Raw genomic sequence first — 52,840 nt, forward strand, 5'->3', positions numbered from 1 at the left:
TGAAATTCAGACACCACTTAAGATTTATTCCTACCATATGATGGACTTTTCCATGCTGAAAATACATTCGCAACTGGATAAAAAACAAGCCTTACAGTCTATGATTTCAAAGGTAAAAAAGGTCAATGGCGAATTTATCCCGGTGTTCCATAATTATACTTTTAGTGATTTGGACCGTTGGAAAGGATTCAAGGAATTGTTTAATTTGATATTAGACTCAACAGATGAGGATTAAAGGCATCACCGATATATTTTTTGATTTAGACCATACCCTTTGGGATTTTGATAGGAATTCGGCATTAACTTTTGAGAAGATATTTAGCCTGAATAAGGTGTCCTTGGATTTGGAAGAATTTCTCTTCCATTACGAACCCATAAATTTAGATTATTGGAAACTTTACAGAGAAGATAAAGTTGATAAGGCAACCTTGAGGTATCGAAGGTTGAGTGATTCCTTTGATAGACTTGATTACAAAGTTTCGGATGATTTGATCAACAAACTCTCTATAGATTATATTGCATACTTAGGTACTTTTAACCATTTGTTTGAAGAGACTTTGGATATTTTGGATTATTTATATCCCAATTATAGGTTGCACATCATTACAAACGGTTTTAGCGAAGTGCAGTATAACAAAATAAAGAATTCCAAAATAGACCATTATTTCAAAACCATTACCGATTCTGAAAAGGTAGGAGTTAAAAAGCCACATCCTAATATCTTTGAATTTGCTTTGGATTTAGCTGAGGCTTCAAAAGACTCCAGTATTATGATTGGGGACAATTTGGAGGCCGATGTATTGGGAGCTTTAAATTTTGGATTGGATGCCATTTGTTTTAATATCAAAAACGAAAATGTTGGGGCAGAGGTGAAACAAATTAGGAATTTATTACAATTAAAGAACTATTTATAATTGTATCTTTAATCCATATTACAAAAGAATAGAAATGAAGAAAGTTTTATACGCCCTTTTTGTTGGTCTACTGTTTGTTCAATCAGGATTTTCACAGGAGAGCATCAATAATTATAAATATGTCATAGTACCTAACAAATATGATTTCGTAAAAGAAGCAGACCAATACCAACTCAATTCCCTTAGTAAATTTCTGTTTGAGAAGTACGGCTTCAAAGTGGTCATGCAAGATGATACGTACCCAGATGAATTGTATAATAACATGTGTTTGGGATTAAAATCAGATGTTGTTAATGAATCGGGTTTGTTTACAACCAAACTAAAGGTGGTTTTAAAAAACTGTCAAAATAGAGTGGTTTTTGAAGGAGCCGAAGGAACGAGCAAAGATAAACAGTATAAAGTGGCTTACAACCAAGCTTTAAGAGAAGCCTTTATCTCAGTGGAAGCTCTAAATTATTCATACGAACCATCTAGTTCTGTGGCTCAAGCCAAGGCAGTGGCTCCTGTGGCTGAGAGTAATGAGGTTAAGGTGCCGGTAAAACAAGTAGCTGAAGTTGCTACGGTGGAAACAGTAACAGCTCCGCAACCTAAGGCTGTAGTTGGGCAAAATGAGGTTGCATATGAAATGTTATATGCCCAAAAAATTGCAGGAGGCTATCAATTGGTTGATAGTGCCCCTAAGGTTGTTATGGTTCTCTTAGAAACTCCAAAAACAGATATGTTTTTGGTTAAAGGCAGGGACGCTATTGTGTACAAATCAAATGATGAATGGATCTTAAGTGACAAGAGCAGTGGGGAATCCAAAACCACAACACTCGTCATTAAATTCTAATAACCGTATTTATTTTTCCAACGTGATTTTAGAAAGTCCCTTTGGGCATTTTCTCTGGAATTAGAACCTGGCTCATAGAGCTTGGTACCTTTGATGTCGTCTGGTAAAAATTCCTGTTCAGCAAAGTTATTTTCATAGCTATGCGCATACTTATAATTGTCACCATAACCCAACTCTTTCATCAATTTGGTAGGTGCATTTCTAATGTGTAAAGGCACAGAGAGATCTCCCGTTTGCTTCACCAATTGTTGAGCCGAATTGATAGCTTCATATGCGGCATTACTTTTTGGAGAACAGGCTAGGTAGGTGGCACATTGACTCAGTATAATGCGCGATTCGGGATAACCTATAACAGAAACAGCTTGAAAAGCATTATTGGCAATAACAAGAGCCGTGGGATTTGCATTTCCAATATCCTCACTAGCTAATATTAATAACCTGCGGGCAATGAATTTAACATCTTCACCACCTTCTATCATTCTGGCCAACCAATATACTGCTCCATTAGGGTCACTTCCTCTAATAGACTTAATAAAGGCTGAAATGATATCGTAATGTTGCTCCCCTGTTTTATCATAACGAACCGTATTGTTTTGAACTTTCTTTAGAACAGAATCATTGGTTATTTCAACCGTTTTGGAATCTTCAGAATTCACAACAAGTTCAAAAATATTGAGCAATTTGCGAGCATCCCCTCCAGAAAGGCGCAATAATGCATCGGTTTCCAGAAGTTTTATGTTTTTTTGAGATATATGTTCATCTTTTTCCATGGCCCGCTTTAAAAGGGCTTCCAGATCACTTTTACTGAAGGAATTTAAGATGTATACTTGGCAACGGGATAATAGAGCGGGAATAACTTCAAAGCTTGGGTTCTCGGTGGTGGCACCTACAAGGGTTACCCAACCTTTTTCAACCGCTTGGAGCAAAGAATCCTGTTGTGATTTACTGAATCGGTGAATCTCATCAATAAATAGAATCGGGTTTTTAGCAGTAAAGAGACCACCACTGTTTTTGGCTTTTTCAATAACATCTCGTACATCCTTAACTCCAGAATTTATAGCGCTTAGGGTATAGAAAGGTCTGTTGGTCTCGGTGGAAATGATATTGGCCAATGTAGTTTTGCCTATACCAGGAGGACCCCAAAAAATCATGGAAGGTATAAGTCCTTGTTTGATTTGATGGAATAGAGAACCTTCCTTTCCAATCAAATGGTCTTGTCCTATATAGTCCTCGAGGGTTTTTGGTCTTAAACGTTCTGCCAATGGTTCGTTCATGTGGTAAAATTATGGAATTATGATGGATTCAGTATGGATGTAAAGGGAAATACTGACAATTTATCATTACATTTCTTATTGGGTAGAAATTTGATTGATGAAACATATGAAAGAAGACTCATTTCAATTTTCGAATGGGGTAGTTGTTTATCCATTACTATTTGTTTTGTCCATTTGGGTAGTGTTTTGGGCTGAGGTTCGGTTCGGTTTCAATTTCACTAGGTTAGGAATCTATCCATTGGCAGTTAAAGGCATTCCAGGTATAGCCTTAAGCCCCTTAATTCATTCTGGTTTGACCCATTTGCTTCACAATAGTTTGCCGCTTTTGATCCTGTCTGCAGCACTGTTCTACTTTTATAGACCCATAGCATGGAAGGTAATCATTTTTGGAATCTTACTGAGTGGTTTTATGACTTGGTTGATAGGAAGACCCTCTTATCATATTGGTGCAAGTGGGTTAATTTATGTCTTAGTTAGTTTTACCTTTTTCAAAGGAATTTTTGCTAAACACTATCGGTTAATAGCGTTGTCTTTGATGGTTGTGTTTTTGTATGGAGGTATGATATGGTATACATTTCCTATTAAGGATGAAATTTCTTGGGAAGGTCACTTATCTGGGTTTTTAGTAGGCTTATTTTTTGCGCTGGTTTTTAGAAAACAGATAGCTAAGCCTAAGAAGTATGAGTGGGAGAAGGACGATTTCAATGAAGATGACGATCCTTTTCTAAAGCATTTTGACGCCGATGGGAATTTTATTGAACAACTACCTGAGGAGGTCGATCTAGAAGAAGACCCACAGGATTCTATAGTGTATAACTATATCTATAAAAAAAAGGATGATGACGATTAACGACGTTGTCTAATCACTTCATATAAGAAAGCACCACAGGCAACCGATACGTTTAGTGATTCTATGGTGCCCAGCAAAGGTAATTTAGCGCGGTCATCTACAATTTTTAAGACAGATGGATTAATCCCTTTTCCCTCAGATCCCATGACAATAGCGCATGGTTCAACGAACGAAACATCATATAAATCATGGTCTGTTTTTTCGGTTGCTGCAATAACTTTGATACCCGAAGCTTGTAAATGGAAGATGGCATCCTTAATATGATCTACTTTACAAATAGGAATTTTGAAAATGGCTCCAGCACTGGTTTTTACAGTATCAGCATTAATAGGAGCACCACCTTTTTTCTGGATGATGATACCATGAACACCAGTACATTCAGCGGTTCGTATGATGGCCCCAAAATTTCTAACATCACTTAATTGATCTAAGACCAAAAATAGGGGAGTAACATCTGATTCTAAAGTTTCAAGAATAAGAGCATCCAAATCATGAAACGCAATGGGAGCTATTTGGGCAACGGCACCTTGATGGTTTCTATTCTTGAACCTATTCAATTTTTCAATGGGGACGTAAGAGTAATTAATGTTTTCTGATCGAATTAGGCTTTCCAATTCTTTAAATAAATCACCTTTCAAACCCTTTTGCAAGAATACCTTATCAATATTTTTTCCAGAATTGATAGCTTCAATAATGGCTCTAATCCCAAATATTTCTGTGTCATTTTTCATGATGTAAAAATATAAAAAAGCCTGCTTAAAAAGCAGGCTTTTATTTTTAGACTTTATGTAAAAAATTATAAAGCTCTATTTCCTTTGAATTTTACTGGTATATCAGAAATTGAAACACCAGCAGCAGATTTACCTGTTACAATAACCTCACCAGTATCAGCATCGGTTACAGTGTAAGTAGAACCTTCTATAGTCAAAACAAACTTAACTAAATACGCATCAGGGTTGTTTTCAACATAACCACCGTCAACAGTATTCCATACAGTTCCTAAATCTACTTCTTCTACCCAAACACCTGGCTTAGCAAAAATTAAAGAAACAGGAATGTTTGTTCCAGCAGCAGGTAATTCACTTCCTGAGTAACCAAGTGCCCAAAAAGAAGGTACAACCCAATAATCTCCGTCTGGTAAAACTCCCTCTCCAATTGATAAAGATTCTGGACAGTCATAATAGCTAGCACCTAAAAAGTTAAAGTTAGCATCATAAACCTCTAAGTCAAAATCGGCACCACACCAATCATGAGTGGAACCATCAGCTCCTGTAAATTCACCGTCCCATTCTAAAACAATGTCTAAATCATTAGAAGTAATGTTAGAAATGTTCATTGTGAAATTAGCCCCAGAACCTACAATTGAGTTACCAGCGTATCCTTGAGATACTCTAAATTTAACCGCTTCGTCACCTTCAGGATAGATATCATATAAAGGTTCTACATAAAAACTTACCGAAGTAGAATATGCAGGAATAGTTACATACCAACCTTCTGGGCCATTTTCATATTCAGATAAGTGAATATCGCTTTCTCCTTCACCATAAACAGCTACATCATCCCAATGGTCTGATAACAAATCAATTTTAAAATCAGAATCTAAGGAAATAGCTCTATCAATGGTGATAGTAACCATTGCCGGGCCATCACCTTCCGTAACATCCAAATTAGTGGTTGTTACAGTTGCCGTTGGCTTGTTATGTGCTGGGTAATCTTGATCATCATCCATACAACCAAATGCAAGAAGGGATAAACCAAACAAGAATAATTTATAATTTAATTTTTTCATTTTAATGTCGTTTAATAGATTATTATTGAAGCGTATAGGTCATATTATAGATGTAGTTTGTACCCGATAATACGATAGAATAAATAATATTAAAGTTACCATTTTCATCAACTACACCATGAGCACCTGAACTAGCACCTGGATATTGAACTCCACCCCAAGTATTACTGTAAGCATTCATTAGATATTGATCAGGTAAAATAGAAAGCTCACCACAAACATCTACGAATGAGAAACCGTGATCAGGTTGTAAAGAACCTGCAGCCCAGTGACCAGTAGTTAACGTATGGAATGTATTTACACCTACTTCTTCAAGAGGTTCAACTCCCATGCTAAAGCTTGCACCGTCACTTCTTGTACCTGTTACAAGGTAGTTTCCAGCTAGATTAGATTGACAACCTACAAAAGTAATAGTTAAGGTTGTATTAAAAGCTGAAACAGTTGCATTATTAGATGCTACGCCTTCAAGATTTAAAATCAATCTTGTTGGTTCTGTAGGGTTCAAATTCCCGGTATTAATATAAATTCCAAATTCGTCAAATCTTTGACCTGCAGGAATTGTCATAGTTCCAGAATTATCCATGAAGTCAAATTCTACACCTTCTGTAGCAGATGAAGCAGGGTCAACACTATAGTTAATCACGATGTTTGAAGAGGATGGTGTACCATCCATTCCTCCAATTAAATTAACTGGATAGTAGGATTCTACCGGACCTAAATCTTCAAAATAACTTTCGGTAAAAGATGACGTTTTGAAGCCAACTACATAAGGAGTGTTAGCCATTGCATCTAACGTTTCATCTTCGTCGTCTACGATACAAGAAACACTAAAAAGTGCACTTACAAATAATAAGGTTAATAATTTAAAATTTTTCATATTCAATTTTTTTTAAGATTAATTTTGAGTTGCATCCCAGAAAATGTAGGTGCTGAATGCAGTTTCTGCATTTTGGCTAGGTACATTTGCTGCATTTGCAATTAACTCAGAAGCTGGATATAATAATCTATTAGGCTTGTTTGGTCTTTGGGCAGACAAAGCCAAAGGAATTTCAGGATATCCAGTTCTTGTATATTCAATCCAAGATTCAATGGCATTGATACCGTTTGTAGCTAACCATTTTTGAGTCATTATAGCCTCAATTTTGTTGGCTGAACCATCCCAACCAATTTCATCTAAAGCATCGCTGTTAGCTAAATAAGATGTAGCGGAAATTTCATAGTAACCAAATGAGGCAGATATACCAGCTTGGAATAAAGACTTAGCATCTCCTGCAATATAACCTCTGTAAGCAGCTTCGGCTTGTAAGAAGAAACTTTCTGCACCTAACATGATGACTCCATCTTGGTCATGATCTTTAAGTAAACCTGGTCCAATTGGAGAAATATCTTCTGGGATATCATCAGAGTTACTGTCAATACCTTGTTCTACTCCAATTATAACACCACCAATAGCTTCATAAATTTGTGGACCTCTTGGATCTGGGATACCAGGAGTACCGTTTACGAAGTCAGCGGCATATTTAGAAGCTCTAACGAAACGGTGTGAAGTAGTTTCAGAATCATCTACGTTATAACCATAGGTTCCGTAGAATGGATTTTGTCTACCAGCATCTTGCGCATAACCAGGATTGATTGTTACATTAGATGTCACAAAGTTTTGAGATAAAGTAGCGAATTGCTCATTCAAATATGATGCAGTTTCACCATCAGTTTCGGCTTTAGTAGCTTCTCTCATTAAGATTTTAAGTTTAACGGTATTAGCAAATTGTTCCCAACTAGCCATATTACCACCGTAAACGACATCTTCTGAACCTACTTCAAATCCTGACCCATCTTGAATTAGAGCAATAGCTTCATCTAATTCTACTATTAAAGCTCTATAAATTGCCATCTCATCGTCATAAGCAGGTGTCAAATCATTATTTCCTTGGAAGGCTGCTGAATAAGGACAATCTCCATATAAATCTACAATATATTGCATGTAGAATGATTTCATGATTTTGGCAATAGCAACATGTTGGTTGTATCCTTCAAAAGGAGAATCAATCATGGATTGAAAGTTAGCTAATTGAAGGTATAAACCATCCCAAATGCTGCTGTAAAAAGTACTGGTCATAATCATTTGGTACTCTTCGTTAAATCCACCAGTAAAGGCATTAACGTTTGCAGACCAGTTGTTCATAAACACGTTTCCTAAACGGTTCATACTACCTGCTTGAGTTGCATAGATTCTAGTTTGAGCTCCTGCTAAAATTAAATCAGGAGAAACTATATCAGCAGTAGGATCATTTACTGGATCGTTTATGTCTAGATAATTGCTACATGAGTTTAGTAACGTCAAAGCAATTAATAATGTAAATAATTTATTTATTTTTTTCATGATTTCAAGCAATTATTAAAATGTTACGTTTAGACTCATACCAATAGATCTGGTAACTGGATATTGGTTGATTGCTGCTAAACCTTGACCATTTCCTGTTGTGTTGGAAGTTTCAGGGTCGTTATAACTACGGTTCTCCTTAGGTAGGATTGTGAACAAGTTTCTAGCATTAACACCTAAAGTTAAAGAGCTTAAAGCTGTATTGTCTAACATTTTAGGAGATAAAGAGTAGCTTAAAGACAACTCACGACATTTGAATGCAGTAGCATCTAACACAAAGTTTTCAGCAACAGTATAATAGTCGTTAGAGAAGTAGTTTAAGTAGTTAGAATAAGTTGTTCCACCAGTAATAACACTTGTGTTGGCAACATAACCACCATTTCCATCAGGGATAGCAGAATTAGGATAGATAAATCCTGTTCTTCCATTTTGAGCTGATTCGATTAAGTGACCAGACCATGATAACCATGATTTAGCACCAGACCAGAATTGGTGACCAGTTCTGTAATCAAATACTCCAGATAATCTAAATCCTTTAAAGCTAATAGATGTATTCAAACCTAAGATGTAATCAGGGTTTGAAGAACCTAATATTTGTAATTCATTAGATACTCTAGGCGTACCTGTAGTAGGGTCAATAATAACGCGTCCTTGAGGATCTCTTTCGTATGCAGATCCTTTAATAGTAGGGAACTCTTCTCCAACAACTGCAAATACACCAATAGGGTTTGCATTGTTAGGATAAGAAAGGATTGCTAATTCATCTGTGTCATCACTAATTTTGATAACTTCAGTTTTGTTAGTTGCATAAGAGAATCTTGCTTCCCAACGTAGTCCTCTTGGGTCGCTTGACCAAATAGGCTTAACTCCTAAGTCAATTTCAAAACCTTTTGTTTCTGTTTCACCAATGTTAACTCTTGAAGAAACAACTCCAGAAGCATAGGAAGCAGATGTGTTAGCAATTTGGTTCGTGTTTTTTGAGAAATAATAAGAACCATCGAAAGTTACTCTATCATTAAATAAACCTACGTTTAAGTTGAACTCTGTTGAAGTTACAAATTCAGGCTCCAAGTATTGGTCTGTAATAGTTGTATCACCCAAGAATGAGTTCAATGAACCATAAGGGAAGTTAGCAGCTTGAGAAAAGATTGGCACAGTTTCGTAAGCGGCAATACCACCATCATTACCAACTTTTACGTGTGAAGCAGCAATTTTCATATAGTTGATAGGACCATCAGTAATATCAAATGCTTCGGTAGGAACAAAAGATAAACCTACACCTGGATAGAAGAATGAATTGTTTGATGGGTCTAAAGTAGAAGTCCAGTCATTTCTGGCAGTTACGTTTAAGAATAAGAAATCTTTAAATCCTAAATCCACGTTCCCAAAAAGACCAATTCTTCTAGTTCTGATAGTAGAATTACTAACGTTAGGAGTTCCTGTAACATTACTAATATTATAAAAACCAGGAATGGTAACATTACTACCACTGTTAGCAGTAGAAACAAACAAGTTATCTTGTAAGTTGTGACCAATATTAGCTTTTAAGGTAATATCATCAGTTAAGTTGTAGTTAAAGTTAATTAACAAATCCCCATAGTAATTTCTATAGTTATCGTTATAAGTTCCAAAAGATGAAATAGTAGTATAATCTCCACCACCAACATTTTCAGTATCAGTTGCACCATTTACCCAGTTTTGTCCACTACGTTGTCTGGTTCTGATACTTGCGTTGTATAAGATATCGATGTTATCATTCAATTGGTAACCTACATTGGCAATACCTGTCCAAATATCAAAGCGATCCTGAGTTCTTTCATTATCTCTTACCCAGTAAGGAGATCTATAATAAGAAGTCCAGTGAGTTGCATTGTTAGGCTCAGAAAACTCTTCAACAGGAATGTTTGTTGCTGTTTGTAATAGCTCTAAGTAAAGAGAACCTGTAGATTGTTGTGTTTTACTGGTAATGTAAGATACATTTCCTTCCAACGTCCATTTACCTACTTTTTTACCACCTTTGAAGTTAAAAGTGTTTCTGTTGGCCTTATCATCAGCAATGATAAATTCCGTATCTACTTTGTTGGCAGATAAAAACACATAACCATCTTCCAAGTTACCATTTGATAAGCTGATCGTGTTTTGGAACGTTGTACCAGTTTGGAAGAACTCAGCAATGTTATCATCAATAGCACTGTATGGGAAATATCTGTAAGTTCCATCAGATTGTGGTAAACCAACAGGTCTTAATTGACCATCCATTTCTGGACCCCATCCCCCGTTTTCATAAGAAACGAATTCACCGTTCCATCCTTGACCGTATCTAGTCTGTCTTTGAGGAAGGTAAGCGATGTTTTCAAAAGAAGCAGAAGAACTAACAGATACATTAAACTTATCATTAGCTCCACCTTTTCTTGTAGTTACAACGAATACCCCGTTAGAACCCTGAGAACCATAAAGAGCAGCACCGTTGGCACCTTTGATTACGTTCACAGACTCAATTAAGTTAGGGTCAATATTAGCTAAAATTTCTGAAGATGAAATAACACCATCAATTACAATTAAAGCTTGGTTGTTACCAGTCAAGGATCTGTTACCACGCAATACGATACGGGTACTTTGATTAACCCCACTGTTAGTAGTGTTAATTTGTAGACCAGATACCTTACCAGATAAACCTTGTACTAAGTTAGGGTTTTGAGCCTGAGTCAACTCTTCTGCTTTCACCACTTGGTTTGCTGTGGTAATCTCATCAAGTTTTCTCTTAGTACCAAGAACCGAGATAACAACCTCGTCTATGGCTTGAACATCGGGCTCCATAGCAAAACTAATGGTAGAAGAAGATCCCACTGTCATTTCCTTTGGAGTGTAACCCACAAAAGTATAGACAAGGACACTTCCTTGGCTCGCAGAAATGGAATAGTTTCCATCAAAATCTGTTTGAGTACCATTGGTCGTACCTTTAACGATGATATTAACTCCAGGGAGCGGCAATCCGTTTTCATCCGAGATTGTCCCTGAAATTGTTTTTTCTTGTGCAAAGGAAAGATGCACAACAAACGCTAAGAATAGCGTTAGAATTCCACTAAACTTTGTTTTCATTTTATATTTTATTTGAATTAGTCTACGCCAAAAATCATAATAAAAAGTTAATTAAACAACATTAGCAGGTTAAAATTTTCATTTTTTTTAAAAAGTTTGTTGGATTAACGTTAAGAAAACTCTAAAAAAAAGAAGTGAGGCTTAAATGCACCTGGGAGTTGGAAAACTTGAAATTTTGAGACTCTGTTTTCCCGTTGGCATAATTAAATTTTAATAATCCTGCTTTGGTTAAAAGTCCAAACCCGAGACCAAAACTGTAGAGGTTTTCTTGCTGTGCTGAAAGCTCGTTTTCTAGGTATCCGAAATCTATAATGGTATGAATATAAATGCTTTCTGTAAGTGAATGCCTGTATTCTGTGTTGATGAAGGCATATAAATTAGCAGCTAAACTATTCTCTTCAAACCCACGTATAGAATTGATTCCTCCAAACCATGACAGTTCATTTTCAAGGATATTGGAACTATCCAATAGGAAGCTATTTAACCTAATGTAAATACTGTTTTTGAGATTTAAATTAAAGATTTTAAATGCGTCTACCAATATTTGATTTTGGGCCAAATCTTCTCCAGATAATGTTCTTTTTCCGGTTCCGATTTGGAATCGTAACAACGAATTTGTGGGGAATAGTCTGTTGCTTTGTCGTAAATTGAAAACATACCTTACATTATAAAAGGTAGATTTATAATCGTTAAGGGGAATTGTGGCTTCTTGACTTAAAAGATTTTCAGATTGCACACCTTGAATGCCTAGATATATTGAATGTTTCGGATTAAATTGATAGAAAAGATTGGCGCGTTGCTCGCTAGTGGTGAAAGTTGAATCCTTCCGAAACAGTCTTAATTCAAATTCAGCTCCCAGTGGTGTCTGGAAGAGATAGGGGATTTCTATGTTGGTTTGAAACCTTCTTTGATCGTTTTGGTCGCTTTTGTAGGTCAAGCTAAATCGCTCCCCAAAATTAAGGTTGTTTGTCAAGTTTAAATTTAAGTAACCGTTAAATTCTATTTTATTAGTTTCTTCATTAGTTCCAAATCCTATAAAGCCGTCAAAGTTGTTTATTTTTTGTTTTTCTATATAAAGGTATAGAATGGTTGAATCTTTAGTGAATTGGATTTCTGGGTCTTTAATAGAATTTGCGAATGACAATTGGTCTAATCTGGTTACTTTATCCTTGATTTCTGAAATGTTCAAATTTTGACCGTTCCTTATTTTAAGGTAATGCCTAACAAATGACTTAGGGAATTTTTCGTAACCTTTAATTTTAATGTCGTCTATATGACGTAGGTCTTGGTTGTCTTTGATTTTTAATTTAGCAGTTAAATAGTTGTTATCAGCTTGAATGTCGTCTAGTTGAAAAGAGATAAATGGATTTCCTAAATCTGCTAACGTCAAACTTAATTTGTTCAAACTTTCCTCTAAATCAAAAAATGGAAGGGTGAAAAACGTGTCAGTATAAGTGTCACTTATTTTTTTTAATGCTTCTTTCGGAATGTTGTTATAATATATATGTATGGAGTCATATTTTTTTTTCAGGTCGATCAAGCCTAAAAAAGTAGAATCATTTGTTTTTCTTAGGTTGTCAAATTCAGCATCTAAAAAACCAGATTGATATGTCCTTTCCTTAAAAAGGGCGTATTCTTTTTCAATGGATAGGACATCTAGATGTATTTTTGCATAACCTAATGAATCTATTTTTGCTGAATCTGAAATGGATTTAGATAGAATTCTGAGATGAAGTTCTTGACAAACAGTATCTGTAGTAAAAAAGATATATATAATAAGGAGTGTGAGATAAGATTTCTGCAACGGTAAAAATTCTTATTGGTATGTAAAACTAACTCAAAAAGAGATGTTTTAATATAAAGAGGCTTTTATTTTTTAAATGAGATTGAAAATTAATTTGTTATGATTTGAAAAATTAAATTTAATTTCTACCTTTGCAGCCCTCAAAGAAGAGGTATTGTATAAAATTAGTAAAAATTTATGCCAACAATTTCACAATTAGTACGAAAAGGAAGAGCCAAGATTACCAAGAAGAGTAAATCGGCTGCTTTGGATTCGTGTCCGCAAAGACGTGGCGTTTGTACTCGTGTATACACGACTACACCTAAGAAACCTAACTCAGCTATGCGTAAAGTAGCAAGGGTAAGGTTAACTAACGGTAAAGAAGTAAACGCGTACATCCCAGGTGAAGGACATAATCTCCAAGAGCACTCGATAGTATTGGTAAGAGGTGGAAGGGTAAAGGATTTACCAGGAGTTAGATACCACATTGTTCGTGGAGCTTTGGATACCGCAGGTGTTCAAGGAAGAACGCAACGTAGATCTAAGTATGGAGCAAAACGCCCTAAAAAGTAAAATTTTTTAAGACGAAGACATGAGAAAAAGACAAGCGAAAAAAAGACCTTTGTTGCCAGATCCACGTTTCAACGATCAGTTAGTGACGCGTTTCGTTAACATGATGATGTGGGATGGTAAGAAGTCTGTAGCTTTTAAAGTGTTTTATGATGCGATTGACATTGTAGACCAAAAGAAAACTGACGACGAGAAGACTGCTTTAGAATTGTGGAAAGATGCCTTATCTAATGTGATGCCTCACGTAGAAGTACGTAGCCGTCGTGTTGGTGGTGCTACCTTCCAAATTCCAATGCAAATTCGTCCAGACCGTAAGATTTCAACAGCTATGAAATGGTTGATTGGATATGCGCGTAAAAGAAACGAAAAGTCAATGGCTCAAAAATTGGCATCAGAGATTTTAGCTGCTGCTAAAGAAGAAGGAGCGGCCGTTAAGAAGAGAGTAGATACTCACAAGATGGCAGAAGCAAACAAAGCATTCTCACACTTTAGATTCTAATATAAATGGGTAGAGATTTAAAATACACAAGAAATATAGGTATTGCAGCACACATTGATGCTGGAAAAACGACAACTACAGAGCGTATCTTATTCTATACAGGGGTAAGCCATAAAATCGGTGAAGTTCATGATGGAGCCGCTACTATGGACTGGATGGAGCAAGAGCAAGAAAGAGGTATTACTATTACTTCTGCTGCAACGACTTGTACTTGGCAGTTTCCAAGAGAAAATGGTGTTCCAACTCCTGAAGCAAAAGATTATCACTTTAATATTATCGACACTCCTGGTCACGTTGACTTTACTGTAGAGGTAAACCGTTCATTACGTGTATTAGATGGGTTGGTATTCTTGTTTAGTGCTGTTGATGGTGTTGAGCCACAATCTGAAACTAACTGGAGATTAGCTGATAACTATAAAGTGCCTCGTATGGGATTTGTTAACAAGATGGACCGTCAAGGATCTAACTTCTTAGCAGTATGCCAACAGGTTAAGGATATGTTAGGGTCTAATGCTGTTCCAATTGTATTGCCAATTGGTGATGAAGCAGACTTTAGAGGAGTAGTTGATTTAGTTAAAAACCGTGCAATTGTATGGCATGAGGATAACTTCGGATCAACTTTTGACGTTGTAGACATTCCTGAAGATATGAAAGCAGAAGTTAGCGAGTACAGAGCTAACTTAATTGAAGAAGTTGCTGGATATGATGAAAACTTGTTAGAGAAATTCATGGAGGATGAAAACTCTATTACAGAGGATGAAATCCACGCTGCTTTAAGAGCTGCTGTTATGGATATGTCTATCATTCCTATGGTATGTGGTTCTTCATTTAAAAATAAAGGGGTTCAATTCTTATTGGATGCCGTATGTCGTTACTTGCCTTCGCCAGTAGATAAAGATGCGATTGTAGGTACAAATCCTGATACAGGAGAAGAGGTTAAGCGTAAGCCAGATGTTACTGCGCCATTTGCTGCATTGGCATTTAAGATTGCTACAGATCCATTCGTAGGTCGTTTGGCATTCTTCCGTGCTTATTCTGGTCGTTTAGATGCAGGATCTTATGTTTTGAATAATAGATCGGGTAAAAAAGAGCGTATTTCTCGTATTTACCAAATGCACTCAAACAAGCAAAATGCTATTGAATATATCGAGGCAGGAGATATTGGAGCTGCTGTAGGTTTCAAGGATATTAAAACAGGAGATACCTTATCTGATGAGAAGGCACCAATCGTTTTAGAATCTATGGACTTCCCAGATCCAGTAATCGGTATCGCTGTTGAGCCTAAAACTAAGGCAGATGTTGATAAATTAGGTATGGCTTTAGCTAAATTGGCTGAAGAGGATCCAACGTTTACAGCAAGAACAGATGAAGCTTCAGGACAGACTATTATTTCTGGAATGGGTGAGCTTCACTTAGATATCATTGTTGACCGTCTTAGAAGAGAATTTAAGGTTGAAGTAAACCAAGGTCAGCCTCAAGTTGAGTACAAAGAAGCAATTACAAGAAAAGCTGAGCACAGAGAGGTTTACAAAAAGCAATCTGGTGGTCGTGGTAAATTTGCTGATATCGTATTTACTCTTGAACCAGCTGAAGAAGGAAAAACAGGTCTTGAATTCGTTTCAGAAATTAAAGGTGGTAACGTTCCTAAAGAATTTGTTCCTTCAGTTGAGAAAGGATTTAAAATGGCTATGGTTAATGGTCCGTTGGCTGGATATGAAGTTGATTCAATGAAAGTTACTTTAACGGATGGTTCTTACCACGATGTGGATTCTGATCAATTGTCATTCGAATTGGCTGCTAAACTAGGATTTAAAGCTGCTGCTAAAGCTGCAAAAGCTGTAATCATGGAGCCAATTATGAAATTAGAAGTGTTGACTCCTGAAGAAAACATGGGAGATATTGTAGGTGACCTTAACCGTCGTCGTGGTCAAGTTAATAACATGAGCGACAGAGCAGGTTCTAAAGTTATCAAGGCTGATGTGCCATTATCTGAAATGTTTGGATATGTAACAGCGTTACGTACCCTTTCTTCTGGTAGAGCAACATCAACCATGGAATTTTCACATTATGCTGAAACACCTTCTAACATTGCAGAAGAAGTGATTAAAGCGGCTAAAGGAGTTGAAGCTTAAATTTTAAGGAAATGAGTCAAAAAATTAGAATAAAATTAAAATCATACGATCACAATTTAGTAGATAAGTCTGCTGATAAGATTGTGAAGACAGTAAAAAGTACTGGAGCTGTTGTAACTGGACCAATTCCATTACCAACACACAAGAAAATTTTCACTGTACTACGTTCTCCGCACGTAAACAAGAAGAGTAGAGAGCAATTTCAATTAAGCTCTTATAAGAGATTATTGGATATCTATAGTTCTTCTTCAAAGACTATCGACGCTTTAATGAAGCTTGAATTGCCAAGTGGAGTTGAAGTAGAGATCAAAGTGTAAGTACACTTCGTTTGTTAGCTGGATAAGTTGACAAGTACATGTCCGGAGCTGCGTGCAAAGGAAAAACGGAAAAAATACAATTCAGGGTTGAAAGGTATTTTGACCCTGAAGTTTTTTAAATAAGTAAGTAATAATAAATTAAATTAATAATTATGTCTGGGTTAATTGGAAAAAAGATCGGAATGACCAGCATTTTTGATGACAAAGGAAAGAACATTCCTTGTACTGTTATCGAAGCAGGTCCATGTATCGTTACCCAAGTCAGAACCGAAGAAGTTGATGGCTATACAGCTTTACAACTTGGTTTCGATGACGCGACAGAAAAAAGTGCTACTAAAGCTGAAATTGGTCACGCCAAAAAAGCTGGTACTTCTGTTAAGCGCAAAGTCGTAGAATTTCAAGGTTTTGATGCGGAGTACAAATTAGGTGATGCAATCACTGTTGAGCATTTTGTTGAAGGAGAGTTTGTTGATATCTCTGGAATTTCAAAAGGAAAAGGATTCCAAGGGGTTGTTAAACGTCATGGTTTTGGTGGTGTAGGTCAAGCTACTCACGGTCAACATAACCGTTTAAGAGCACCAGGATCTATTGGAGCTGCTTCTTATCCAGCACGTGTATTCAAGGGAATACGTATGGCTGGCCGTATGGGTGGTGAAAAAGTAAAAGTTGAAAATTTAAGAGTATTAAAAGTAGTTCCTGAAAAGAATTTACTTGTTGTTAAAGGATGTGTTCCTGGACACAAAAACTCTTATGTAATTATCGAGAAGTAATGAAAGTAGCAGTTTTAGATATAAACGGAAAAGACACAGGTAGAAAGGTTGAGCTTTCTAAAGATGTGTTTGCTATTGAGCCTAACAACCATGCTGTTTATTTAGACGTGAAACAATACTTGGCTAATCAAAGACAAGGAACTCACAAATCTAAAGAAAGAGCAGAGATTGCAGGTAGTACTAGAAAAATTAAAAAACAGAAAGGTACTGGTACAGCAAGAGCTGGTAGTATCAAGTCTGGAGTTTTTAAAGGTGGTGGGCGTATGTTTGGTCCTACTCCTAGAAACTACGGTTTCAAATTGAACAAGAACCTTAAGCGTTTAGCTAGAAAATCAGCTTTATCAATTAAGGCAAATGAAAACTCTATCGTAGTATTAGAAGATTTTTCATTTGATACTCCAAAGACTAAGAGCTTTACAGCTGTGCTAAAGGCCTTAGGACTAGAGGATAAAAAATCTTTGTTTGTGTTGGGTGCATCAAATAATAATGTATATTTGTCGTCGCGCAATTTAAAAGGGTCTGAAGTTGTAAATAACTCAGAATTAAACACTTACAAGATTTTGAATGCGAATCAAGTGGTGCTTTTAGAGAGCTCATTAGAAGAAATTGAATCGAATTTAAGTAAATAAGGAAGGCAATGAGTATTTTAATAAAACCTATTATTACTGAAAAAGCGACTACTCAAAGTGAAACTTTGAATGCTTACGCTTTTGAAGTGAGCCAAAAGGCGAACAAGGTAGAAATTAAAAAAGCGGTTGAAGCTGCTTATGGTGTTTCTGTTGAACAAGTTCGTACGATAAATGTCCGTCCAGAAAGAAGAACCCGTTATACAAAAACTGGGATTCAGCACGGTAAAACAAATGCTGTCAAAAAAGCAATTGTAACTGTGAGTGACGGAGAGGTGATTGATTTATATAGCAATATGTAATAAGACAAAAAGATGTCAGTAAGAAAATTAAAACCAATCACGCCAGGTCAGCGTTTTAGAGTAGTAAATGGGTTTGACGCCATTACTACTGATAAGCCGGAGAAAAGTTTATTAGCTCCGAAGAAAAAATCTGGTGGTAGAAACAGTCAAGGAAAGATGACCATGCGCTATTTAGGTGGTGGTCACAAAAAGAGATATCGTATCATTGACTTCAAGCGTAACAAAGCAAATGTTCCAGCTGAAGTAATGTCAATTGAATACGATCCAAACAGAACTGCATTCATCGCTCTATTGAATTATGAAGATGGAGAGAAGAGATATATGGTAGCTCCAAACGGATTACAAGTTGGACAAACTGTTGTTTCTGGTGAAGTGGTACCAACAGAAATTGGTAATGCTATGCCATTGGCAAATATTCCATTAGGAACTATTATTAGTTGTGTTGAGTTAAGACCAGGTCAAGGTGCTGTAATGGCAAGAAGTGCTGGTACATTTGCTCAATTAATGGCTAAGGAAGGTAAGTATGCCACTATCAAATTGCCATCTGGTGAAACAAGAATGATATTGTCTGCTTGTATGGCAACTATAGGTGTTGTTTCAAATTCAGATCACCAATTAATGGTATCTGGTAAAGCTGGTAGATCTAGATGGTTAGGTAGAAGACCAAGAACTAGACCAGTAGTAATGAACCCTGTTGATCACCCAATGGGTGGTGGTGAAGGACGTTCTTCAGGAGGTCATCCACGTTCTAGAAAAGGTATACCTGCTAAAGGTTATAGAACCCGTTCTAAGACAAAAGCGAGTAATAAGTATATTGTAGAACGTAGAAAGAAATAATAAGTCATGGCAAGATCATTAAAAAAAGGACCTTACGTTCATTATAAATTAGACAAGAAAGTTCAAGATAACGTAGAATCTGGTAAGAAAACAGTCATCAAAACTTGGTCTAGAGCAAGTATGATTACTCCAGATTTCGTAGGACAAACTATTGCAGTACATAACGGGCGTCAATTTGTGCCAGTTTATGTGACTGAAAATATGGTAGGACATAAATTAGGAGAATTTTCACCAACTAGATCTTTTAGAGGTCACGCAGGTGCAAAAAACAAAGGTAAAAAGTAATAAGCTATGGGAAGTCGTAAAAAACAAATGGCGGACGCTATTAAAGAACAGAAGAAGCAAGTTGCTTTTGCTAAGCTTAATAACTGTCCTACATCTCCAAGAAAAATGCGTTTAGTAGCTGATTTAGTAAGAGGTGAAAGCGTAGAGAAAGCTCTTAATATTTTGAAATTCAGTAAAAAAGAAGCATCTAACCGTTTAGAGAAATTGTTATTGTCTGCAATTGCAAACTGGCAAGCTAAAAACGAAGATGCTGATATTGAAACCGCTGAATTGTTTGTTAAAGAGATTAAAGTGGATGGCGGAGCAATGTTGAAAAGATTGCGTCCAGCACCACAAGGTCGTGCACACAGAATTAGAAAACGTTCTAACCATGTTACTTTAGTGGTTGGAGCTAACAATAACACACAAAGCTAAGATAAGAGTATGGGACAAAAGACAAATCCAATCGGGAATCGCTTAGGAATTATCAGAGGATGGGAGTCTAACTGGTATGGAGGAGACGATTATGGTGATAAACTTGCCGAAGACGATAAGATCAGAAAGTATATTCATGCTCGTCTATCTAAAGCTAGTGTATCAAGAGTAATTATTGAGCGTACGCTTAAACTTGTAACCGTTACTATCACTACTGCAAGACCTGGTATCATTATCGGGAAAGGTGGTCAAGAGGTAGATAAGTTAAAAGAAGAGCTTAAGAAAATTACTGGCAAAGAGGTTCAAATTAACATCTTTGAAATTAAAAGACCGGAACTTGATGCGTACTTGGTAGCTTCTAGTATAGCTCGTCAAATTGAGAATCGTATTTCTTACAGACGTGCTATCAAAATGGCAATTGCCGCTACCATGAGAATGAATGCTGAAGGAATTAAAATTCAAATTAGTGGTCGTTTAAACGGTGCTGAAATGGCACGTAGCGAACACTACAAAGAAGGACGTATTCCATTATCAACATTTAGAGCCGATATTGATTATGCACTTGTAGAAGCTCATACTACTTATGGTAGATTGGGTGTTAAAGTGTGGATTATGAAAGGCGAAGTATATGGTAAAAGAGAGCTTTCTCCGCTTGTTGGTCTATCTAAGAAGCAAGGAAAAGGTGGAGGTGGACGAGGTAACAACAATAACAAATCTCGTCGCAGAAAGTAATTTTTTAAAGAACAGAAATCATGTTACAGCCTAAAAGAACAAAATTTCGTAAGCAACAAAAAGGACGCATGAAAGGAAATGCCGGAAGAGGGCACCGTCTTTCAAGTGGTACTTTTGGAATAAAATCATTAGACTCAAGTTTTGTTACAGCACGTCAAATTGAAGCTGCACGTATTGCTGCAACCCGTTATATGAAGAGAGAAGGATCTATCTGGATTAAGATTTTCCCAGATAAGCCAATCACGAAGAAGCCTCTAGAGGTACGTATGGGTAAAGGTAAAGGTGCTGTTGAATATTGGGCTGCTGTTGTTAAACCAGGTAGAATACTTTTTGAAGTAGGTGGAGTGCCTTTAGAAACTGCTAAAGAAGCATTGCGTTTAGCCGCTCAAAAGTTACCGGTTAAAACTAAGTTCATTGTTGCAAGAGATTACGAAGCATAATTTATTTGATATTATGAAACAATCAGAAATTAAAGAATTATCTGTAGCTGAGTTACAGGAAAAACTTAGTGAGACAAAACAGAGCTATGCAGAATTGAAAATGGCTCACGCTATTTCTCCTCTAGAGAATCCAATTCAACTTCGTTCTGCAAGAAGAACAGTAGCTAGAATTGCGACTGAATTAACTAAAAGAGAATTACAATAAGTCTGCAGAAAATGGAAACAAGAAATTTAAGAAAAGAACGTATAGGTGTTGTTACGAGTAACAAAATGCAGAAATCTATTGTAGTTTCTGAGGTGAAAAAAGTAAAGCACCCTATGTATGGTAAGTTCGTGTTAAAGACTAAGAAATATGTCGCACACGACGAAACAAACGAATGCAACATTGGAGATACTGTAAGGATCATGGAAACTAGACCTATGAGTAAATCTAAGTGCTGGAGATTAGTTGAAATAATTGAAAGAGCGAAGTAATTATGGTACAGACAGAATCAAGATTAAAAGTAGCTGACAATACAGGAGCTAAAGAAGTACTAACTATTCGTGTTCTTGGTGGTACTAAAAAAAGATATGCTTCCTTAGGAGACAAAATTGTAGTTTCAGTTAAAGAAGCTACTCCTAATGGTAACGTTAAGAAAGGTGCTGTTTCTACTGCTGTAGTAGTGCGTACTGTAAAAGAAGTAAGAAGACCAGACGGATCTTATATTAGATTCGATGACAATGCTTGTGTGCTTTTAAATGCTCAAGGTGAGATGAGAGGTACACGTGTATTTGGTCCTGTTGCTAGAGAACTTCGTGATAAACAATTCATGAAAATTGTATCATTGGCACCAGAAGTGCTTTAATGAAAAATAAGATGACAAAGCTTAAAATAAAATCAGGAGATACAGTAAAAGTTATCGCAGGAGACCACAAAGGTGCTGAAGGTAAGGTTTTACAAGTATTAATAGATAAGAACAAAGCGATCGTTGAGGGTGTAAACTTGATTAAGAAACACAACAAACCAAGTGCACAGAACCCTCAAGGAGGAATCGTAGAAAAAGAAGCGCCAATTCATATTTCTAACTTATCTTTGCTGACCTCAAAAGGTGAGACAACAAGAGTTGGATTGAAAATGGAAGGTGATAAGAAAGTGAGATTTTCCAAAAAATCTAATGAAGTAATATAGTTATGGGATATACACCGAGACTTAAAGAAGAGTACAAAAGCAGAGTAATTGCTGCTCTTACAGATGAATTTGGTTATGACAATGTAATGCAGGTTCCTAAACTTCAAAAGATTGTATTATCTAGAGGAGTAGGTGCTGCTGTTGCAGACAAAAAGTTAATCGACCACGCAGTGGATGAATTAACAATGATAACTGGACAGAAAGCGGTTTCTACCATGTCTAAAAAAGACGTGGCTTCATTCAAATTACGTAAAGGGATGCCTATCGGTGCCAAAGTAACTTTACGTGGAGAAAGAATGTATGAATTTCTAGACCGTTTGATTACTTCAGCTTTACCGCGAGTAAGAGATTTTAATGGAATCAAAGCTACAGGTTTTGACGGAAGAGGTAATTACAATTTGGGGATTATTGAACAAATTATCTTCCCAGAGGTTGATATCGATAAGGTAAACAAAATCTCAGGTATGGATATTACCTTTGTTACTTCTGCTCAAACTGATAAGGAAGCAAAATCATTATTAACAGAATTAGGATTACCATTTCAAAAGAATTAAGATATGGCTAAAGAATCAATGAAAGCCCGTGAGGTAAAAAGAGCTAAAACAGTGGCTAAATATGCTGAAAAACGTAAAGCTTTAAAAGAAGCTGGAGATTATGAAGCATTACAAAAGCTACCTGCAAACGCTTCTCCTGTACGTATGCACAACCGTTGCAAATTAACAGGAAGACCTAAAGGTTATATGAGACAATTTGGAATTTCCCGTGTCATGTTCCGTGAAATGGCTAACAAAGGATTAATTCCAGGAGTTAAAAAAGCAAGTTGGTAATATTATTTATATAATCAGGTTTTAGGTTCGAGAGCGTAATACTCGAAAACCGGAATCACAAAATCAATTAGTATGTATACAGATCCTATTGCGGATTATTTAACAAGAATTAGAAACGCAGTGCGTGCTGGCCATAGAGTGGTTGAGATCCCTGCTTCTAATTTGAAAAAAGAGATAACTAAAATATTATTCGATCAAGGATATATTTTAAGTTACAAATTTGAAGAAGATACTGTACAAGGAGCTATCAAAATTGCCCTTAAGTACAATAAGGAAACTAAGGAACCTGTCATTAAAAAGATCGAAAGAATCAGTAAGCCAGGTTTACGTAAGTATGCAAGTTCAAAAGATCTACCTAGAATCTTAAACGGTCTTGGTATTGCTATCATCTCTACTTCTCACGGAGTAATGACTGATAAGCAAGCAAGAAGAGAAAAAGTGGGTGGTGAAGTATTGTGTTACGTTTACTAATTTAAAACAGTAGAAGACATGTCAAGAATAGGAAAAAACCCAGTTGCAATACCAGAAGGAGTTACAGTTGAAGTGAAGGACAATCTAATTACTGTTAAAGGAAAATTAGGTGAATTAACACAAGATTTCGAAGATGTAACCGTAAAGGTAGAAGAAGGTCAAGTAATCGTTGAGCGCTCTTCAGATTTAAAAAACGAAAGAGCTAAACACGGTCTATATAGAGCTTTGGTGAACAATATGATTCACGGAGTATCTAACGGATGGACAAAAGAATTGGAATTAGTAGGTGTTGGTTATAGAGCAAGTAACCAAGGTCAAAAATTAGATTTGGCTTTAGGATTTTCTCACAACATCGTATTAGACCTAGCTCCAGAAGTGAAAGTTGAAACTGTTTCTGAAAAAGGTAAAAATCCAATCATTAAGTTAACGTCTCACGATAAACAATTAGTTGGTCAGGTTGCTGCTAAGATCCGTGGTTTCCGTAAGCCAGAGCCTTATAAAGGAAAAGGAGTTAAGTTTGTTGGTGAACAAATTAGAAGAAAAGCAGGTAAGTCTGCATAATCATTTAAGCTATGGCATTAACAAAGAACGAAAGAAGATTAAGAATTAAAAGCAGAGTACGTAAGGTAGTTTCTGGTACAGAAGCAAGGCCAAGATTGTCTGTTTTTAGAAGCAATAAAGAAATATATGCTCAAATCATTGATGATGTAACTGGTAAAACAATCAGTTCGGCATCTTCAAGAGATAAGGACATTAGTTCTGCAACAGGAACTAAAATGGAAATCGCTGCACTAGTAGGTAAATCAGTTGCTGAGAAAGCTATGAAGGCCGGTGTAGAAACTATCTCTTTTGATAGAGGTGGGTATTTATATCACGGAAGAGTAAAATCATTAGCTGAAGGAGCTAGAGAAGCAGGACTTAAATTTTAAGAAATTATGTATCAAAAATATAAAAGTGCAGAACTAGTAAAACCAAGCGGATTAGATCTTAAAGATCGTTTGGTAGGAGTACAAAGAGTTACTAAGGTAACCAAAGGGGGTAGAGCCTTCGGTTTTTCTGCTATCGTAGTAGTAGGTGATGAAGCTGGTGTAGTAGGTCACGGTTTAGGAAAATCTAAAGATGTGGCTAGTGCTATCGCTAAGGCAGTGGAAGATGCAAAGAAAAACTTAGTACGTATTCCTATAGTGAAAGGAACATTACCTCATGAACAAAAAGGTAAATATGGTGGAGCTAGAGTAAACATTATTCCTGCTGCTCCGGGTACCGGGGTAATTGCTGGTGGTGCTGTTAGAACAGTATTGGAAGCAGTTGGTGTACATGACGTATTATCTAAATCTCAAGGATCATCAAACCCTCATAACGTGGTAAAAGCAACTTTTGATGCTTTATTACAATTGAGAAGTGCTCAAACAGTAGCGCGTGATAGAGGTGTATCTTTGGAAAAAGTTTTTAACGGTTAATATAAAGGATAGAGATGGCAAAGATTAAAGTAACTAAAGTTAAAAGTGCAATTAACCGCACTTTGAGACAGAAGAGAACTCTAGAAGCGCTTGGTCTAAGAAAAATGGGTCAAGTAGTTGAGCACGATGCTACACCAAATATCCTTGGTATGGTTGAAAAAGTTAAACATTTAGTTTCTGTTGAAGAAACAAAATAATAAAACACTGAAATGGATTTAAGTAATTTAAAACCTGCAGAAGGTTCAGTTAAAGGTCAAGGGAAGCGTATTGGACGTGGACAAGGTTCTGGAAAAGGCGGTACTTCTACAAGAGGACACAAAGGAGCTAAGTCTCGTTCTGGGTATTCTAAGAAGATCGGATTTGAAGGTGGTCAAATGCCACTTCAAAGAAGAGTTCCTAAATTTGGTTTCACTAACATTAACCGTGTTGAGTACCAAGGAATCAATTTGGATACCTTACAACAATTGATCGACGATAAAAAGATTAATGATACTTTAGATTTTGATACTATGGTATCTTTAGGTTTGGCTGGAAAGAATGATCTAGTTAAAATCTTAGGTAGAGGAGAATTGAAGTCAAAAATTAATGTATCTGCTCATAAATTTACTGCTTCAGCAAAGGCTGCTATCGAAGCTGCTGGAGGAGAAGCCGTAACTTTATAATCACTTTTTAGCGCATGAAATTTATAGAAGCAATAAAAAATGTTTGGAAAATAGATGAACTAAAGGACAGAATCATCCTTACTTTAGGACTGTTGTTAGTTTATCGTTTTGGCGCGCAAGTGGTTTTACCTGGTATTGATGCGGCTCAATTAGAGAGTTTGCAATCTAATACAGAAACAGGGTTGTTAGGACTATTAAATGCATTTACCGGGGGAGCATTTGCGAATGCCTCGGTTTTTGCGTTGGGTATTATGCCTTACATCTCCGCATCAATTGTAGTTCAATTAATGGGAATTGCTATTCCTTATTTACAGAAACTACAAAAGGAAGGAGCTAGTGGGCAAAAGAAAATTACCCAAATCACCCGTTGGTTGACAATTGCCATTTGTTTGGTACAGGCTCCGGGATATTTAGCTAGTTTACCTACAGCTTTTGGTATTCCACAAAGTGCCTTTTTATTAGGAACAGGAGGCGTGTTTTATTTTTCATCGATAGTTATTTTGGTAACTGGAACCATATTTGCTATGTGGTTAGGTGAAAAAATCACTGATAAAGGAATTGGTAATGGTATCTCTTTATTGATTATGGTAGGTATCATAGCTAAATTGCCTGTTTCATTTTTACAAAATGCCTCTTCAAGAATGGAGAACAACCAAGTGATGTTGATTGTTTTTGAATTGGTAATTTGGTTGGTAATTATTTTGGCTTCGGTCATGTTAGTAATGGCGGTTAGAAAAATTGCTGTACAATATGCAAGAAGAACTGCAACTGGTGGTTATGAAAAGAATGTGTTTGGATCAAGACAATACATTCCTTTAAAATTAAATGCCTCTGGTGTAATGCCAATCATTTTTGCTCAGGCAATCATGTTTGTTCCTGGTTTGATTGGAGGTACTTCTATTATGAAGGACTCATCAGTTGGACAGTGGTTACAAACTCAATTTTCTGATATTTTTGGTTTATGGTATAATGTGCTATTTGCATTGTTAATTATCGTGTTTACTTATTTCTATACGGCAATTACAGTACCAACCAATAAAATGGCAGATGATTTAAAGCGTAGTGGTGGTTTTATTCCTGGAATTAGACCAGGTACAGAAACTTCTGAATACTTGGACAAGATTATGTCTCAAATAACGTTGCCAGGATCTATTTTCTTAGCATTGATTGCCGTGTTCCCGGCTATTATTGTGAAGTTATTAGGAGTGCAATCAAGTTGGGCCTTGTTCTTTGGAGGAACCTCGCTATTGATTATGGTTGGAGTTGCAATAGATACAATGCAACAGGTAAACTCTTACTTGTTGAATAGACACTATGATGGCTTGATGAAGACTGGTAAAAATAGAAAAGCAGTAGCTTAACATTAGACCTATGGCAAAACAAGCAGCAATAGAACAAGACGGTACAATTATAGAAGCATTATCAAATGCAATGTTTCGTGTAGAGTTAGAAAACGGGCATATTGTAACAGCTCACATTTCTGGCAAAATGCGTATGCACTATATTAAATTGTTACCAGGAGATAAAGTAAAATTAGAAATGAGCCCTTATGATTTAACAAAGGCTCGCATAACCTATAGATACTAATACTATGAAAGTAAGAGCATCAATAAAAAAGAGAAGCGCCGATTGTAAAATCGTACGTAGAAAAGGTAGACTTTACGTAATTAACAAAAAGAATCCTAAATTCAAACAAAGACAAGGATAGTTATGGCAAGAATTGCAGGGGTTGATATACCAAAAAACAAAAGAGGAGTAATCTCTTTGACTTATATCTACGGAGTAGGTAAAAGTAGAGCACAAGAAATTTTAGCTACCGCTAAGGTGGACGAGAACACTAAGGTACAAGATTGGACAGATGACGAAATTGGAAATATTCGTGAGGCTGTATCAGCTTATACTATTGAAGGTGAATTACGTTCTGAAACCCAATTAAACATCAAACGTTTAATGGATATCGGTTGCTATAGAGGAATTCGTCATAGAGCTGGACTTCCATTAAGAGGTCAAAGAACTAAGAACAACTCGAGAACCAGAAAAGGTAGAAGAAAAACTGTTGCCAACAAAAAAATGGCAGGTAAATAATCATTAAGACATTAGTCATTAGTTATTAGAGTTAGATGAATCTGTTCGAAATAGAAATGTTTAGGATTCTAACAACTAAAAACTAACAGCTAGAAACTAAGAAATATGGCAAAGTCAAGTACAAAAAAACGTAAAGTTATAGTTGATGCAGTTGGAGAAGCTCATATTAATGCTTCATTCAATAACATCATTATCTCATTGACCAATAAAAAAGGAGACGTGGTTTCATGGTCTTCTGCTGGTAAAATGGGTTTTAGAGGATCTAAGAAAAATACTCCTTACGCAGCTCAAATGGCAGCTGAAGATGCAGCTGGTACTGCTCAAGAAGCTGGATTGAAGAAAGTGAAGGTATATGTTAAAGGTCCTGGTAATGGTAGAGAATCTGCTATTAGATCTTTACACAATGCTGGAATTGAAGTAACCGAAATCATTGACGTTACTCCATTACCACACAATGGATGTAGACCTCCAAAACGTAGAAGAGTATAATTATTACTCGTAAATATTCATAAAGAAATTAATATCAGCTGAGTACATGGCTGATATTAATTTTTTTGTATATTTGCACACCGAAAAAAATAACAAGTATTAACGAGAGGTTAACGATTATCGGAGGATAAGATTAAGACCTTAATCCATAATCACTCTCAAAAACAATTAGAAATGGCAAGATATACTGGTCCTAAAACTAAAATAGCTCGTAAGTTTGGTGAAGCTATTTTCGGAGATGATAAATCTTTTGAAAAAAGAAATTATCCTCCAGGTCAACATGGTGCTAACAAGCGTCGTGGTAAAAAATCTGAATACGCTATCCAATTAATGGAGAAGCAAAAAGCTAAATATACCTACGGTATTTTAGAGCGTCAATTTAGAAACATGTTTAAAAGAGCTACAGCAGCACAAGGAATTACTGGTGAGGTACTTTTACAATTATGTGAGTCTAGATTGGACAATGTAGTTTACAGAATGGGTGTTTCTCCTTCAAGAAGAGGAGCTAGACAATTAGTTTCTCACAGACACATTACTGTAAATGGTGAAGTTGTAAACATTCCTTCTTACCAATTGAAAGCTGGTGATGTAGTAGGGGTAAGAGAAAAATCTAAATCTTTGGAGGCTATTGATAAATCTTTAGCAAATTCTAGCCAAGTATACGAATGGATTACTTGGAACACTGAGAAGAAAGAAGGTACTTATGTATCTGTTCCAGCTAGAATCCAAATTCCAGAAAATATCAACGAGCAATTCATCGTCGAATTATATTCTAAATAATAAATTAACCACATTGGTATTTAGCCAAAGGGTCTATTCGTACTTCTTCAAACTTTTAGACCGCGCAACTAAATAACAATTAAAACGAAGAAAAAAATGGCAGTATTTAATTTTCAAAAGCCGGACAAAGTAATCATGATCGATTCAACCGATTATGAAGGTAAGTTTGAATTCAGACCGTTAGAGCCTGGATACGGTTTAACCGTAGGAAACGCTTTAAGAAGAGTTCTTTTATCTTCATTAGAAGGTTTTGCTATCACCTCTGTGAGAATAGAAGGTGTAGATCATGAGTTCTCTACTATTGCTGGTGTTGTTGAAGATGTGACAGAAATTATCTTGAACTTGAAACAAGTGCGTTTCAAAAGACAGATTGATGATGTAGATAATGAGTCTGTATCAATTTCAATTTCTGGACAAGAACAAATTACAGCTGGTGATTTTCAGAAATTTATTTCAGGATTCCAAGTATTAAATACAGAGATGGTTATCTGTAACTTAGATCCTAAAGTAAGTGTTAATATGGAAATTACCATTGAAAAAGGTAGAGGATATGTTCCTGCTGAAGAAAACAAAAAAGCTTCTGCACCAATAGGAACTATTTTTACTGATTCAATCTATACTCCAATTAAAAATGTGAAGTATAGTATTGAAAACTATCGTGTTGAGCAAAAAACGGATTATGAAAAATTGGTATTTGAAATCATTACTGATGGTTCTATAAATCCTCAAGATGCTTTAACAGAAGCAGCTAAAGTGTTAATTCACCACTTTATGTTGTTCTCTGATGAAAGAATTACTCTTGAAGCAGACGAAATTGCTCAAACCGAAACTTATGATGAAGAATCACTTCACATGAGACAGTTATTGAAAACAAAATTAGTGGATATGGATCTTTCTGTACGTGCTTTAAATTGTTTAAAGGCAGCAGAGGTTGATACCCTTGGTGATTTGGTTTCTTATAACAAAAACGACTTAATGAAGTTCCGTAACTTCGGTAAAAAATCTTTAACTGAGCTTGAAGAGCTTGTAAACGTTAAAGGTTTGAACTTTGGAATGGATCTTTCAAAATACAAATTAGATAAAGACTAACTTCTTCATATTTTGCTCCTCGAAGGAGTTGTAGCAAGATGAAGATTAAATTTTAATGTCATGAGACACGGAAAAAAAGTAAACCACTTAGGTAGAAAAACTGCTCACAGAAAAGCAATGTTAGCCAATATGGCTTGTTCTTTAATTGAACACAAAAGAATCAACACTACAGTTGCTAAAGCAAAAGCTTTGAAGTTGTTTGTTGAGCCATTGGTAACTAAATCTAAGGAAGATACAACTCATAATAGAAGAATTGTTTTCTCTAGATTAAAGCAAAAAGATGCTGTTGTAGAATTGTTTAGAGAAGTTGCTCCTAAAGTTGGAGATCGTCCAGGAGGTTACACAAGAATTATTAAATTGGGTAATCGTTTGGGAGATAACGCTGATATGGCAATGATTGAATTAGTAGATTTTAATGAAATCTATAATGCTTCTAAGCCAGAAAAGAAAACTACAAGAAGAAGTAGAAGAGGTGGTTCTAAAGCTGAAAAGCCAGCAGCTCCAGTTCAAGATACTCAAGCTTCTAAAGAAGAAGAGGAATAAAAATCTGTTAACTTATGTTAATTGTAAAAGGATAGGCCATCAAAGTCTATCCTTTTTTTATATTTGTCGCTTTCTTAATAAAAATGATATGAAAAACTTTATTTATTTAACAGTCTTACTTTTAACATGTCAAGTAGGATTTGCACAATTATCTAATACAGCTATTTTAGAAAATGTTCTCGATGAGAATACCAAGTTTGGTAGATTTGTCAATTCAAGAGGAGAAAGCGGGTCTGTTAAGGATGCTTATTTATTTGATGATACCAATGGAAAAGTGGAGATTTTCACTAGAGAAGGCAAAGCATATTCTTTTAAAGATGTAAATTTTAACCTAAGCAAGCAAGAATTAAGTGTTCCCTTAGATGGCGGCAAATCTTTCACATTTAATAATGCTGATATTAGATATTTTCAAAAGGGAAATAGAAAGTTTGTTTTTATACCTGGTCAATCCAAGCCGTTACATGAAATAGTCTTCAAAGGAGAAAAAGGATCTTTATTCAAAAAATTTGATCTTGAATTAAAGCAAGCCATGACCAATCCTTTGACTAATGAAATCACAAAGCCAGCATATTATACTAAAGAAGAGGTGTTGGTTCTAAGAAGGGATAATCAGGTTTTTGAATTGCCTTCTAAAAAGAAAAGGTTTTTAGAAGCCTTTGGTGATGATAGCTCAAAAATCGCTAAATATATTAAGAGTAATAACTTATCATTGAAAAATAGTAACGATATCATAAAGGTTGTAGAATATTACAATACCATATAAAAGAATATTTACTTTCAAAAAAAAGACTGAAATAATTTCAGTCTTTTTTTTTTGTGTATATTTAAGTAGCTAAAAATCAATTACTATTGAACTTTTTAATTTTTCACTGGTTTATTAATTAACATTTTAAAAGAGGTAATTATGGAAAAGAAAATAATTTTAGGTGTTTCAGTTGGTTTTTTTACATTGTTCAGTTTCTCACAAAGTCCTACTAGTCCTTTTGAAACCATTGGACCTACAGGACCAACGGCGATTAAGGATGGCCTTGAAGTGGGTATTGAAACGAGAAATGGTATGGCAATGGACTTATTAGCTGATTTTGATGGACCAACAGATATTCAAAATTTTGAAACCTTAATGGATGAAAATTCCAAATTCGGAAGGTTTGTTAATGCCAAAACAAATATAGAAATCAAAGAAGCCTTCCTTTTTGATAGCCAAAAAGGTAAAGTTAAAATTGTTACAAAAGGTGGTAAAGGTTATTTGATAGATGGAGCGAATTATAATCTGGTGAGTGATCAACTTTTTGTACCTATCGGACAAGGCAAAGTTTTTACTTTTAACAATCAAGATATTCGTTTTTTTGAGAAAAATGGAGAAAAGTTCATTTTTCTTCCAGATAGCGGCGAATTGCATGAGGTAGTTTATGTAGGAGAGAGTGCCATTTTGTTTAAAAAATTTAAAGTAACCTTAAAACCGGCAACAGAAAACCCTATGACCAAAGTAGTAACTAAATCGGCATATTACGATAAGGAGGAAATTTTAGTGGTTAAAGTAGGTGATGATTTTGTTGAAGTACCAAATAATAAAAAGAAATTTGCTGAGTTATTCCCAGAACATTCCGCTGAACTCCTTAAGTTTATAAAGGATAACAAAATATCATTAAAAGATTCTGAACAAGTAAAAAGAGTTGCTAGCTACTATGATACATTGTAGTTAGAAATCTTTCTCACATAATTAAAGGGTAAACATTTTAGTTTATCCTTTTTTTTATGCAATTTTGCAAAACTTTTCTAAACAAATGAAATACAACAAGCGAGAAAAAGCAATTATTCTATTGGCTGATGGAACCATTTTCTATGGAAAATCAGTAGGCGGTAAAAAGGGAACTTCTTTTGGAGAGGTTTGTTTTAACACTGGAATGACTGGGTATCAAGAAATTTTTACAGATCCTTCTTATTTTGGTCAAATTATGGTCACTACCAATGCACACATTGGTAACTACGGGGCTAATGATGAAGAGGTTGAGTCAGATTCAATAAAGATTTCTGGTTTAGTATGTAGAAATTTCAGTTATGATTATTCTAGGGAGGACGCTGATTCTTCCTTGCTCGAGTTTTTAAATAAATATAACCTTTTGGCTATATCTGATGTAGATACAAGAGCTTTGGTAAGTTATATTAGAGACAACGGTGCTATGAATGCTGTAATTTCAACTGAAGTAGATAACATTGAAGGATTGAAAAAGCAGTTGGCTGAAATTCCAGATATGAATGGTTTGGAATTGTCATCAAAGGTATCTACTAAAGAGCCTTATTTCTATGGAGATGAAAATGCAAGTATCAAAATTGCAGCTTTAGATATTGGTATAAAGAAGAATATTTTAAGAAACTTGGCAAGTAGAGATGCTTACATTAAAGTATATCCATATAATGCCAGTTTTGAAGAAATGGAAGCTTGGAATCCTGATGGGTATTTTTTATCCAATGGTCCAGGTGATCCTGAACCTTTGAAAGAGGCGCAAGAGGTTGCAAAGGAAATTATCAAAAGAGATTTACCTTTGTTTGGTATCTGTTTGGGACACCAAGTTATTGCATTGGCAAACGGTATTTCCACATATAAAATGCACCACGGTCATAGAGGCATCAATCACCCTGTAAAGAACCTAATTACTGGTAAGGGAGAAATTACGTCTCAAAATCATGGTTTTGCTGTTAATAGGGAAGAAGCAGAAAAGCATCCCGATATTGAAATTACACATATTCATTTGAACGATAATACGGTTGCTGGTATTAAGATGAAGAATAAGAATTGCTTCTCGGTACAATACCACCCAGAAGCAAGTCCTGGACCTCACGATGCATCCTATCTTTTTGATCAATTTATAGAGAATATCAAAAATAAATAAAGAAAAACCTCAAAGATTTCAGCCATTCTTTGAGGTTTTTTTTATTCGAAAACAATGTAGTTAGATTATTACATAAATATGCCTTGTGAAGGTGCAAAAAGGCTGGTAATTTCGTAAATTTGTTAAGGAAATTAATTTTATAAAAAGAACATTATGAGCATGATAACCAATATTCACGCGAGACAGATTTTAGATTCCCGTGGAAACCCTACTGTTGAAGTAGATGTGATAACTGAAAATGGTATTTTAGGTAGAGCTGCAGTGCCTTCGGGAGCATCAACAGGTGAACACGAAGCTGTAGAGCTAAGAGATGGTGGGAATACCTACATGGGAAAAGGAGTATCTAAGGCAGTTGGAAATGTTAATACAGTACTTGCTCAAGAATTATTAGGTGTTTCAGTTTTTGAACAAAACCTAATTGATAGAATGATGATTGAATTGGATGGAACGCCTAATAAATCGAAATTAGGAGCCAATGCTATTTTAGGAGTTTCTTTGGCAGTGGCTAAAGCAGCTGCTAACGAATTGGGGATGCCATTGTATCGTTACGTTGGAGGAGTGTCTGCAAATACACTTCCAGTTCCAATGATGAATATTATCAATGGAGGTTCTCACAGTGATGCGCCTATTGCATTCCAAGAATTCATGATTATGCCTGTTAAAGCGAAAAACTTTACACATGCGATGCAAATGGGTACTGAAATCTTCCATAACTTGAAAAAAGTATTACACGATAGAAATTTAAGTACAGCTGTTGGGGATGAAGGAGGATTTGCTCCTACCTTGGACGGAACAGAAGATGCAATCGAAACGATTGCTAAAGCAGTTGAAAATGCAGGATATAAATTTGGTGAAGAAATTAAAATTGCTTTAGACTGTGCTTCTGCTGAATTCTATGAAGATGGTGTTTACAACTATGCTAAATTTGAAGGAGAAACTGGTGTAACCAGAACAAGTAAAGAACAAGCTGAATATTTAGCTGAATTGGTATCTAAATATCCAATTATCTCTATCGAAGATGGTATGGATGAAAACGATTGGGAAGGATGGAGTTACTTAACTGAATTGGTAGGTGATAAAGTACAGTTGGTAGGAGACGATTTATTCGTAACTAACGTAGAGCGTTTATCAAGAGGAATCGAAAACGGAATTGCAAACTCAATCCTTATCAAAGTAAACCAAATTGGTTCTTTAACTGAAACTATTGCAGCTGTTAATATGGCTAAAAATGCTGGTTATACTTCTGTTATGTCACACCGTTCTGGTGAAACAGAAGACAACACCATTGCTGATCTAGCTGTGGCTTTGAATTGTGGTCAAATTAAAACAGGATCTGCGTCTCGTAGTGATCGTATGGCCAAGTACAACCAATTGTTGAGAATTGAAGAAGAGTTGGGTGATATAGCCTATTTCCCTCAGGAAAAAGCATTTAAGGTGAATTAAACTCATTTACATACAACACGGAAAAAAGGTCTACAATGCAAATTGTAGGCCTTTTTTTATTAACTTAAAGGAATTCTTTTATAAAAAATGCTTTTCTATGTAAAATAACCAATCATGAAACATACATATTTGTTATTCGTTCTCTTCTCCCTAAGCGTTCAATCACAAATAATTAATTTTCCAGACCAGACCTTTAAAGATCAGTTGCTGGCAGCTAATATCGATACAAATAATGATGGTGAAATTCAGGTATCTGAAGCCCAAGAGGTAACTTCACTCTCAGTTTCTGGTTATTATGATGTATATGGTAGTACCCTAACCGATATAACAGGTATCGAATATTTTGTAAATCTAACGCATTTGATTTGTTCTCCTCATGAAATCAGTAGTGTTGATTTAAGCCAAAACACGGCTTTGATTCATGTAGATTTTTCTGAACCTTTATCAAGTGCGTTAGATGCCGCATCCTTAAACGAAATTAATGTTTCTGGTTGTAGCGATTTGGAATATTTAAATTTAAATGGGAATAATTTACAAGCTATTGATTTAAGTCAAAATAGTAATCTAACAGAATTAGGTATAAACTACAATGATTTAACATTTTTAGATATTTCTTCAACTCTTGTTGAAAATGTATGGATAGATGGCAATAATTCTCCATTGTCGTTTGTAGGCAATGAGTCTTTAATTAGTTTTGGAGCTGAAACCACTACTCAATTTTCGGAACTTGATTTTTCAGCCTCACAGAGTTTGCAAACTATTCATTGTTATAGTGGTCAAATTGAGGATTTAATTCTAGGAAATCACCCTAACTTAATTACAATGGTTCTAAGTTTACATCCTAATTTTGTCAATTTAGATACAATTGGAATTTCTAATCTTGAAAATATTACTATTTATGGGGGAGGGATAACTCAATTGGATTTGAGTGCTAATAATCACCTTCAAACAGTTTACATTCAATCCGAATCTTTAGAAACTATAAATATTAAAAACGGTAGCTGGGAAGAGTCAATCTACATTAATAACTCTCCTTGGGATTATTCAAATTTGGCTTTTATTTGTGCAGATGAATTTCAAGTACTGGAGCTATCGGATATTTTTGGTGATGAAGTGGTAGTTCATCCTTACTGCAGTTTCACACCCGGTGGAAATTATAACACAACCACTGGTCAAGTTCAGTTTGATTTAAACAATGACGGATGCCAAACTGGAACCGGAACGGTTTCCAATGTCTTGATACAGGTGGAGTCAGAAGATTCTGAAGAAGTCAGTTATGTGAATTCTGGAGGTGCATATTGGTATTATTCCCAGGAAGGTACTTTTGTCCTTACACCCTCCATAGAACATCCAGAATGGTTCATTATCACTCCAGAAAATGCTTTTATTGTATTTGAAGACAATCTTAATAATACTACCTCTCAAGATTTCTGTATTTCAGCTCTAGGGACTCACCAAGATTTAGAGGTAGTATTGACTCCAATAGGTAATGCCCAACCGGGTTTTGATGCCGATTATGAATTGATCTATAAAAACAACGGCAATCAAATGACCTCTGGACAAGTCAGTTTGATTTTTGATGCCTCTTTGATGGAGTTGGTATCGGTATCACAGGAACAAGATGTTTTCAACAGTGGGGAATTGATATGGGATTTTGAGGATTTAATGCCTTTTGAGTCGAGAAGTACTTATGTTACTTTTAACTTAAATGCCCCTACAGAGACACCTCCTCTAGATATTGATGATGTTCTAACATTTTCGGTAGAAATTGTTGGAGCCCAAGAAGATGAAAACGCTGATAACAATAGCTTTGAATTGAACCAAACAGTGGTAGGAGCCTTTGATCCCAACGATAAGGTTTGTTTGGAGGGAGACATAGCCCCAATAGAAAAAATAGGCGACTATTTGCATTACACCATCAACTTTGAAAATACAGGAAATGCAGCAGCTACCTTTGTGGTTATTAAGGATGTCCTCAATGAAAGTGACTACAATTTAAATTCTTTACAGATTCTGTCTGCTTCCCACTCCATGGAAACAAGGATGGAAGGGAATCTATTGGAGTTTTATTTTGATAATATCGATTTAGGTCCCGAAGAGCAGGGACATGTGACCTATAAAATAAAGACCTTGGAAAGTTTGGAGGTAGGTGACACAGTGAGCAATTCGGCAGAAATTTATTTTGATTACAACCTACCCATAGAAACCAATGAGGCCATAACCAGTTTTGAGAGTCTTTCATTAATCGAGAATACAGCCCAAGAAGGAAGCATCAAAATTTTTCCGAATCCAACAAATGGGGTTGTTGAAATTGCTTCTTCATTGCCTGTAAAATTATTGGAGGTTTTGGATATAAAGGGTCGACGTCTTAGTTTAGCAGAGTTCAATGAAATGCATGTTCAATTAGATTTGGGATCTTATAAAAATGGCATGTATTTAATAAAGATTCAAACAGTTAAAGGATTTCATTTTGCTAAGGTTATTAAGAATTAAATTTAAATAATGGACGCTTAATCTTTTGACTGAATGCGGGTTATTATTTTCTTAATAACTGCCTATTTTTTTGTATCAATTTTAATGATATCTTAATTAACAAAACCTTTACTAACTTTCTTCTTAAATAGTCAGATATTTCGTAAATTTGAGCCTGCTGAAAAAATTAATTTACACTTTAAAATAATAATATAAAAATGTCAGATAAAGCTACAATAGAAATTGATGGTGAAAAATATGATTTTCCTCTTATAGTTGGTACCGAAAATGAAGTTGCCATAGATATCAAAGCACTCCGATCTATTACTGGTGGAGCCATTACAATTGATCCAGGATTTAAAAATACAGGTTCATGCGAAAGTGCTATCACTTTTTTGGATGGAGAAAAAGGAATTCTAAGATATAGGGGATATGCCATTGAGGAACTAGCTGAAAAAGCTGACTTTTTAGAAGTTGCTTATCTTTTGATTTTTGGAGAACTTCCTACCAAGGAACAAAATGAAAAATTTCATGCAGACATCAAAGCGGAAGCTGTAGTTGATGAAGATGTTAAGAAAATTATAGACGCTTTCCCTAAGTCGGCACACCCTATGGGAGTTATTGCATCTTTAACAAGTGCGTTAACTGCTTTTAACCCATCTTCTGTGAATGTGAATTCAGAAGAAGACATGTACAGAGCTATCGTTAAAATATTGGGTAAATTCCCTGTATTGGTAGCTTGGACGATGCGTAAAAAACAAGGTTTACCTCTAAATTACGGAAGTGATTCAATAGGTTACGTTGAAAACATCTTAAAAATGATGTTTGAAAAACCTAACCATACCTACGAACAGAACCCTATCTTAGTAAATGCTTTAGATAAGTTATTAATCTTGCACGCAGATCATGAGCAAAACTGTTCAACATCAACCGTAAGAATCGTAGGATCTTCTCATGCAGGATTGTTTGCTTCTTTATCAGCTGGGATTTCTGCGCTTTGGGGACCATTACATGGTGGAGCCAATCAAGCTGTTCTTGAAATGTTGGAGGGTATCAAACAAGATGGAGGTGATACTAAAAAATATATGGCCAAGGCTAAGGACAAAGACGATCCATTCCGTTTGATGGGATTCGGACACCGTGTTTACAAAAACTTTGATCCAAGAGCCAAAATTATTAAGAAAGCAGCTGATGAAGTATTAGGAGATCTAGGTGTGACAGATCCAGTTTTGGATATTGCTAAAGGATTGGCAGAAGAAGCATTAAGTGATGACTATTTTGTACAACGTAAATTGTATCCAAACGTAGATTTCTACTCGGGTATTATTTATAGAGCCATGGGAATCCCGGTAGAAATGTTTACTGTGATGTTTGCTTTAGGTCGTTTACCAGGTTGGATTGCTCAATGGAGAGAAATGAGACTTCGAAAAGAGCCAATTGGTCGTCCTAGACAAGTTTACATTGGTGAAACTTATAGACCGTTTGTAAACCTAGAAGATAGATAAACTTTTTAAAAATGTTAATAATGAAAGCTTCATAAGCAACTATGAAGCTTTTTTTGTATTCTTATTTATGCTACAATTAAACGTAAAGAACGAAACATCTAGATTAAGAGCTGTTGTCTTAGGTACCGCTGTAAGCAATGGTCCTACGCCAACAGTGGATGAGGCTTATGATCCTAAGTCCTTAGAACATATTTTGGCAGGAACCTATCCATTAGAGAAAGATATGGTCAGGGAAATGGAAGCCGTAGCCAAGGTATTTGAAAAATATGATGTGCAAGTTTTTAGACCACACTTAATAGAAGATTGTAATCAAATTTTTGCCCGAGATATTGCTTTTGTTATCGATGATTACTTTATCAAAGCCAATATTTTACCTGATAGGGAAAAGGAATTGGACGCGATTCAATATGTCGTTGATCAAATGGACCCCCAAAAAGTAATCAGGCCACCAGAAGAAGTGCATATTGAAGGAGGTGATGTTATGTTGTGGAATGACCATATTTTTGTTGGTACTTACAAAGGAAGCGATTACCCGAATTACATAACGGCCAGAACCAATATGCAAGGGGTTCAGTTCATTAAAGATATGTTCCCTGACAAAAAAGTGAAAGAATTTGATTTAGTAAAATCTAAAATTGAGCCTAGAGATAATGCGCTTCATTTAGATTGTTGCTTTCAACCCGTAGGAAAAGATAAGGGAATTATCTATAAAAGTGGTTTTAGAGAAGAAAGCGATTATATGTATTTGGTTGATTTGTTTGGAAAGGAAAACCTATTTCATATTACAAGGGAGGAAATGTACCACATGAACAGTAATATTTTTTCAATAGCTGACGATGTTGTGATTTCCGAACAAAATTTCACAAGGTTAAATACATGGTTAAAATCAAATGGATTTATAGTCGAAGAGGTGCCCTATGCTGAAATTGCTAAGCAGGAAGGTTTATTGCGCTGTAGTACAATGCCACTAATTAGGGACTAATTCACCTGGCATATAATGGTGACTTCGGCTTCTTCACCAACTTTAAAAGTGCCGATGTCTTTACCAATCTTATAGTCAAAGCGGTTAACAGTAAAGCTGCCTTCAAAGGTGTTATTTTTGAAACCAAAGGGGATTGTTACAGTTTTGGTAACACCATGAATGGTTAAGTCTCCTGTGGTTTCAAAGCCATCTTTTGTTTTGGACACCGATTTTGAATTGAAGCAAATAGATGGGTAGGTTTCTACTTCAAAAAAGTCTGGACTTTTTAAATGAGTATCTCGTTTATTATTATCTGTGTCAATACTTGCTGCTTCGATGCAAATATCAAACTTGGAAGTATTTAATTGAGTTGGATCAAATTTAAAATCACCTTTCATTCCTGAAAAAGTTCCTTTAACGGTGAAAAGCCCACCACCTTTGATCTTAAATTCCACTTTAGACTTTTTGTTATTAATAGACTCCTGAGCTTGAGTATTTATTGAAAATACCATGGTTAAAACACACAGGACTAATCGGATCTTTTTCATGTTGTTGATGTTACGGTTCACTTAAAATTAAAAAAAAAGGAACCACATTTACGTAGTTCCTTTCTTATATTTTAGTTAAAGTTTTGTGCTTAAGCCATTTCCACAAACAAACCTTCATCAGTTTTGTTCACTTTGGCAATACCATTTTTAGTAAGACCTTTGATGGTTTTATCCCACTTTTTATTGCTCAACCCAGACTGCGTTTTTAATTGGTTCAAATCGATAGGGCTTTGTCCTTTCAAAATGTTGTATACCCCTTTTTCATCCTCGGTCATTTCTGGAGCCTTTTTCTCTGGTTTCATTTGCGGGAAGAATAGTACTTCTTGTATCGATTGGTTGTCAGTTAAAAACATGATCAAACGATCCATTCCAATTCCCATTCCAGAAGTAGGAGGCATACCATATTCCAAAGCACGCAAAAAGTCATAATCAATAAATTGGGTTGCTTCATCATCACCTCGGTCAGCCAATTTTAATTGGTGTTCAAAACGTTCTCTTTGATCAATTGGGTCGTTTAATTCGGAATACGCATTAGCTATTTCCTTTCCACAAACCATCAATTCAAAACGTTCAGTTAGTTCTGGATTGTCGCGATGTTCTTTACACAACGGACTCATTTCTTTTGGGTAATCTGTGATGAACGTAGGTTGGATGTAATTGCCTTCACATTTCTCACCAAAAATCTCATCAATCAATTTTCCTTTACCCATGGTGTCATCAACTTCAATGCCCATGCCTTGAGCCGCTTCCCTAATCTCATCTTCTGTTTTGCCAGTAATATCAAAACCAGTAAACTCCTTAATAGAATCGGCCATGGTCACACGCTTGTAAGGTGCTTTGAAATCTATTTCATGATCTCCAAAAGTCGCCTTGGTTGTTCCATTTACAGCTGTTGCACAATGTTCCAACAATTGCTCACAGAAATCCATCATCCAATTATAATCTTTATAAGCGACATAGATTTCCATAGCTGTAAACTCTGGGTTGTGTGTTCTGTCCATTCCTTCATTTCTGAAGTTCTTTGAAAACTCATAGACACCATCGAATCCACCTACAATTAATCGTTTCAAATAAAGCTCGTTGGCTATTCTCATATATAAAGGAATATCCAAAGAGTTGTGATGCGTTACAAATGGTCTAGCTGCCGCTCCACCAGGAATGGGTTGTAAAACCGGAGTTTCAACTTCAAAATAACCGGCATTGTTAAAGAAATCACGCATCGCATTAAATAGCTTAGTACGTTTTACAAAGACTTCCTTCACATTTGGGTTTACAACCAAATCGGCATAACGCTGCCTGTATCTTAATTCGGGGTCGTCAAATTTGTCGTGTACATTCCCTTCAGAATCAACTTTAGGTAATGGTAAAGGTTTTAAAGCTTTACTTAAAAGCGTGAAATCCTTAACCATGATGGTTTTTTCACCCACCTTTGTCTTAAATAATTCACCTTCAATACCTATAAAATCCCCTATATCCAGCAATTTTTTATAGACATCATTGTATTTGCTTTTATCATCACCGGTACAAATTTCGTCACGGTTAAAATACACTTGAATTCGTCCTTCACTATCTTGTAATTCTGCAAAACTGGCACTTCCTTGTATACGTCTGGACATCAATCTACCAGCAACCACAACCTTCTTTCCTTCCTCGAAATCAGACTTTATTTCCTTGGACGTCTGTTTTACAGGAAATAAATCTGCAGGGTATGGGTTGATACCTAACTCGCGTAATTTGGCAAGTTTGTCTCTTCTTACGATTTCTTGTTCAGATAACTGTGACATATACTATTATTTGTGTAATTTTTGAAGGCACAAAGATAACTAGTATTCATTACTATTTCAATTTATTATATTGGAAAATCCTGTAACAAGTCATCTTGTTTTTCGACAAATGATTACATCAATCATTAAACTAAATTATTATGAGTTTTTGGAGAGTATTACTTTCTATCATTTGCCCACCTTTAGCCGTATTGGATAAGGGTTGCGGTTCTATTTTAATAGTCTTTTTATTATGGCTTTGTGGCTGGGTTCCTGGAGTTATTGCTGCATTGGTTATTTTGAATAATCCTAAGTCTTAATTTGTATCTTTGTACCAACCTTAAAATTTACAAATGAAACAGCTATTTTTTACCCTAACTTTTGTCACTATACTTTTATTAACCAGTTGTCAATTTTCAGAAAACATTTATATGCAAGAAGATGGATCTGGAAAAATGACCTTTAGCATGGATGCGTCTGAACTAATGAAAATGGCTGGGGACGAGATGTCCAAGGACGGTGAGAAATCGATAGATTCCATTTTGTATTTTAAGGATTTTCTGGAGGCTAAAAAAGACAGTATTTCAAAATTAAGCCAAGAAGAGCAAGAGAAATTAAAAAACCTTGAAGCTTTTGGAATGCACATGGTTATGGATTCCAAAGAACAAACCATGAAGTTTGATTTATTCTCAGATTTTAATTCGATTTCAGAATTGGATGACCTTTTTAAAGCCATGAATAATGTGAGTAATTTCCAGGGAGAAGGAGGCGTGGATACTAAAGATACAAGTAATCCTTTTTCTGCAATGGCAAATGCAAATGGATCAGAACTTACTTATAGCCTTAAAGGAAATTTGTTTAAAAGAGAAACGGTGATGAAAGATCAAGAAGTATACAAGACTTTGGTTGACAGTATGGGAGATTTGACTCCTATTTTGGCAAGTTCAACCTATAAGTTGAATTATCATTTCCCTAGAAAAATAAAGTCAGCGTCTCATGAAGATGCGTTGTTTAGTGAGGATAAAAAGACCATGACCCTAGAGTTTAATTTTATGGATTATTTGAAAAATCCGGAATTGTTAAACGTGGAAGTGGAATTAGAAGATGAATAGATGAATAAAAAAGTTCAATTACAGGAGTTAGGAAGAAGGGATTATAAGGATACATGGGACTACCAAGAATCTTTATTTCAGGAAATAGTTGATGTAAAAATCAAAAATAGAAGGGAGGATACAGCTCTTGAAACTCCCAATTATTTTCTTTTTGTAGAACATCCGCATGTATATACCTTGGGTAAGAGTGGCGACATCTCCAACCTATTGATTTCAGAACAGCAATTAGCGGAAAAGGAGGCGACCTTTTACAAAGTAAACAGAGGAGGAGATATAACCTACCATGGTCCAGGACAGATTGTAGGATATCCGATTTTGGATTTAGATAATTTCTTTACTGATATTCACAAATATCTGCGACTTTTAGAGGAAATGATTATTCTCACACTAGCGGAATACGGATTAAAGGCGGAAAGAAGTGAAGGAGAAACGGGAGTTTGGCTGGATGTAGGAACACCTTTCGCTAGAAAAATTTGTGCCATGGGCGTAAGAGCGAGTCGCTGGGTAACCATGCATGGATTTGCTTTAAATGTAAATGCAGATTTGGGCTATTTTGACAATATGATTCCTTGTGGAATTAAAGGTAAAGCCGTAACGTCTCTAAATGTGGAACTGGGTAAAAAGGAGATTGCTATGGAAGAGGTGAAATCCAAATTGTTAAAGCATTTTACTGAGCTTTTTGAAGCAGAATTTATTTCAACAAATAAGGAGATTTTAATTTAACCCCAGAGATTATCGATTACCTTCCTCACAAGGAACCCTGCTCATTTGATCTGAGTAGGTACCTGTGTCTGGATTATAAACGGGATTACTTACTTGTATGTAGCAATCATCATCTTTACAACTTTGTAAAGCAAGCGCAGATAAAATGAGAATAGGAAAGAGGTAACGAACTTTTTTCATGTTAGTGCTCTTTTATTAAAAAAGGGTCATTATAAATTTAATGAATCATCCCTCTGTGTTGAAATAAACTTTATAGTAATGCATCTTTTTTTCTTCGTCATAGCCTCGTTCTAAATACTCCTCCGAAGCATCGGGAGCGTCAATATCCAGTTTTATTTGAATATTGGTATCAAGTTTTATTTCGGTTTTTAACTTTCGCTTTTCCTTTTTTACTACAGCTTCGGCCACGTCAAAGTGATTTCTAACCACAATATCGAGCTCACTTTCAAAGCTCTTTTTGTAATTGTCAAAGAGCTCTTTGTGTTTGTCTTCAAAAAACACTTCGTCTTTGAAGTCTTCCACATCCACACTTTCATGTTCCTTGAAGTAGTCAATAGTTTTGGCCAAAAAGGCACTTTGCTCTTGATTGCCATAAGAAGTCTTTAAAACTTCCTCAGAAAAATCTCTACATAATTCGATATAAGTTTGGGTGTGCTGATTAGCATCATCGGCAAATTTGATATTCAAAAATTGTTTGGTCCAATATTGCGCATCATAATTATTGTTGTCGGCGCTCAAAATAATACGCCCTTCAGCATCGCTTTGATTTAAAATCAAGCATCCTTTATCAACTTTTTTTGAATTGATTCCTTTTTGAACAACCACATCATAACTGCTATTTTCTAAATAGGTTTGAAAAAAGTCCACTTTATTCTCTATTTTAAAGATGCCAACAGCATTGGTTGTGATTTCATTGTATTCAATACCCTCAAACAAAACTACCAATACATCTCCCGTTTTTATTTGTGCAGAATTAGATTGCTCAAAAAGATGCTCAACAATATGTTTGGAAGTTTCAACAAAATGATCGTCATCTTCAAAAATTTGAGAACTATAGGTGTTGATCTCATTTAATGCAATACTAGCATGGTGGTTGAACCTATAACTCTGAACAACACTTCCAAAAGGGCGTAATAAAAATGGGAGCATTAAATCGTAACTGGCATCATCAAATCTTACAATATCTTCAGAAAAAGCATTTTTGGTATGGTTAAACTTATTACCAACTTTATGAATGATTAACTTAGAGATTGAGGCTTGGGAACGCTTTATCATAGCTTGTATAGATTAATTGATTTGGTAAATTAAGATGGAGTTATTTTCTCCTTGGGTAACAAATTCCAAATTTCTGTCTTTGTCGATGTTGTCTAATGCCATTTTTGAAGTTCCATAAACTGGGAAATTATTTATAGGTTTGGCATTACTGTCAAATAAATAGACTTTTTGGGTTTGCAAATCAGTTACAGTCACATAGATTTTGTCATTTAAGTAAAAGATGTCGGGATCGGTATAATTACCAAAATCAAGTTCTATGGTTTTATCCTTAATGGTCAATCTATTCTCAGACATTGCAACTAAGGTTTTGGAAGTTGTTACTAATTTGTGATGATCGGTCAGTTTTAAATCTCTTGATGCCGTATTTCCACTTTGATCAATAGTAACCAAAATACCGTCTTTTGTTGTAGTTATGAATTTGTTTTCGAATTCATAGATGCCGGTATCTGAATACTGGTATTGATTTTTCGGGGTTACCCTTGTTTTACCAACGCGGTCTTGAATGTAAATTTTGTCTTCTGTTTGAAATAGGAGGTAGTCTTTATTTCCTATTCTTATATGTTGCGGAGTATGTACTAGGTTCTTTTCTGTTCCTTTGAAATTGAATCCTTTTACCGATTTCCCTCTACCATCAACCATATAGATTCTGTTACCCTGAGTAATGATTAAACGATATTTTTTGTTATTGTCATAGTCAAATACAGCTAATGGCTGGGTAATATCGTCATTGAATTTTAAAGGGAAAGGATCTACTTCCTTGCCATTGCGATCCAAAACATAAACCCGATGTGGGGTGGCAAAAGCTAATTGAAGCCTTCCATTTTTATACATGTCTATTTGACTAATTTGACCAAGTATAGGTCCATGTAGTTGCTTTTTCCAAAGAACTTTCCCAGAATTGGAAATAAGATAAAGGTTGTTCTTAATATCTTGAACTACTATTTCCTTCTCTTTTGTTATGTGATTTGATACAAACTTGGGCTCATTAATAAGGGCTGCATCAAGTTCTATTGAAAATTCTTCTGAAATGGAATTGTCAACAGCCTTTGTTTTGACCTTTTTGAAAATACCATTAATATGTGCGAAATCTTGATCGTAGATAAATTGAAGGGCAGAAGCCTTATATTGATTTAATTTAAATGCTTGTTCTTCATTAAGATTTTTTTCGAAGAAGTTACTTAGGGTTTCCTGGTTCCCTACCATTAAAAGTGAAGACTCGTCACTTAACTGCATTTTGATATCCTCATAATAGTCTCGATGAGATAAGGTGGTATTATTTTGAAAGTTGACTATAATGTTTTGTAAAAGTTCGTAACTATCTGAAAAAACAAAAAACTGATTCAACTGGCAATATTTGGTGGCCGTTGAATAGGGTACTAAGCTTCCAAAAGATTGATGAAATAATTCTGGATATTTAAACTCATGGATTTCCACTTGTCTATAGGTTTCTATCAAGGATGATTCTAGAGATTCTAAAGTAGATAGGTCGTCTAGGGAATTTAAAACGACAGCTTGGTCATTTCCTTCAAAAATAAGACCTACTTCTATAATATTATCAAAGAGGGAAGTTTCTACCCTTAAGGAATCTGCAATTTCGGGTAATCTCAATTGAGGTTTCAGTTGGCTGTAGTTTGCAAAAGTGAAACTGAGAAAGCCATCGCTATTAGCCGGTGTGATTTTGGCCAATTCATTTTCTTGGGGTTGAATGCCTTTAAACTGATTGATGAAACTTTTTGTAGAATCAGTAGCTTTCGTTACACCATTATATATAACAGCATCTTGATTCAAGTCTATATCTAAATTATAGTATGAACTAAAGGACGCTGAAGAAATAGAGTCTAAATAAAAAATGTTTTGAGGAATGGAATGATTCTTATTATTTATGAAAACGGATAAATCAGAACCACTGTTTGAAGAGTTCAGTAATTCTAACCATTCACTTCCTTTGATGTTAGATTTAAGGCAGTTTTGAAGTAAATCTAATGTGGACGCTCCAATAAAAATACTGTCTTTAATTACACTATATAAAATGTGTTGGTCAATAGTGGTTTTGGAAAAGGTAAAACCTTGATCTGTGATGGTCTCTAATTTATGATTCGGTAAAGAATCGATTTGGAATAAATATTTATTGAGGTGAGTAGCTAGGCTATATTGTAGGCTATCATTTTGATCATGAATGAAGCTTAATAAAATTTCTTCCTCTGTAGAAAAGTGCTGAATCAAATCCAACTTGTCGGTTAAGTTTTGGGAAACCTCCGAGGAAGAAAGGGATTTTAGAAGGTCATTATTCTTTAAGGAGCTTTTTAATCCTTCTAATTGGTTAATTCTAAAAACAAATTCTGGTTTTTGGGGTAAATAGTCTAAAGGTTGCCTTTTTGAAGATTCTTTGGAGCAACTAAAAACAAGCACCACAAAAAGAATGGCATATTTTAGGTTTTTCATTAAAGAGGGTTTGTGCAAATATAATTGTTATAGGTCTAACTTTAATTGTTCTGGAAGTAGTTTGAATGATTTTCTGTGGTAGTTTGTCGGCCCCAATTTTTTTATGGCTTCCCTGTGTCTTTTGGTTGGGTATCCTTTATTTTTTTTCCAATCATATTGAGGGAATTCTTCATGAGCCTGTTCCATATAATCATCACGGTAGGTTTTTGCCAAAACAGATGCAGCTGCAATCGATAAATATTTACTGTCTCCTTTAATAATAGTGTCAAAAGGAACTTCATTAAAGGGTTTGAATCGATTGCCGTCAACAATGATATATTCCGGTGTTATCTTTAATTGCTCAATGGCCCTATGCATTGCCAAAATGGACGCATTTAAAATATTGATGGCATCGATTTCTTCGGGGAAAACATGAGCCACACCAAATGCAAGTGCTTCTTGTTCAATAATAGGCCTTAGGAATTTTCGTTTCCTTTCAGATAATTGTTTGGAGTCATTCAAAAGGTTGTTTGAAAAGTCATTTGGTAAAATAACGGCCGCCGCCGTCACCGGACCAGATAAGCAACCTCTTCCTGCTTCATCTGTTCCACATTCAAATTTAAATTCAGAATATTTCAGCTTGAGCATTTAAATAATTCTTAGTATAATCGCGTTATGATAAATTGTACATACCTTTGCAAGGTCTGAAAAATTATTATGAAGAAGATATTTTTAGCACTTTTTTTGTTTGGTTTTGGCCTTTCTACATATTCGCAAATAATTCAATCAACAGATGGCCTAACTCCAACTGGAGATTACGATGAAAACCAACAAAGAAGAGGGTCTACAAAAAGTACCTCCAATAAGAACATTATTAATTATGATGCTAAAATTGAGCAGTATCTTATAATATCTCCAGAACGAGATACGACTCATGTGGATACTTCTTTAACAATAAAAAAAGAATATAAGTGGAACTATCTCAGGAGAGATGTTTTTGGGTTGCTGAAGTTCAATAATGTAGGGCAAACATATAACACCTTAATATATAACTTAGATAATGAAAAACTAATGCCGCTTTTTGGTGCAAGGGCAAGACATTTTAATTATATGGAGATTGAGGATATTAATTATTATCATGTGCCTACACCATTTACAGAGCTCTATTATAAGTCAGCATTTGAGCAAGGGCAACAGGTTGATGCCTTTTTTACTGTTAATACGTCCAAGCAGTTTAATTTTTCTGTGGCATATAAAGGACTACGGTCTTTAGGTAAATACCAACATATATTGACCAGTACGGGGAATTTTAGGTTTACTTCCAGTTATGATTCTAAGGATAAAAGGTACTCGGCCAACGGCCATATCGTAATTCAGGATTTATTGAATCAAGAAAATGGGGGGATACGGGATGATAATATCATATATTTTGAATCCGGTAATCCCGATTTTAAGGATAGAGGTGTTTTTGATGTAAACTTTGAAAATGCAGAGAACATATTAAAAGGAAAGCGCTTTCATTTAGATCACACTTATAAATTAATCCAAGAAAAAGATTCGATTTCTAATAGTTCCTTAAAAGTAGGAAATGTCATTTCATTTGAAGACAAGTATTATGAATTCAACCAAAGTGCAGCCAATGAGTATTTCGGTGATGCATTTCAAGCAAGTAATTTAAGAGATCGGGCTACTTTAGAAGATTTTCATTTAGGAGCTTATGCAGAATATAGAAACGAACTTCTTGGTGATTTAAGATTCCAGGCTGGAATGGATGACTTCAATTATGGATATGACAAGTTAGTCATCTTAAATGAAGAGGTCATAACGAATAGGCTTAAAGGGAAGGTATATAATATAGGAGGAGGTTATACCAATAAAATTGGAAGATTTAATATAAAAGGAGATTTTGGTTTAAACGTGGCGGGAGACTTTGATGGTAACTTTATAACGGGACAGGCTACTCTTAATATCATAGATGATATATTATTGTCTGCAAAGATCAATCATAGTTCCAAAGCTCCCAACTATAACTTTCTACTTTATCAAAGTAGTTACAAGAACTATAACTGGCGAAATAACTTTAATAATGTAAAGACTCAAAACCTACAATTTGGAATCTTGTCTCAAAAATGGGCTGAAGTACTGGTTGATATTTCCACCATTACAGATTATGCCTATTATAAAAAGGAGGAGACTTCAGATTTAGTTAAACCCTTTCAGAATAATAGCACAATTGGATATTTGAAGGTTCAATTAAATAAGGATGTGAAGTTAGGTAAGTTTGGAATAGATAACTCTATAGTATACCAAACTATTGAAGATGGCAGCCAGGTATTCAATGCTCCAGAATTTGTAACACGCAACACAGTTTATTATCAGAACCATTTCTTCAGAAATGCGTTGTTCCTGCAAACGGGAGTCACCTTTAATTATTTTACCGAATATTATATGAATGCTTATGATCCACTTTTGGCAGAGTTCTATGTTCAAACAGATCGTAAGTTTGGAGGTTTCCCTATGTTTGATTTCTTTATCGATGCGAAGGTTAGAACGGCGCGCATTTATTTTAAGGCAGAACACTTGAATTCAGCGTGGACTGGATACGATTATTATTCCGCGCCAAACTACCCATACAGAGATTTTATACTGCGTTTTGGTATTGTTTGGAATTTCTTTTTATAAGGTTTTTCAAAACAAAGATTTTTTCTTATCTTGTAAAGCTCTGAAAATCAATCTTTGATTTTCAATTTCAAAAAAACTTCAAAAAAAGGTTTTAAAAAGTTTGTTGGATAGGAAAAAAGGGTGGTATATTTGCACCCGCAAACGGGGAAACCGGGAGCGTAAGTTCATAGAAAGTTTGAGATACTGGGGTTAAGGGATTGGTTTTAAGGCCGGTTAAAAAAAAACCCAAAAAAAATATCAAAAACATGTTTGTAGAATCAAAAAAGGTTGTATGTTTGCAGCCGCAAAAATAGCGAGAGTTATGAGTAGCGAAGTTCTTGTAAAGGTGTTGGTATTTTGGGAGTGGAAACGGGGAAAACAGTCCTCGAAAAAATTTTCAAAAAAAAAGTATCAAAACTATTGTGAGGTTAAAAAAAGGGTTTTATATTTGCACCCGCTTAACGAGGAAACGAGTTAAGAAAGAAGATAAGAAAGTTCATAGACATATTGAATTGACAGCGTAGAAAGGTACTGGAAACGGTACTTTTCACAACAAGAGAATAAACCATTTTGAGTCCCTTTTCAGTCTTAAAGTTGTTAAAGATTTATAAGATTTAACGATGAAGAGTTTGATCCTGGCTCAGGATGAACGCTAGCGGCAGGCCTAACACATGCAAGTCGAGGGGTAGAAATAGCTTGCTATTTTGAGACCGGCGCACGGGTGCGTAACGCGTATGCAACCTACCTCTTACAGGGGAATAGCCCAGGGAAACTTGGATTAATGCCCCATAATATATAGGAATGGCATCATTTTTATATTAAAGTTCCGGCGGTAAGAGATGGGCATGCGTTCTATTAGCTAGTAGGTGTGGTAACGGCACACCTAGGCTACGATAGATAGGGGCCCTGAGAGGGGGATCCCCCACACGGGTCATGAGACACGGGCCAGACTCCGACGGGGTGCGGCAGTGAGGAATAGTGGACAATGGGCGAGAGCCTGATCCAGCCATGCCGCGTGCAGGAAGACTGCCCTATGGGTTGTAAACTGCTTTTATACGGGAAGAAACCTCCCCTCGTGAGGGGAGCTGACGGTACCGTATGAATAAGCATCGGCTAACTCCGTGCCAGCAGCCGCGGTAATACGGAGGATGCAAGCGTTATCCGGAATCATTGGGTTTAAAGGGTCCGTAGGTGGATTGTTAAGTCAGAGGTGAAAGCCTGCAGCTCAACTGTAGAATTGCCTTTGATACTGATAATCTTGAGTCATTGTGAAGTGGTTAGAATATGTAGTGTAGCGGTGAAATGCATAGATATTACATAGAATACCGATTGCGAAGGCAGATCACTAACAATGTACTGACACTGATGGACGAAAGCGTGGGGAGCGAACAGGATTAGATACCCTGGTAGTCCACGCCGTAAACGATGGTCACTAGCTGTTCGGACTTCGGTCTGAGTGGCTAAGCGAAAGTGATAAGTGACCCACCTGGGGAGTACGTTCGCAAGAATGAAACTCAAAGGAATTGACGGGGGCCCGCACAAGCGGTGGAGCATGTGGTTTAATTCGATGATACGCGAGGAACCTTACCAGGGCTTAAATGTAAGTTGCATGATTTAGAGATAGATCTTTCTTCGGACTACTTACAAGGTGCTGCATGGTTGTCGTCAGCTCGTGCCGTGAGGTGTCAGGTTAAGTCCTATAACGAGCGCAACCCCTGTTGTTAGTTGCCAGCATGTAAAGATGGGAACTCTAGCAAGACTGCCGGTGCAAACCGCGAGGAAGGTGGGGATGACGTCAAATCATCACGGCCCTTACGTCCTGGGCTACACACGTGCTACAATGGTAGGTACAGAGGGCAGCCACTGCGCGAGCAGGAGCGAATCCACAAAACCTATCACAGTTCGGATCGGAGTCTGCAACTCGACTCCGTGAAGCTGGAATCGCTAGTAATCGGATATCAGCCATGATCCGGTGAATACGTTCCCGGGCCTTGTACACACCGCCCGTCAAGCCATGGAAGCTGGGAGTGCCTGAAGTCCGTCACCGAGAGGAGCGGCCTAGGGTAAAATCGGTAACTAGGGCTAAGTCGTAACAAGGTAGCCGTACCGGAAGGTGCGGCTGGAACACCTCCTTTCTAGAGAAAGACGACTAAGAGGTTGGAAATACACATTTCGGTTTATTCTCCTGCTGTCGATTTAATTAAGATATCTATAATAAAGTAGAGAGTCTCATAGCTCAGCTGGTTAGAGCGCTACACTGATAATGTAGAGGTCGGCAGTTCGAGTCTGCCTGAGACTACGAATCTTCAGCGAACGATTGCGGATGCAATTGTGGATTGAAAACGTTCATTACAAGATTGAAAGGAAATTTTAGAAGTTGGGTATCCCAAGTTGACGTATAGGTCATCGATTAACTGATTACTGTTAACTGATTACCGACTACTGAATAGAAATGGGGGATTAGCTCAGCTGGCTAGAGCGCCTGCCTTGCACGCAGGAGGTCATCGGTTCGACTCCGATATTCTCCACGAGCCCTAATGGGCATAAGTTCATTGACATATTGAAAAAAGATACATGAAAATTAGATAGAAAATATCTAAAAACATAAATTATTGTAACGAGCAATAATAAACTCATTGAAAAGAC

General features: G+C 35.9%; 60 protein-coding genes, 2 tRNA genes and 1 rRNA gene (1 of these 63 only partly in view). 50 read left to right on the plus strand and 13 right to left on the minus strand.

All coding sequences use genetic code 11. The features are described 5' to 3' along the window. The 3 genes in view from ZA07_RS09680 to ZA07_RS09690 are tightly spaced (at most 34 nt apart) and all read left to right on the plus strand, a layout consistent with a single transcriptional unit that may run on beyond the window. Window positions 1-235 carry the final stretch of a hypothetical protein gene (locus ZA07_RS09680; RefSeq protein ID WP_053971489.1) on the plus strand. 1,067 nt of this gene lie to the left of the window's left edge, so only the last 235 of its 1,302 coding nucleotides appear in the window; its start codon lies off the left edge, out of view; the stop codon is at window positions 233-235. Beyond that, entirely contained in the window at window positions 225-914 is a 690-nt protein-coding gene (locus ZA07_RS09685) for a YjjG family noncanonical pyrimidine nucleotidase (protein WP_053971490.1), read from the plus strand. The genes ZA07_RS09680 and ZA07_RS09685 overlap by 11 nt, the downstream gene beginning before the upstream one ends. A 34-nt stretch (window positions 915-948) precedes the next feature. Beyond that, a complete protein-coding gene (locus tag ZA07_RS09690) occupies window positions 949-1,746 on the plus strand; it encodes a hypothetical protein (protein WP_053971491.1) in 798 nt (265 codons plus the stop codon). Here ZA07_RS09690 and ZA07_RS09695 read toward each other — a convergent pair. Then, window positions 1,743-3,020: a replication-associated recombination protein A gene (locus ZA07_RS09695; RefSeq protein WP_053971492.1), complete on the minus strand. Its 1,278-nt coding sequence runs from the start codon at window positions 3,018-3,020 to the stop codon at window positions 1,743-1,745. The genes ZA07_RS09690 and ZA07_RS09695 overlap by 4 nt on opposite strands. Window positions 3,021-3,126: 106 nt before the next feature. Here ZA07_RS09695 and ZA07_RS09700 point away from each other — a divergent pair, with 106 nt between their 5' ends. Continuing rightward, window positions 3,127-3,870 (plus strand): rhomboid family intramembrane serine protease, encoded by a 744-nt coding sequence (locus ZA07_RS09700; protein WP_053972115.1) that lies wholly within the window; start codon window positions 3,127-3,129, stop codon window positions 3,868-3,870. Here ZA07_RS09700 and rlmB read toward each other — a convergent pair. The 6 genes from rlmB to ZA07_RS09730 form a co-directional block, all read right to left on the minus strand. Further along, entirely contained in the window at window positions 3,867-4,601 is a 735-nt protein-coding gene (gene rlmB, locus ZA07_RS09705; protein WP_053971493.1) for a 23S rRNA (guanosine(2251)-2'-O)-methyltransferase RlmB, read from the minus strand. The two genes, ZA07_RS09700 and rlmB, sit on opposite strands and share 4 nt — an antisense overlap. Window positions 4,602-4,666: 65 nt before the next feature. Then, window positions 4,667-5,659: a hypothetical protein gene (locus ZA07_RS09710; protein WP_157492109.1), complete on the minus strand. Its 993-nt coding sequence runs from the start codon at window positions 5,657-5,659 to the stop codon at window positions 4,667-4,669. 22 nt (window positions 5,660-5,681) lie between these two features. Continuing rightward, window positions 5,682-6,536, minus strand: a complete 855-nt coding sequence (locus ZA07_RS09715; protein WP_053971495.1) for a hypothetical protein — start codon at window positions 6,534-6,536, stop codon at window positions 5,682-5,684. A gap of 18 nt (window positions 6,537-6,554) precedes the next feature. Next, window positions 6,555-8,039 carry a SusD/RagB family nutrient-binding outer membrane lipoprotein gene (locus tag ZA07_RS09720; protein ID WP_053971496.1) on the minus strand — a complete coding sequence of 495 codons (1,485 nt, stop codon included), beginning with the start codon at window positions 8,037-8,039 and terminating at the stop codon, window positions 6,555-6,557. Window positions 8,040-8,054: 15 nt separating this feature from the next. After that, entirely contained in the window at window positions 8,055-11,138 is a 3,084-nt protein-coding gene (locus ZA07_RS09725; protein ID WP_053971497.1) for a SusC/RagA family TonB-linked outer membrane protein, read from the minus strand. A gap of 121 nt (window positions 11,139-11,259) precedes the next feature. Beyond that, on the minus strand, window positions 11,260-12,942 hold the full coding sequence (locus ZA07_RS09730; protein WP_231628666.1) for a POTRA domain-containing protein: 1,683 nt from the start codon (window positions 12,940-12,942) through the stop codon (window positions 11,260-11,262). A gap of 177 nt (window positions 12,943-13,119) precedes the next feature. On the opposite strand from ZA07_RS09730, the gene rpsL reads away from it, so the two are divergent. The 39 genes from rpsL (at window position 13,120) to ZA07_RS09925 (ending at window position 39,712) form a co-directional block, all read left to right on the plus strand. Then, window positions 13,120-13,494 (plus strand): 30S ribosomal protein S12, encoded by a 375-nt coding sequence (gene rpsL, locus ZA07_RS09735; protein WP_036121756.1) that lies wholly within the window; start codon window positions 13,120-13,122, stop codon window positions 13,492-13,494. A gap of 19 nt (window positions 13,495-13,513) precedes the next feature. Beyond that, the gene (gene rpsG / locus ZA07_RS09740; RefSeq protein WP_053971498.1) at window positions 13,514-13,990 is read left to right on the plus strand and encodes a 30S ribosomal protein S7; all 477 of its coding nucleotides are present in this window, start codon (window positions 13,514-13,516) and stop codon (window positions 13,988-13,990) included. Between the two features lie 5 nt (window positions 13,991-13,995). After that, window positions 13,996-16,122, plus strand: coding sequence for an elongation factor G (fusA, locus tag ZA07_RS09745; RefSeq protein WP_053971499.1), 2,127 nt, complete (start codon window positions 13,996-13,998; stop codon window positions 16,120-16,122). An 11-nt stretch (window positions 16,123-16,133) separates the two neighbouring features. Then, window positions 16,134-16,439, plus strand: coding sequence for a 30S ribosomal protein S10 (gene rpsJ, locus ZA07_RS09750; RefSeq protein WP_007650482.1), 306 nt, complete (start codon window positions 16,134-16,136; stop codon window positions 16,437-16,439). A 152-nt stretch (window positions 16,440-16,591) separates the two neighbouring features. Beyond that, on the plus strand, window positions 16,592-17,209 hold the full coding sequence (gene rplC, locus ZA07_RS09755) for a 50S ribosomal protein L3 (RefSeq protein WP_053971500.1): 618 nt from the start codon (window positions 16,592-16,594) through the stop codon (window positions 17,207-17,209). Next, window positions 17,209-17,838 (plus strand): 50S ribosomal protein L4, encoded by a 630-nt coding sequence (gene rplD / locus ZA07_RS09760; RefSeq protein WP_053971501.1) that lies wholly within the window; start codon window positions 17,209-17,211, stop codon window positions 17,836-17,838. Before rplC ends, rplD begins: the two co-directional genes overlap by 1 nt. Before the next feature lie 8 nt (window positions 17,839-17,846). Beyond that, the gene (gene rplW / locus ZA07_RS09765) at window positions 17,847-18,137 is read left to right on the plus strand and encodes a 50S ribosomal protein L23 (RefSeq protein WP_053971502.1); all 291 of its coding nucleotides are present in this window, start codon (window positions 17,847-17,849) and stop codon (window positions 18,135-18,137) included. Window positions 18,138-18,149: 12 nt separating this feature from the next. Further along, a complete protein-coding gene (rplB, locus tag ZA07_RS09770) occupies window positions 18,150-18,974 on the plus strand; it encodes a 50S ribosomal protein L2 (RefSeq protein WP_053971503.1) in 825 nt (274 codons plus the stop codon). Between the two features lie 6 nt (window positions 18,975-18,980). Beyond that, on the plus strand, window positions 18,981-19,259 hold the full coding sequence (gene rpsS / locus ZA07_RS09775; RefSeq protein WP_053971504.1) for a 30S ribosomal protein S19: 279 nt from the start codon (window positions 18,981-18,983) through the stop codon (window positions 19,257-19,259). A 6-nt stretch (window positions 19,260-19,265) separates the two neighbouring features. After that, window positions 19,266-19,673, plus strand: a complete 408-nt coding sequence (gene rplV, locus ZA07_RS09780; protein ID WP_053971505.1) for a 50S ribosomal protein L22 — start codon at window positions 19,266-19,268, stop codon at window positions 19,671-19,673. Window positions 19,674-19,682: 9 nt separating this feature from the next. Then, the gene (gene rpsC, locus ZA07_RS09785) at window positions 19,683-20,405 is read left to right on the plus strand and encodes a 30S ribosomal protein S3 (RefSeq protein ID WP_053971506.1); all 723 of its coding nucleotides are present in this window, start codon (window positions 19,683-19,685) and stop codon (window positions 20,403-20,405) included. A gap of 20 nt (window positions 20,406-20,425) precedes the next feature. Next, window positions 20,426-20,845, plus strand: a complete 420-nt coding sequence (gene rplP, locus ZA07_RS09790; protein WP_053971507.1) for a 50S ribosomal protein L16 — start codon at window positions 20,426-20,428, stop codon at window positions 20,843-20,845. 13 nt (window positions 20,846-20,858) lie between these two features. Next, window positions 20,859-21,050, plus strand: a complete 192-nt coding sequence (gene rpmC / locus ZA07_RS09795; RefSeq protein ID WP_053971508.1) for a 50S ribosomal protein L29 — start codon at window positions 20,859-20,861, stop codon at window positions 21,048-21,050. A gap of 11 nt (window positions 21,051-21,061) precedes the next feature. Next, window positions 21,062-21,319 carry a 30S ribosomal protein S17 gene (gene rpsQ, locus ZA07_RS09800; protein WP_053971509.1) on the plus strand — a complete coding sequence of 86 codons (258 nt, stop codon included), beginning with the start codon at window positions 21,062-21,064 and terminating at the stop codon, window positions 21,317-21,319. A 2-nt stretch (window positions 21,320-21,321) separates the two neighbouring features. Next, a complete protein-coding gene (gene rplN / locus ZA07_RS09805; RefSeq protein ID WP_053971510.1) occupies window positions 21,322-21,690 on the plus strand; it encodes a 50S ribosomal protein L14 in 369 nt (122 codons plus the stop codon). An 11-nt stretch (window positions 21,691-21,701) separates the two neighbouring features. Further along, a complete protein-coding gene (gene rplX, locus ZA07_RS09810; protein WP_053972117.1) occupies window positions 21,702-22,013 on the plus strand; it encodes a 50S ribosomal protein L24 in 312 nt (103 codons plus the stop codon). 2 nt (window positions 22,014-22,015) lie between these two features. Beyond that, complete coding sequence (gene rplE / locus ZA07_RS09815; protein ID WP_053971511.1) at window positions 22,016-22,567, plus strand: 50S ribosomal protein L5; 552 nt, start codon at window positions 22,016-22,018, stop codon at window positions 22,565-22,567. Between the two features lie 3 nt (window positions 22,568-22,570). Continuing rightward, window positions 22,571-22,840 carry a 30S ribosomal protein S14 gene (gene rpsN / locus ZA07_RS09820; protein WP_053971512.1) on the plus strand — a complete coding sequence of 90 codons (270 nt, stop codon included), beginning with the start codon at window positions 22,571-22,573 and terminating at the stop codon, window positions 22,838-22,840. Window positions 22,841-22,912: 72 nt separating this feature from the next. Beyond that, on the plus strand, window positions 22,913-23,311 hold the full coding sequence (rpsH, locus tag ZA07_RS09825) for a 30S ribosomal protein S8 (RefSeq protein ID WP_053971513.1): 399 nt from the start codon (window positions 22,913-22,915) through the stop codon (window positions 23,309-23,311). An 18-nt stretch (window positions 23,312-23,329) separates the two neighbouring features. Continuing rightward, on the plus strand, window positions 23,330-23,872 hold the full coding sequence (rplF, locus tag ZA07_RS09830) for a 50S ribosomal protein L6 (protein WP_053971514.1): 543 nt from the start codon (window positions 23,330-23,332) through the stop codon (window positions 23,870-23,872). Window positions 23,873-23,883: 11 nt separating this feature from the next. Beyond that, window positions 23,884-24,240, plus strand: a complete 357-nt coding sequence (gene rplR, locus ZA07_RS09835; protein ID WP_053971515.1) for a 50S ribosomal protein L18 — start codon at window positions 23,884-23,886, stop codon at window positions 24,238-24,240. 6 nt (window positions 24,241-24,246) lie between these two features. After that, window positions 24,247-24,771 carry a 30S ribosomal protein S5 gene (gene rpsE, locus ZA07_RS09840; protein WP_053971516.1) on the plus strand — a complete coding sequence of 175 codons (525 nt, stop codon included), beginning with the start codon at window positions 24,247-24,249 and terminating at the stop codon, window positions 24,769-24,771. A gap of 14 nt (window positions 24,772-24,785) precedes the next feature. Next, a complete protein-coding gene (gene rpmD, locus ZA07_RS09845; RefSeq protein ID WP_053971517.1) occupies window positions 24,786-24,968 on the plus strand; it encodes a 50S ribosomal protein L30 in 183 nt (60 codons plus the stop codon). A gap of 12 nt (window positions 24,969-24,980) precedes the next feature. Continuing rightward, window positions 24,981-25,433: a 50S ribosomal protein L15 gene (rplO, locus tag ZA07_RS09850; protein WP_053971518.1), complete on the plus strand. Its 453-nt coding sequence runs from the start codon at window positions 24,981-24,983 to the stop codon at window positions 25,431-25,433. Window positions 25,434-25,447: 14 nt separating this feature from the next. Then, window positions 25,448-26,794 (plus strand): preprotein translocase subunit SecY, encoded by a 1,347-nt coding sequence (secY, locus tag ZA07_RS09855; protein WP_053971519.1) that lies wholly within the window; start codon window positions 25,448-25,450, stop codon window positions 26,792-26,794. 10 nt (window positions 26,795-26,804) lie between these two features. Next, on the plus strand, window positions 26,805-27,020 hold the full coding sequence (gene infA / locus ZA07_RS09860; protein ID WP_007094967.1) for a translation initiation factor IF-1: 216 nt from the start codon (window positions 26,805-26,807) through the stop codon (window positions 27,018-27,020). Between the two features lie 4 nt (window positions 27,021-27,024). Further along, window positions 27,025-27,141, plus strand: a complete 117-nt coding sequence (gene ykgO, locus ZA07_RS09865; RefSeq protein ID WP_015361145.1) for a type B 50S ribosomal protein L36 — start codon at window positions 27,025-27,027, stop codon at window positions 27,139-27,141. Window positions 27,142-27,143: 2 nt separating this feature from the next. Further along, complete coding sequence (gene rpsM / locus ZA07_RS09870) at window positions 27,144-27,518, plus strand: 30S ribosomal protein S13 (RefSeq protein ID WP_053971520.1); 375 nt, start codon at window positions 27,144-27,146, stop codon at window positions 27,516-27,518. 105 nt (window positions 27,519-27,623) lie between these two features. Further along, a complete protein-coding gene (rpsK, locus tag ZA07_RS09875) occupies window positions 27,624-28,007 on the plus strand; it encodes a 30S ribosomal protein S11 (RefSeq protein WP_053971521.1) in 384 nt (127 codons plus the stop codon). 174 nt (window positions 28,008-28,181) lie between these two features. Further along, the gene (rpsD, locus tag ZA07_RS09880) at window positions 28,182-28,787 is read left to right on the plus strand and encodes a 30S ribosomal protein S4 (protein ID WP_053971522.1); all 606 of its coding nucleotides are present in this window, start codon (window positions 28,182-28,184) and stop codon (window positions 28,785-28,787) included. A gap of 96 nt (window positions 28,788-28,883) precedes the next feature. Then, on the plus strand, window positions 28,884-29,876 hold the full coding sequence (locus ZA07_RS09885) for a DNA-directed RNA polymerase subunit alpha (RefSeq protein ID WP_053971523.1): 993 nt from the start codon (window positions 28,884-28,886) through the stop codon (window positions 29,874-29,876). A 60-nt stretch (window positions 29,877-29,936) separates the two neighbouring features. Beyond that, window positions 29,937-30,419, plus strand: coding sequence for a 50S ribosomal protein L17 (gene rplQ, locus ZA07_RS09890; RefSeq protein ID WP_053971524.1), 483 nt, complete (start codon window positions 29,937-29,939; stop codon window positions 30,417-30,419). A gap of 88 nt (window positions 30,420-30,507) precedes the next feature. Further along, on the plus strand, window positions 30,508-31,182 hold the full coding sequence (locus ZA07_RS09895) for a hypothetical protein (RefSeq protein ID WP_053971525.1): 675 nt from the start codon (window positions 30,508-30,510) through the stop codon (window positions 31,180-31,182). Between the two features lie 141 nt (window positions 31,183-31,323). Next, window positions 31,324-32,118: a hypothetical protein gene (locus tag ZA07_RS09900; RefSeq protein ID WP_053971526.1), complete on the plus strand. Its 795-nt coding sequence runs from the start codon at window positions 31,324-31,326 to the stop codon at window positions 32,116-32,118. Window positions 32,119-32,203: 85 nt separating this feature from the next. Then, a complete protein-coding gene (carA, locus tag ZA07_RS09905; protein ID WP_053971527.1) occupies window positions 32,204-33,310 on the plus strand; it encodes a glutamine-hydrolyzing carbamoyl-phosphate synthase small subunit in 1,107 nt (368 codons plus the stop codon). Window positions 33,311-33,463: 153 nt separating this feature from the next. Continuing rightward, the gene (gene eno / locus ZA07_RS09910; RefSeq protein ID WP_053971528.1) at window positions 33,464-34,753 is read left to right on the plus strand and encodes a phosphopyruvate hydratase; all 1,290 of its coding nucleotides are present in this window, start codon (window positions 33,464-33,466) and stop codon (window positions 34,751-34,753) included. A 114-nt stretch (window positions 34,754-34,867) separates the two neighbouring features. Further along, window positions 34,868-37,246, plus strand: a complete 2,379-nt coding sequence (locus ZA07_RS09915) for a T9SS type A sorting domain-containing protein (RefSeq protein ID WP_053971529.1) — start codon at window positions 34,868-34,870, stop codon at window positions 37,244-37,246. A gap of 197 nt (window positions 37,247-37,443) precedes the next feature. Next, window positions 37,444-38,730: a citrate synthase gene (locus ZA07_RS09920; protein WP_053971530.1), complete on the plus strand. Its 1,287-nt coding sequence runs from the start codon at window positions 37,444-37,446 to the stop codon at window positions 38,728-38,730. 67 nt (window positions 38,731-38,797) lie between these two features. Then, a complete protein-coding gene (locus ZA07_RS09925; protein ID WP_053971531.1) occupies window positions 38,798-39,712 on the plus strand; it encodes a dimethylarginine dimethylaminohydrolase family protein in 915 nt (304 codons plus the stop codon). Here ZA07_RS09925 and ZA07_RS09930 read toward each other — a convergent pair. Then, complete coding sequence (locus tag ZA07_RS09930) at window positions 39,709-40,239, minus strand: YceI family protein (protein WP_053971532.1); 531 nt, start codon at window positions 40,237-40,239, stop codon at window positions 39,709-39,711. The two genes, ZA07_RS09925 and ZA07_RS09930, sit on opposite strands and share 4 nt — an antisense overlap. Before the next feature lie 89 nt (window positions 40,240-40,328). Next, complete coding sequence (gene lysS / locus ZA07_RS09935; RefSeq protein ID WP_053971533.1) at window positions 40,329-42,023, minus strand: lysine--tRNA ligase; 1,695 nt, start codon at window positions 42,021-42,023, stop codon at window positions 40,329-40,331. Between the two features lie 140 nt (window positions 42,024-42,163). On the opposite strand from lysS, the gene ZA07_RS15895 reads away from it, so the two are divergent. From ZA07_RS15895 to lipB, 3 genes are read left to right on the plus strand one after another with little or no spacing between them, the layout of a single operon-like run. Beyond that, window positions 42,164-42,322, plus strand: a complete 159-nt coding sequence (locus ZA07_RS15895; RefSeq protein ID WP_082316562.1) for a YqaE/Pmp3 family membrane protein — start codon at window positions 42,164-42,166, stop codon at window positions 42,320-42,322. Window positions 42,323-42,355: 33 nt separating this feature from the next. Continuing rightward, window positions 42,356-43,114 carry a hypothetical protein gene (locus ZA07_RS09940; RefSeq protein WP_053971534.1) on the plus strand — a complete coding sequence of 253 codons (759 nt, stop codon included), beginning with the start codon at window positions 42,356-42,358 and terminating at the stop codon, window positions 43,112-43,114. Beyond that, window positions 43,115-43,837, plus strand: coding sequence for a lipoyl(octanoyl) transferase LipB (gene lipB / locus ZA07_RS09945; protein WP_053971535.1), 723 nt, complete (start codon window positions 43,115-43,117; stop codon window positions 43,835-43,837). It begins immediately after the preceding gene. Window positions 43,838-43,846: 9 nt separating this feature from the next. On the opposite strand, the gene ZA07_RS16025 is transcribed toward lipB, so the two are convergent. From ZA07_RS16025 to ZA07_RS09960, 4 genes are read right to left on the minus strand one after another with little or no spacing between them, the layout of a single operon-like run. Beyond that, on the minus strand, window positions 43,847-44,017 hold the full coding sequence (locus ZA07_RS16025) for a hypothetical protein (protein ID WP_157492110.1): 171 nt from the start codon (window positions 44,015-44,017) through the stop codon (window positions 43,847-43,849). A gap of 45 nt (window positions 44,018-44,062) precedes the next feature. After that, entirely contained in the window at window positions 44,063-45,112 is a 1,050-nt protein-coding gene (locus ZA07_RS09950; protein WP_053971536.1) for a nucleoid-associated protein, read from the minus strand. Between the two features lie 12 nt (window positions 45,113-45,124). Beyond that, window positions 45,125-47,554, minus strand: coding sequence for a hypothetical protein (locus tag ZA07_RS09955; RefSeq protein WP_053971537.1), 2,430 nt, complete (start codon window positions 47,552-47,554; stop codon window positions 45,125-45,127). 27 nt (window positions 47,555-47,581) lie between these two features. Then, window positions 47,582-48,181, minus strand: coding sequence for a ribonuclease HII (locus ZA07_RS09960; RefSeq protein WP_053971538.1), 600 nt, complete (start codon window positions 48,179-48,181; stop codon window positions 47,582-47,584). Window positions 48,182-48,250: 69 nt separating this feature from the next. Between ZA07_RS09960 and ZA07_RS09965 the strand changes: the two genes are divergently transcribed. From ZA07_RS09965 to ZA07_RS09985, 4 genes are all read left to right on the plus strand, one after another. Continuing rightward, entirely contained in the window at window positions 48,251-50,215 is a 1,965-nt protein-coding gene (locus ZA07_RS09965; RefSeq protein ID WP_053971539.1) for a putative porin, read from the plus strand. Window positions 50,216-50,811: 596 nt separating this feature from the next. Continuing rightward, window positions 50,812-52,329 (plus strand): 16S ribosomal RNA (locus ZA07_RS09975). A gap of 90 nt (window positions 52,330-52,419) precedes the next feature. After that, a tRNA-Ile gene (locus ZA07_RS09980) sits at window positions 52,420-52,493 on the plus strand. A gap of 155 nt (window positions 52,494-52,648) precedes the next feature. Further along, window positions 52,649-52,722, plus strand: a tRNA-Ala gene (locus ZA07_RS09985). Window positions 52,723-52,840 lie beyond the last annotated feature (118 nt).

Source organism: Mangrovimonas sp. ST2L15 (assembly GCF_001280515.1).
Taxonomy (GTDB): domain Bacteria; phylum Bacteroidota; class Bacteroidia; order Flavobacteriales; family Flavobacteriaceae; genus Mangrovimonas; species Mangrovimonas futianensis.

Excerpts from the sequence above, each read along its gene's own strand:
- ZA07_RS09685 (WP_053971490.1), top strand. The coding sequence starts at position 225 with ATGAGGATTAAAGGCATCACCGATATATTTTTTGATTTAGACCATACC.
- ZA07_RS09690 (WP_053971491.1), top strand. The coding sequence starts at position 949 with ATGAAGAAAGTTTTATACGCCCTTTTTGTTGGTCTACTGTTTGTTCAA.
- ZA07_RS09695 (WP_053971492.1), bottom strand. The coding sequence starts at position 3,020 with ATGAACGAACCATTGGCAGAACGTTTAAGACCAAAAACCCTCGAGGAC.
- ZA07_RS09700 (WP_053972115.1), top strand. The coding sequence starts at position 3,127 with ATGAAAGAAGACTCATTTCAATTTTCGAATGGGGTAGTTGTTTATCCA.
- rlmB (WP_053971493.1), bottom strand. The coding sequence starts at position 4,601 with ATGAAAAATGACACAGAAATATTTGGGATTAGAGCCATTATTGAAGCT.
- ZA07_RS09710 (WP_157492109.1), bottom strand. The coding sequence starts at position 5,659 with ATGAAAAAATTAAATTATAAATTATTCTTGTTTGGTTTATCCCTTCTT.
- ZA07_RS09715 (WP_053971495.1), bottom strand. The coding sequence starts at position 6,536 with ATGAAAAATTTTAAATTATTAACCTTATTATTTGTAAGTGCACTTTTT.
- ZA07_RS09720 (WP_053971496.1), bottom strand. The coding sequence starts at position 8,039 with ATGAAAAAAATAAATAAATTATTTACATTATTAATTGCTTTGACGTTA.
- ZA07_RS09725 (WP_053971497.1), bottom strand. The coding sequence starts at position 11,138 with ATGAAAACAAAGTTTAGTGGAATTCTAACGCTATTCTTAGCGTTTGTT.
- rpsL (WP_036121756.1), top strand. The coding sequence starts at position 13,120 with ATGCCAACAATTTCACAATTAGTACGAAAAGGAAGAGCCAAGATTACC.
- rpsG (WP_053971498.1), top strand. The coding sequence starts at position 13,514 with ATGAGAAAAAGACAAGCGAAAAAAAGACCTTTGTTGCCAGATCCACGT.
- fusA (WP_053971499.1), top strand. The coding sequence starts at position 13,996 with ATGGGTAGAGATTTAAAATACACAAGAAATATAGGTATTGCAGCACAC.
- rpsJ (WP_007650482.1), top strand. The coding sequence starts at position 16,134 with ATGAGTCAAAAAATTAGAATAAAATTAAAATCATACGATCACAATTTA.
- rplC (WP_053971500.1), top strand. The coding sequence starts at position 16,592 with ATGTCTGGGTTAATTGGAAAAAAGATCGGAATGACCAGCATTTTTGAT.
- rplD (WP_053971501.1), top strand. The coding sequence starts at position 17,209 with ATGAAAGTAGCAGTTTTAGATATAAACGGAAAAGACACAGGTAGAAAG.
- rplW (WP_053971502.1), top strand. The coding sequence starts at position 17,847 with ATGAGTATTTTAATAAAACCTATTATTACTGAAAAAGCGACTACTCAA.
- rplB (WP_053971503.1), top strand. The coding sequence starts at position 18,150 with ATGTCAGTAAGAAAATTAAAACCAATCACGCCAGGTCAGCGTTTTAGA.
- rpsS (WP_053971504.1), top strand. The coding sequence starts at position 18,981 with ATGGCAAGATCATTAAAAAAAGGACCTTACGTTCATTATAAATTAGAC.
- rplV (WP_053971505.1), top strand. The coding sequence starts at position 19,266 with ATGGGAAGTCGTAAAAAACAAATGGCGGACGCTATTAAAGAACAGAAG.
- rpsC (WP_053971506.1), top strand. The coding sequence starts at position 19,683 with ATGGGACAAAAGACAAATCCAATCGGGAATCGCTTAGGAATTATCAGA.
- rplP (WP_053971507.1), top strand. The coding sequence starts at position 20,426 with ATGTTACAGCCTAAAAGAACAAAATTTCGTAAGCAACAAAAAGGACGC.
- rpmC (WP_053971508.1), top strand. The coding sequence starts at position 20,859 with ATGAAACAATCAGAAATTAAAGAATTATCTGTAGCTGAGTTACAGGAA.
- rpsQ (WP_053971509.1), top strand. The coding sequence starts at position 21,062 with ATGGAAACAAGAAATTTAAGAAAAGAACGTATAGGTGTTGTTACGAGT.
- rplN (WP_053971510.1), top strand. The coding sequence starts at position 21,322 with ATGGTACAGACAGAATCAAGATTAAAAGTAGCTGACAATACAGGAGCT.
- rplX (WP_053972117.1), top strand. The coding sequence starts at position 21,702 with ATGACAAAGCTTAAAATAAAATCAGGAGATACAGTAAAAGTTATCGCA.
- rplE (WP_053971511.1), top strand. The coding sequence starts at position 22,016 with ATGGGATATACACCGAGACTTAAAGAAGAGTACAAAAGCAGAGTAATT.
- rpsN (WP_053971512.1), top strand. The coding sequence starts at position 22,571 with ATGGCTAAAGAATCAATGAAAGCCCGTGAGGTAAAAAGAGCTAAAACA.
- rpsH (WP_053971513.1), top strand. The coding sequence starts at position 22,913 with ATGTATACAGATCCTATTGCGGATTATTTAACAAGAATTAGAAACGCA.
- rplF (WP_053971514.1), top strand. The coding sequence starts at position 23,330 with ATGTCAAGAATAGGAAAAAACCCAGTTGCAATACCAGAAGGAGTTACA.
- rplR (WP_053971515.1), top strand. The coding sequence starts at position 23,884 with ATGGCATTAACAAAGAACGAAAGAAGATTAAGAATTAAAAGCAGAGTA.
- rpsE (WP_053971516.1), top strand. The coding sequence starts at position 24,247 with ATGTATCAAAAATATAAAAGTGCAGAACTAGTAAAACCAAGCGGATTA.
- rpmD (WP_053971517.1), top strand. The coding sequence starts at position 24,786 with ATGGCAAAGATTAAAGTAACTAAAGTTAAAAGTGCAATTAACCGCACT.
- rplO (WP_053971518.1), top strand. The coding sequence starts at position 24,981 with ATGGATTTAAGTAATTTAAAACCTGCAGAAGGTTCAGTTAAAGGTCAA.
- secY (WP_053971519.1), top strand. The coding sequence starts at position 25,448 with ATGAAATTTATAGAAGCAATAAAAAATGTTTGGAAAATAGATGAACTA.
- infA (WP_007094967.1), top strand. The coding sequence starts at position 26,805 with ATGGCAAAACAAGCAGCAATAGAACAAGACGGTACAATTATAGAAGCA.
- ykgO (WP_015361145.1), top strand. The coding sequence starts at position 27,025 with ATGAAAGTAAGAGCATCAATAAAAAAGAGAAGCGCCGATTGTAAAATC.
- rpsM (WP_053971520.1), top strand. The coding sequence starts at position 27,144 with ATGGCAAGAATTGCAGGGGTTGATATACCAAAAAACAAAAGAGGAGTA.
- rpsK (WP_053971521.1), top strand. The coding sequence starts at position 27,624 with ATGGCAAAGTCAAGTACAAAAAAACGTAAAGTTATAGTTGATGCAGTT.
- rpsD (WP_053971522.1), top strand. The coding sequence starts at position 28,182 with ATGGCAAGATATACTGGTCCTAAAACTAAAATAGCTCGTAAGTTTGGT.
- ZA07_RS09885 (WP_053971523.1), top strand. The coding sequence starts at position 28,884 with ATGGCAGTATTTAATTTTCAAAAGCCGGACAAAGTAATCATGATCGAT.
- rplQ (WP_053971524.1), top strand. The coding sequence starts at position 29,937 with ATGAGACACGGAAAAAAAGTAAACCACTTAGGTAGAAAAACTGCTCAC.
- ZA07_RS09895 (WP_053971525.1), top strand. The coding sequence starts at position 30,508 with ATGAAAAACTTTATTTATTTAACAGTCTTACTTTTAACATGTCAAGTA.
- ZA07_RS09900 (WP_053971526.1), top strand. The coding sequence starts at position 31,324 with ATGGAAAAGAAAATAATTTTAGGTGTTTCAGTTGGTTTTTTTACATTG.
- carA (WP_053971527.1), top strand. The coding sequence starts at position 32,204 with ATGAAATACAACAAGCGAGAAAAAGCAATTATTCTATTGGCTGATGGA.
- eno (WP_053971528.1), top strand. The coding sequence starts at position 33,464 with ATGAGCATGATAACCAATATTCACGCGAGACAGATTTTAGATTCCCGT.
- ZA07_RS09915 (WP_053971529.1), top strand. The coding sequence starts at position 34,868 with ATGAAACATACATATTTGTTATTCGTTCTCTTCTCCCTAAGCGTTCAA.
- ZA07_RS09920 (WP_053971530.1), top strand. The coding sequence starts at position 37,444 with ATGTCAGATAAAGCTACAATAGAAATTGATGGTGAAAAATATGATTTT.
- ZA07_RS09925 (WP_053971531.1), top strand. The coding sequence starts at position 38,798 with ATGCTACAATTAAACGTAAAGAACGAAACATCTAGATTAAGAGCTGTT.
- ZA07_RS09930 (WP_053971532.1), bottom strand. The coding sequence starts at position 40,239 with ATGAAAAAGATCCGATTAGTCCTGTGTGTTTTAACCATGGTATTTTCA.
- lysS (WP_053971533.1), bottom strand. The coding sequence starts at position 42,023 with ATGTCACAGTTATCTGAACAAGAAATCGTAAGAAGAGACAAACTTGCC.
- ZA07_RS15895 (WP_082316562.1), top strand. The coding sequence starts at position 42,164 with ATGAGTTTTTGGAGAGTATTACTTTCTATCATTTGCCCACCTTTAGCC.
- ZA07_RS09940 (WP_053971534.1), top strand. The coding sequence starts at position 42,356 with ATGAAACAGCTATTTTTTACCCTAACTTTTGTCACTATACTTTTATTA.
- lipB (WP_053971535.1), top strand. The coding sequence starts at position 43,115 with ATGAATAAAAAAGTTCAATTACAGGAGTTAGGAAGAAGGGATTATAAG.
- ZA07_RS16025 (WP_157492110.1), bottom strand. The coding sequence starts at position 44,017 with ATGAAAAAAGTTCGTTACCTCTTTCCTATTCTCATTTTATCTGCGCTT.
- ZA07_RS09950 (WP_053971536.1), bottom strand. The coding sequence starts at position 45,112 with ATGATAAAGCGTTCCCAAGCCTCAATCTCTAAGTTAATCATTCATAAA.
- ZA07_RS09955 (WP_053971537.1), bottom strand. The coding sequence starts at position 47,554 with ATGAAAAACCTAAAATATGCCATTCTTTTTGTGGTGCTTGTTTTTAGT.
- ZA07_RS09960 (WP_053971538.1), bottom strand. The coding sequence starts at position 48,181 with ATGCTCAAGCTGAAATATTCTGAATTTAAATTTGAATGTGGAACAGAT.
- ZA07_RS09965 (WP_053971539.1), top strand. The coding sequence starts at position 48,251 with ATGAAGAAGATATTTTTAGCACTTTTTTTGTTTGGTTTTGGCCTTTCT.